Source organism: Rhodococcus sp. WS1 (assembly GCF_003797745.1).
Lineage (GTDB): Bacteria > Actinomycetota > Actinomycetes > Mycobacteriales > Mycobacteriaceae > Rhodococcus_F > Rhodococcus_F erythropolis.
Genome location: NZ_RKLZ01000001.1, coordinates 2,644,282 through 2,701,675, shown reverse-complemented (window position 1 = coordinate 2,701,675; position 57,394 = coordinate 2,644,282). Strand labels below are relative to the sequence as shown.

The 57,394-nt window shown below is 62.2% G+C and carries 52 protein-coding genes, 1 pseudogene and 2 riboswitches (2 of these 55 running past the window's edge); of the genes and pseudogenes, 29 read left to right on the top strand and 24 right to left on the bottom strand.

Annotated features, from left to right (window positions below):
- From EEB12_RS12455 to EEB12_RS12445, 3 genes are all read right to left on the bottom strand, one after another.
- Positions 1-738, bottom strand: partial view of a Pls/PosA family non-ribosomal peptide synthetase gene (locus EEB12_RS12455; RefSeq protein WP_003941141.1) — the beginning only. The gene continues 3,156 nt to the left of window position 1, outside the view; the window shows 738 of its 3,894 coding nt (coding positions 1-738); its start codon is at positions 736-738; the stop codon falls past the left edge of the window.
- A 122-nt stretch (positions 739-860) separates the two neighbouring features.
- Positions 861-2,714: a BCCT family transporter gene (locus EEB12_RS12450; protein ID WP_007727149.1), complete on the bottom strand. Its 1,854-nt coding sequence runs from the start codon at positions 2,712-2,714 to the stop codon at positions 861-863.
- A gap of 428 nt (positions 2,715-3,142) precedes the next feature.
- Positions 3,143-3,547: a hypothetical protein gene (locus EEB12_RS12445; protein WP_029254361.1), complete on the bottom strand. Its 405-nt coding sequence runs from the start codon at positions 3,545-3,547 to the stop codon at positions 3,143-3,145.
- A 39-nt stretch (positions 3,548-3,586) separates the two neighbouring features.
- On the opposite strand from EEB12_RS12445, the gene EEB12_RS12440 reads away from it, so the two are divergent.
- A complete protein-coding gene (locus EEB12_RS12440; protein WP_046377860.1) occupies positions 3,587-3,913 on the top strand; it encodes a hypothetical protein in 327 nt (108 codons plus the stop codon).
- Between the two features lies 1 nt (position 3,914).
- Here the strand turns inward: EEB12_RS12440 and EEB12_RS30495 are convergent, their stop codons facing one another.
- Complete coding sequence (locus tag EEB12_RS30495) at positions 3,915-4,055, bottom strand: hypothetical protein (protein WP_003941170.1); 141 nt, start codon at positions 4,053-4,055, stop codon at positions 3,915-3,917.
- Positions 4,056-4,299: 244 nt separating this feature from the next.
- Between EEB12_RS30495 and EEB12_RS12435 the strand changes: the two genes are divergently transcribed.
- From EEB12_RS12435 to EEB12_RS12400, 8 genes are all read left to right on the top strand, one after another.
- The gene (locus tag EEB12_RS12435; protein WP_141487841.1) at positions 4,300-5,031 is read left to right on the top strand and encodes an SDR family oxidoreductase; all 732 of its coding nucleotides are present in this window, start codon (positions 4,300-4,302) and stop codon (positions 5,029-5,031) included.
- A gap of 150 nt (positions 5,032-5,181) precedes the next feature.
- On the top strand, positions 5,182-6,549 hold the full coding sequence (locus EEB12_RS12430) for a purine-cytosine permease family protein (protein ID WP_020906011.1): 1,368 nt from the start codon (positions 5,182-5,184) through the stop codon (positions 6,547-6,549).
- A 30-nt stretch (positions 6,550-6,579) separates the two neighbouring features.
- Positions 6,580-8,160: a hydantoinase/oxoprolinase N-terminal domain-containing protein gene (locus EEB12_RS12425; protein ID WP_019746681.1), complete on the top strand. Its 1,581-nt coding sequence runs from the start codon at positions 6,580-6,582 to the stop codon at positions 8,158-8,160.
- A complete protein-coding gene (locus tag EEB12_RS12420) occupies positions 8,157-9,266 on the top strand; it encodes a DUF917 domain-containing protein (RefSeq protein WP_047889584.1) in 1,110 nt (369 codons plus the stop codon). The genes EEB12_RS12425 and EEB12_RS12420 overlap by 4 nt, the downstream gene beginning before the upstream one ends.
- A 6-nt stretch (positions 9,267-9,272) precedes the next feature.
- The gene (locus EEB12_RS12415) at positions 9,273-10,331 is read left to right on the top strand and encodes a DUF917 domain-containing protein (protein WP_020906014.1); all 1,059 of its coding nucleotides are present in this window, start codon (positions 9,273-9,275) and stop codon (positions 10,329-10,331) included.
- Positions 10,328-11,863: a PucR family transcriptional regulator gene (locus tag EEB12_RS12410; RefSeq protein WP_141487840.1), complete on the top strand. Its 1,536-nt coding sequence runs from the start codon at positions 10,328-10,330 to the stop codon at positions 11,861-11,863. Before EEB12_RS12415 ends, EEB12_RS12410 begins: the two co-directional genes overlap by 4 nt.
- 60 nt (positions 11,864-11,923) lie before the next feature.
- A riboswitch (SAM riboswitch) is annotated at positions 11,924-12,038 on the top strand.
- Positions 12,039-12,091: 53 nt separating this feature from the next.
- Positions 12,092-13,417, top strand: a complete 1,326-nt coding sequence (locus EEB12_RS12405; protein WP_141487839.1) for an aminotransferase class V-fold PLP-dependent enzyme — start codon at positions 12,092-12,094, stop codon at positions 13,415-13,417.
- A gap of 210 nt (positions 13,418-13,627) precedes the next feature.
- Positions 13,628-14,242 carry a hypothetical protein gene (locus EEB12_RS12400; protein ID WP_020906017.1) on the top strand — a complete coding sequence of 205 codons (615 nt, stop codon included), beginning with the start codon at positions 13,628-13,630 and terminating at the stop codon, positions 14,240-14,242.
- Here the strand turns inward: EEB12_RS12400 and EEB12_RS12395 are convergent.
- On the bottom strand, positions 14,221-15,099 hold the full coding sequence (locus tag EEB12_RS12395) for a PaaX family transcriptional regulator C-terminal domain-containing protein (protein ID WP_220095794.1): 879 nt from the start codon (positions 15,097-15,099) through the stop codon (positions 14,221-14,223). The two genes, EEB12_RS12400 and EEB12_RS12395, sit on opposite strands and share 22 nt — an antisense overlap.
- Before the next feature lie 143 nt (positions 15,100-15,242).
- Between EEB12_RS12395 and EEB12_RS12390 the strand changes: the two genes are divergently transcribed.
- Complete coding sequence (locus EEB12_RS12390; RefSeq protein ID WP_181447631.1) at positions 15,243-16,241, top strand: alpha/beta hydrolase family protein; 999 nt, start codon at positions 15,243-15,245, stop codon at positions 16,239-16,241.
- Positions 16,234-17,444: pseudogene (locus tag EEB12_RS12385) on the top strand (saccharopine dehydrogenase family protein). Before EEB12_RS12390 ends, EEB12_RS12385 begins: the two are co-directional and overlap by 8 nt.
- Here EEB12_RS12385 and EEB12_RS12380 read toward each other — a convergent pair.
- Complete coding sequence (locus EEB12_RS12380) at positions 17,445-17,789, bottom strand: hypothetical protein (protein ID WP_019746690.1); 345 nt, start codon at positions 17,787-17,789, stop codon at positions 17,445-17,447. It abuts the pseudogene before it with no gap.
- A gap of 92 nt (positions 17,790-17,881) precedes the next feature.
- Positions 17,882-18,259, bottom strand: a complete 378-nt coding sequence (locus EEB12_RS12375) for a hypothetical protein (RefSeq protein WP_003941183.1) — start codon at positions 18,257-18,259, stop codon at positions 17,882-17,884.
- A 63-nt stretch (positions 18,260-18,322) separates the two neighbouring features.
- Between EEB12_RS12375 and EEB12_RS12370 the strand changes: the two genes are divergently transcribed.
- Positions 18,323-18,901 (top strand): CGNR zinc finger domain-containing protein, encoded by a 579-nt coding sequence (locus EEB12_RS12370; RefSeq protein WP_046377863.1) that lies wholly within the window; start codon positions 18,323-18,325, stop codon positions 18,899-18,901.
- Between the two features lie 159 nt (positions 18,902-19,060).
- Positions 19,061-20,668: an ABC transporter substrate-binding protein gene (locus EEB12_RS12365; protein ID WP_046377864.1), complete on the top strand. Its 1,608-nt coding sequence runs from the start codon at positions 19,061-19,063 to the stop codon at positions 20,666-20,668.
- 341 nt (positions 20,669-21,009) lie between these two features.
- Here the strand turns inward: EEB12_RS12365 and EEB12_RS12360 are convergent, their stop codons facing one another.
- Positions 21,010-22,527: an MFS transporter gene (locus tag EEB12_RS12360; RefSeq protein WP_258537486.1), complete on the bottom strand. Its 1,518-nt coding sequence runs from the start codon at positions 22,525-22,527 to the stop codon at positions 21,010-21,012.
- A gap of 158 nt (positions 22,528-22,685) precedes the next feature.
- Between EEB12_RS12360 and EEB12_RS12355 the strand changes: the two genes are divergently transcribed.
- Positions 22,686-23,360: a TetR/AcrR family transcriptional regulator gene (locus tag EEB12_RS12355; RefSeq protein ID WP_007727120.1), complete on the top strand. Its 675-nt coding sequence runs from the start codon at positions 22,686-22,688 to the stop codon at positions 23,358-23,360.
- Here EEB12_RS12355 and EEB12_RS12350 read toward each other — a convergent pair.
- Positions 23,350-24,309 carry a DMT family transporter gene (locus tag EEB12_RS12350; protein ID WP_030534848.1) on the bottom strand — a complete coding sequence of 320 codons (960 nt, stop codon included), beginning with the start codon at positions 24,307-24,309 and terminating at the stop codon, positions 23,350-23,352. The genes EEB12_RS12355 and EEB12_RS12350 overlap by 11 nt on opposite strands.
- Before the next feature lie 146 nt (positions 24,310-24,455).
- Between EEB12_RS12350 and EEB12_RS12345 the strand changes: the two genes are divergently transcribed.
- On the top strand, positions 24,456-24,860 hold the full coding sequence (locus EEB12_RS12345) for a YHS domain-containing protein (RefSeq protein ID WP_315985409.1): 405 nt from the start codon (positions 24,456-24,458) through the stop codon (positions 24,858-24,860).
- A gap of 79 nt (positions 24,861-24,939) precedes the next feature.
- On the opposite strand, the gene EEB12_RS12340 is transcribed toward EEB12_RS12345, so the two are convergent.
- The 3 genes from EEB12_RS12340 to EEB12_RS12330 all read right to left on the bottom strand — a co-directional run bounded on the left by EEB12_RS12340 (position 24,940) and on the right by EEB12_RS12330 (position 28,277).
- Entirely contained in the window at positions 24,940-26,262 is a 1,323-nt protein-coding gene (locus EEB12_RS12340; RefSeq protein ID WP_030534847.1) for an MFS transporter, read from the bottom strand.
- Positions 26,246-26,773: a carboxymuconolactone decarboxylase family protein gene (locus EEB12_RS12335; RefSeq protein WP_141487836.1), complete on the bottom strand. Its 528-nt coding sequence runs from the start codon at positions 26,771-26,773 to the stop codon at positions 26,246-26,248. The genes EEB12_RS12340 and EEB12_RS12335 overlap by 17 nt, the downstream gene beginning before the upstream one ends.
- Positions 26,774-26,846: 73 nt before the next feature.
- Positions 26,847-28,277 (bottom strand): MFS transporter, encoded by a 1,431-nt coding sequence (locus EEB12_RS12330; protein ID WP_020968303.1) that lies wholly within the window; start codon positions 28,275-28,277, stop codon positions 26,847-26,849.
- A gap of 251 nt (positions 28,278-28,528) precedes the next feature.
- On the opposite strand from EEB12_RS12330, the gene EEB12_RS12325 reads away from it, so the two are divergent.
- The 3 genes from EEB12_RS12325 to EEB12_RS12315 all read left to right on the top strand — a co-directional run bounded on the left by EEB12_RS12325 (position 28,529) and on the right by EEB12_RS12315 (position 30,316).
- A complete protein-coding gene (locus tag EEB12_RS12325; protein WP_141487835.1) occupies positions 28,529-29,326 on the top strand; it encodes a hypothetical protein in 798 nt (265 codons plus the stop codon).
- A gap of 198 nt (positions 29,327-29,524) precedes the next feature.
- Complete coding sequence (locus EEB12_RS12320) at positions 29,525-29,890, top strand: metal-sensitive transcriptional regulator (protein ID WP_020968305.1); 366 nt, start codon at positions 29,525-29,527, stop codon at positions 29,888-29,890.
- Between the two features lie 159 nt (positions 29,891-30,049).
- On the top strand, positions 30,050-30,316 hold the full coding sequence (locus EEB12_RS12315; protein ID WP_258537507.1) for a 6-carboxytetrahydropterin synthase: 267 nt from the start codon (positions 30,050-30,052) through the stop codon (positions 30,314-30,316).
- Positions 30,317-30,356: 40 nt separating this feature from the next.
- Here the strand turns inward: EEB12_RS12315 and EEB12_RS12310 are convergent, their stop codons facing one another.
- Entirely contained in the window at positions 30,357-31,958 is a 1,602-nt protein-coding gene (locus EEB12_RS12310) for an ABC transporter substrate-binding protein (protein ID WP_021333746.1), read from the bottom strand.
- A gap of 168 nt (positions 31,959-32,126) precedes the next feature.
- On the bottom strand, positions 32,127-32,582 hold the full coding sequence (locus EEB12_RS12305; RefSeq protein ID WP_258537488.1) for a hypothetical protein: 456 nt from the start codon (positions 32,580-32,582) through the stop codon (positions 32,127-32,129).
- A gap of 91 nt (positions 32,583-32,673) precedes the next feature.
- Between EEB12_RS12305 and EEB12_RS12300 the strand changes: the two genes are divergently transcribed.
- Entirely contained in the window at positions 32,674-33,348 is a 675-nt protein-coding gene (locus EEB12_RS12300) for a class I SAM-dependent methyltransferase (protein WP_007727092.1), read from the top strand.
- Here EEB12_RS12300 and speB read toward each other — a convergent pair.
- Positions 33,312-34,268 (bottom strand): agmatinase, encoded by a 957-nt coding sequence (speB, locus tag EEB12_RS12295; protein WP_003941134.1) that lies wholly within the window; start codon positions 34,266-34,268, stop codon positions 33,312-33,314. The two genes, EEB12_RS12300 and speB, sit on opposite strands and share 37 nt — an antisense overlap.
- A 146-nt stretch (positions 34,269-34,414) precedes the next feature.
- On the opposite strand from speB, the gene EEB12_RS12290 reads away from it, so the two are divergent.
- From EEB12_RS12290 to EEB12_RS12275, 4 genes are all read left to right on the top strand, one after another.
- Complete coding sequence (locus EEB12_RS12290; protein WP_037133952.1) at positions 34,415-35,050, top strand: helix-turn-helix domain-containing protein; 636 nt, start codon at positions 34,415-34,417, stop codon at positions 35,048-35,050.
- A 133-nt stretch (positions 35,051-35,183) separates the two neighbouring features.
- Positions 35,184-36,029 carry a carbon-nitrogen hydrolase family protein gene (locus tag EEB12_RS12285; protein ID WP_021342734.1) on the top strand — a complete coding sequence of 282 codons (846 nt, stop codon included), beginning with the start codon at positions 35,184-35,186 and terminating at the stop codon, positions 36,027-36,029.
- Positions 36,026-37,714 (top strand): flavin monoamine oxidase family protein, encoded by a 1,689-nt coding sequence (locus tag EEB12_RS12280; protein WP_097387941.1) that lies wholly within the window; start codon positions 36,026-36,028, stop codon positions 37,712-37,714. The genes EEB12_RS12285 and EEB12_RS12280 overlap by 4 nt, the downstream gene beginning before the upstream one ends.
- A 127-nt stretch (positions 37,715-37,841) precedes the next feature.
- Positions 37,842-41,033 carry an NAD-glutamate dehydrogenase domain-containing protein gene (locus EEB12_RS12275; RefSeq protein WP_141487834.1) on the top strand — a complete coding sequence of 1,064 codons (3,192 nt, stop codon included), beginning with the start codon at positions 37,842-37,844 and terminating at the stop codon, positions 41,031-41,033.
- On the opposite strand, the gene EEB12_RS12270 is transcribed toward EEB12_RS12275, so the two are convergent.
- Positions 41,010-42,527: a PucR family transcriptional regulator gene (locus tag EEB12_RS12270; protein ID WP_019746725.1), complete on the bottom strand. Its 1,518-nt coding sequence runs from the start codon at positions 42,525-42,527 to the stop codon at positions 41,010-41,012. The two genes, EEB12_RS12275 and EEB12_RS12270, sit on opposite strands and share 24 nt — an antisense overlap.
- 128 nt (positions 42,528-42,655) lie before the next feature.
- On the opposite strand from EEB12_RS12270, the gene gabT reads away from it, so the two are divergent.
- The gene (gabT, locus tag EEB12_RS12265; protein WP_007727077.1) at positions 42,656-44,020 is read left to right on the top strand and encodes a 4-aminobutyrate--2-oxoglutarate transaminase; all 1,365 of its coding nucleotides are present in this window, start codon (positions 42,656-42,658) and stop codon (positions 44,018-44,020) included.
- A gap of 1 nt (position 44,021) precedes the next feature.
- Positions 44,022-45,467 carry an NAD-dependent succinate-semialdehyde dehydrogenase gene (locus EEB12_RS12260; RefSeq protein WP_020968315.1) on the top strand — a complete coding sequence of 482 codons (1,446 nt, stop codon included), beginning with the start codon at positions 44,022-44,024 and terminating at the stop codon, positions 45,465-45,467.
- A 52-nt stretch (positions 45,468-45,519) separates the two neighbouring features.
- Here the strand turns inward: EEB12_RS12260 and dszD are convergent, their stop codons facing one another.
- The 3 genes from dszD to EEB12_RS12245 all read right to left on the bottom strand — a co-directional run bounded on the left by dszD (position 45,520) and on the right by EEB12_RS12245 (position 47,899).
- Complete coding sequence (gene dszD, locus EEB12_RS12255) at positions 45,520-46,098, bottom strand: NADH:FMN oxidoreductase DszD (protein ID WP_003941189.1); 579 nt, start codon at positions 46,096-46,098, stop codon at positions 45,520-45,522.
- A 208-nt stretch (positions 46,099-46,306) separates the two neighbouring features.
- Positions 46,307-46,780: a YbaK/EbsC family protein gene (locus EEB12_RS12250; protein WP_019746727.1), complete on the bottom strand. Its 474-nt coding sequence runs from the start codon at positions 46,778-46,780 to the stop codon at positions 46,307-46,309.
- Positions 46,781-46,795: 15 nt separating this feature from the next.
- Positions 46,796-47,899, bottom strand: a complete 1,104-nt coding sequence (locus tag EEB12_RS12245) for a membrane protein (protein WP_003941129.1) — start codon at positions 47,897-47,899, stop codon at positions 46,796-46,798.
- A 126-nt stretch (positions 47,900-48,025) separates the two neighbouring features.
- On the opposite strand from EEB12_RS12245, the gene EEB12_RS12240 reads away from it, so the two are divergent.
- The 3 genes from EEB12_RS12240 to EEB12_RS12230 all read left to right on the top strand — a co-directional run bounded on the left by EEB12_RS12240 (position 48,026) and on the right by EEB12_RS12230 (position 52,584).
- Positions 48,026-48,610, top strand: a complete 585-nt coding sequence (locus EEB12_RS12240; RefSeq protein WP_029254386.1) for a TetR/AcrR family transcriptional regulator — start codon at positions 48,026-48,028, stop codon at positions 48,608-48,610.
- 45 nt (positions 48,611-48,655) lie between these two features.
- A riboswitch (M-box (ykoK) riboswitch) is annotated at positions 48,656-48,829 on the top strand.
- A 347-nt stretch (positions 48,830-49,176) separates the two neighbouring features.
- Complete coding sequence (mgtA, locus tag EEB12_RS12235) at positions 49,177-51,870, top strand: magnesium-translocating P-type ATPase (RefSeq protein WP_141487833.1); 2,694 nt, start codon at positions 49,177-49,179, stop codon at positions 51,868-51,870.
- A gap of 9 nt (positions 51,871-51,879) precedes the next feature.
- Positions 51,880-52,584 (top strand): MgtC/SapB family protein, encoded by a 705-nt coding sequence (locus EEB12_RS12230; RefSeq protein WP_003941187.1) that lies wholly within the window; start codon positions 51,880-51,882, stop codon positions 52,582-52,584.
- A gap of 18 nt (positions 52,585-52,602) precedes the next feature.
- On the opposite strand, the gene EEB12_RS12225 is transcribed toward EEB12_RS12230, so the two are convergent.
- From EEB12_RS12225 to EEB12_RS12205, 5 genes are all read right to left on the bottom strand, one after another.
- Positions 52,603-53,964: a lipase family protein gene (locus EEB12_RS12225; RefSeq protein ID WP_041814613.1), complete on the bottom strand. Its 1,362-nt coding sequence runs from the start codon at positions 53,962-53,964 to the stop codon at positions 52,603-52,605.
- Between the two features lie 64 nt (positions 53,965-54,028).
- A complete protein-coding gene (locus tag EEB12_RS12220; protein WP_141487832.1) occupies positions 54,029-54,478 on the bottom strand; it encodes a GNAT family N-acetyltransferase in 450 nt (149 codons plus the stop codon).
- Between the two features lie 18 nt (positions 54,479-54,496).
- Positions 54,497-54,973, bottom strand: coding sequence for a GNAT family N-acetyltransferase (locus EEB12_RS12215; RefSeq protein WP_030245226.1), 477 nt, complete (start codon positions 54,971-54,973; stop codon positions 54,497-54,499).
- Positions 54,974-55,147: 174 nt separating this feature from the next.
- Positions 55,148-56,269 (bottom strand): DUF475 domain-containing protein, encoded by a 1,122-nt coding sequence (locus tag EEB12_RS12210; RefSeq protein WP_020906048.1) that lies wholly within the window; start codon positions 56,267-56,269, stop codon positions 55,148-55,150.
- 137 nt (positions 56,270-56,406) lie between these two features.
- Positions 56,407-56,982, bottom strand: coding sequence for a TerD family protein (locus tag EEB12_RS12205; protein ID WP_020906049.1), 576 nt, complete (start codon positions 56,980-56,982; stop codon positions 56,407-56,409).
- Between the two features lie 243 nt (positions 56,983-57,225).
- Here EEB12_RS12205 and EEB12_RS12200 point away from each other — a divergent pair, with 243 nt between their 5' ends.
- Positions 57,226-57,394, top strand: partial view of a hypothetical protein gene (locus tag EEB12_RS12200; RefSeq protein WP_141487831.1) — the start only. Its footprint extends 977 nt past the window's final position; 169 of the gene's 1,146 nt are visible here — the first part of the coding sequence; it begins with the start codon at positions 57,226-57,228; its stop codon lies off the right edge, out of view.

Sequence of the window (57,394 nt, the reverse complement as noted above, 5' to 3'; positions counted from 1 at the left end):
CGGGCCGAGGTCCATGCCGCTGCGAACCAGCGAACGAGGAGCCGGGACGAGGCAGGCGCCGTGGCGCCACGCGAGCCACATCTCCTCGCAGGACGCGTCGAATGCCACGGAGAGTCCCGCGAGGACGCGGTCACCAGGCCCGATGGGCTCGTCCTGGAGGAACATGCGCGCCTCGGCGTCGACGAAGGCTGCGGCATTGAGGTGAGTGACCGCGACGCCCTTGGGGGTGCCCGTGGATCCTGAGGTGAAGATGATCCAGGCGTCGTCCTCGGGTTCGGGTTCGCGAACCGGTGGATGTTCGAGCCGCTTCGGCGCCGTCCCCGGCTGGATTCCGTCGCCGGTGATGATCGCCGCTACCTGCGCCTCGCCGAACACCAACTCGGCGCGCTCTTCCGGATCGTCGGCGTCGACGGGCACGTACGCGGCGCCCGCAGCGAGGATCGACAGGATCGCCACGTACAGCGAACGCGAACCTGACGGCATCCTGATTCCGACGCGGTCACCTGCGCCGACGCCGGCATCACCGAGCCAGCGCGCACCGAGCGCGATCTCGTCGAGCAACTCCGAGTACGACAGTGTGGTGTCGCCGTCGTCGATGGCAGGTGCTTCCGGGTTGGCCTCGGCTGAGGCCCGCACGATGTCGATGAGCGTGCGCGGCGCAGGTGCATGCGCCGACCGTAGGAATACGGACGGAATCCCGAAAGATTGTTCCGTCTCCGACTGCGACTGGAGTGGCAAACCCGTTGGTCCTGTTCTACTCACGAAACTTAGAGTCCTGCGAACTGTCGAGTTGAAAGTCTCATGACAAGTTTGCGAGTTGGTGAACAGATATGCCTAATGCAACATGCCGAACGTGCCGGTCAGTCCGTACTGGCAGCTTGCGCGTGGCCTTCTGCCGAGTCGGCGAACTCGGGTGTGTCGAACACCTCTCCGCCCAGCGGATCGACGACCTTCGATTCCTCGGAGAAGTCGACGGCGCCGGTATCCGGGTCGATGTTGACCGCATGGGCGGGAACTTCGTGGACCGCGACGAGCATGTGGGCGTCGGAGGGATCCGTCATGATTCCGCTTTGTGACGGGGTGAGCCCGGCGAAGGTCGACGAGATCTTCAGATCGCGGAGCCGCTTTTCGGTGGGTTGCGGAACGTCGGTCGATGCCGAGGCATTTGTAGAAACCCGCAGGTAGCGTGGTGCCGACGCGACCTCGTATCGGAACGCCTTCAGCATCGACAGACATGCCAGCACCATGATGACCGAGAACGGTACCGCCGTGGCGATGGCAACGGTTTGCAGCGCCGTGAGCGATCCACTGCCACCCACGATCAGGAGAACTGCGGCCGCGGCACCGGAGAGGAACGTCCAGTAGACACGCGTGATCTTGGAGGTCTCCAAGCTGCCACCGGTCGCGAGGATGTCGATGACGATCGAGCCGGAGTCCGCGGACGTGACGAAGAAGAACACGATCACGACGATCGCGAGAACACTCGAAATCGTTCCGAGCGGAAGTCCGTCGAGAAGCGTGAACAGTGACGTGTTGGTGTCCACTGCGCCGGATGCGTCGAGCATCGTGCCCTCGTTGCGCTGACGCAGAATGCCGGAGTTACCGAAGATCGTGAACCATAACGAACCAACCAGCGTCGGGGCCAGCAGCACACCGAAGACGAATTCGCGGATGGTGCGGCCGCGTGAGATGCGCGCGATGAACATGCCGACGAACGGTGCCCAGCTCATCCACCAACCCCAGTAGAAGATGGTCCATGCGCCCTGCCAGCCGTCTTCGGCGAACGGGGACGTGCGCAGCATCAGTTCGGGCAAGGCCTGGACGTATCCGCCGAGGTTCTGCACCCACGACTGCATGAGGAACAGCGTCGGTCCCAGAATCAGGACGAACAGTGCCAGCGCGGCAGCGAGCATCATGTTGATGTTGGAGAGCCACTTGAGGCCCTTCGTGACACCGGAGACGACCGAGAAGGTCGCCATGCCCGTCACGATGACGATGATGGTGATGACCAACCAGTTGTCGGTCTCCACCCAGCCGAGGTAGTCGAGGCCGGCCGAGATCTGCTGGACACCGAAGCCCAGCGACGTCGCGACACCGAACAGCGTTCCGACGATGGCGACGACGTCAATGGCGTGGCCGATCTTTCCTTCGATGCGAGCCCGTCCGAGGAGCGGCTCGAGCAGCCAACGGATCGACAGCGGGCGACCCTTTCGGTAGGTCATGTACGCCAGACCAAGGCCGACGACGACGTAGATCGCCCATGCATGCAAGCCCCAGTGGAACAGCGTCAGTTCCATGGCTTGATTGGCTGCGGCGTCCGTGGATCCGGCGATCTGCCCGGCGACGGGTGGGGTCACGTAGTGCGAAAGTGGTTCGGCTACTCCGTAGAACACGAGCCCGATGCCCATGCCGGCGCTGAAGAGCATCGCGAACCACGAGAGCATCCCGAACTCGGGCTGCTCGTCGTCACGTCCCAATCGGATGTTGCCGATGCGGCTGATTCCGCAGTACAGCGCGAAGATCACGAAACCGGTGGCCGAGAGGATGTACCACCAGCCGACGCCGTCGCTGATCACGTTGTTGAGTGTTTCGAAAGCATCCGCGGCGGTTCCCGCGTAGATCACGGCAAAGGCGATCAGGGCAAAGATCACTATCGACGCGGGGATGAACACGGGTTTCCGTAGTTCACGCCACGCAGTTTTGACCGCAGTCATTCCACTCCTCGAACGTTCAGGCATTCACAGCGCCCATCAGGGCGGCCACGTGTCACGCGTAGGTGGGCGTTTCGCTCACACCATCGCAGGTCAAGACCGGGCTATTGCTTTGAAATTCAACGTAACGTCAAGTTTCGGTCAACTCAACTGGACGAAAGATGCTGCACTGTCGCGAAAGTTCTCACTGGATGCCGTAGTTCCGGTTGTAAATCGTTGGGTAATAGTGGCATTGGGTCATGAGCGGAATGCTGAACGGCGAATTCGATTGGTACGGTGAGTTGAATCGGTCGAGTCGACGCTCACCGATTGACCACATTTGTCAAACTCGGCGAAACAGCCTGTCTGTCAGGTGGTTAACTCCTGGCGTGCTTGCCCGATCGTGGCGGTCAGGTGTCGATACCTAACTGTGATTGTGATGGTCGCAACTATCAGTGATGCGGGCCCTGTTCGCCCCGCTGAGCGTCGATCAGATCCATCGCATCCTTCAGGCCCAAGCCCGGATGCAGTTCGCGTAGTGCCTTGATTGCCGGAATACGGTCGTCAGTCGACGCGAGTGCGCTACGGACGTCGTCGGCGGGTATTTCGGTGGGGGCAGTTGTCCCTTCCCACCACACCGACTGAGGTTTGTTCCTGTTTCGCCAGGCTTGGACTGCGTAGTAAGCAGACCCGACCGTCGCGAAAAGCCAGATTGCGAGGAATGTCCAATTCCAAGCTGTGGGTTCTGTGATGACCTTGTCGATGGTGCTTGGGCCGAAGAAAACGAGTAGCCAAACCAGCACGATCGTCTGCCACCATCGCTCGACGCGCCTGCTCGGATTCCACCACTCTGCCATCGACCGATACTCGCACAGGGCTGCTGTTTCGGTGCGACGATGGAGATCATGGAGATTCGTGATGCGGTGGAGCGACTTCGGGCGGATTCCGGGACCTCGATGATCTTCGGAGAACCGCACCAGACCAGCGACGGATCGACGATCATCACGGTTTCGCGACTACACCGGCAGTGGCGGGGCGACCCGATACCGGTGCCAGTGGGAGTGTTCTCGATCCACGAGGGTGAGCCGTCGTGGTCACCGGCCGTCGATCACACCAGGGCGGCTTTGATGGGGGAGTTCATCGGGCTGGCGGCCGCGGTGATCGCAACCCTGGCAGTTCTACGTCGACCGCCCTGGCCTGATGTGACGATTCGGAAGGGGTGACTCAGAAGGGGTGACCCAGAATTACGCCGATCAGTTGGAACGGCATCGCGAGGAACATCGATCCGACGTAGAGCGGATAGCGAATCGGGTCGCCGGCGAGGTAACCCTCGGCGAGCCAGGCCATGACATCTGCTGATCCCATATTCGTTACTTCCCTTCGCGGTTGTGGTTCACCGACATTTTCGGTCGTGGGAGTTGTTTTGTTACAAGCGAACTCGAAGGAGGAGTGCATGTGACGGCAGTTTCGACGCAGCAAACGTCGTCAAGCGAGATCCCCGGGGGCGGCAATCTCTACCAGCTAAGTCTCGATACTTAGCACCGTGTAGTGGTGAAATCTGTGCATTCTGCACATGTCGGGACAATTCGGTGAGCCTTACAGTCGCTGCATGACAACGACACCTTCTCCTCTCTCAGGCAAGACCGTCGTACTGATCGGTGGCGGAACAGGCATCGGGCTGCGGGTGGCGCACCTTGCCGTCGACGCCGGCGCGCAGGTAGTTCTCGGTGGCCGAACCACATCCAAGCTGGAAGCAGCGGCCACGCAGCTGGGTGAGGCGGCGCACTGGTTCACAGTCGACACCTCCGACGACGACTCGGTGAAAGCGTTCTTCACCAACATCCCCAGCGTCGACGCTCTCTTCACCACGGCTGCCGATTACCAGGTCGGCTCGTTCCGCGAACAGAGCGTCGAGGAAGCGGCGTCGCCGTTCACCTCCAAGTTCTGGGGGCAGTACCGCGTCGTGCACGCTGCGCTCGACAAGCTGACACCCACCGCATCGGTGGTCCTCATGTCCGGTGCTGCCAGTGTGCGGCCACCCGCGGCTGCTGCGGCATACGTGGCGGCCAATGCGGCAATCGAGGGGCTCGGACGGGGGCTGGCGGTCGAGCTGTCGCCGATTCGCGTCAACACCGTTGCTCCCGGAACCATCGACGGGCATCTTTGGGCTCAGCGTCCGGCGGAGGTTCGGGAGGCGGCGTTCACCTGGAGTGCGGAGAACAACGTGCTCGGCCGCGTCGGGAACGAAGACGAGATCGCACAAGCGGTGTTCTATCTCTTCACCAACACGTACACAACGGGTTCCACGCTGTACCCCGACGGCGGGTACGCGTTGCGCTAGACCGTGCCATTTGACGACTGTGTGAAATGACGACTGTGCGAAATGCATTGTCGTAACACGAAGAAACGCCAATTCGCCCATAGGCGTGACCCCGACCACATTCGTACCGTCTTCTCCGAGAACACTTCCCAACTATTCGAGGAGTCCGTCATGAAAAACACATCAACGACCGCAGCCGGCGGTGAAGTGTCCGACGGTGACGACTACGCGCTCACCCGCGTTCCCGACGAAGCACGGTATTCGTGGTTCTCGGTGGCAGTACAGCGATTCGGTCAGGTATCGGCACTCGCACAGTTCCTGCTCGGTGCGACGCTCGGCTACGGCATGACGTTCTGGAATGCCTTCTGGGCATTGACAGTCGGGGCGGTGATTCTCGAGGTTGTCTGTATTTTCATCGGCATCATCGGGGTTCGTGAAGGGCTCAACACGTCGGTGGTCGCACGCTGGTGTGGATTCGGGCACGCGGGTTCCGCGGTGATCGGCCTGGTGATCGGAGTCAGCCTGATCGGTTGGTTCGGCATCCAATCTGCTGTCTCTGCATCAGGTTTGCACGGAATCATGCCGTTTCTGCCGCAGTGGGCGTGGGCCCTGGTCTTCGGCCTTCTGATCACCGCGATAGTCCTTCGCGGATTCGGCTCGATGCAGCTGATCGCCAACATCACCGTTCCCCTGTTCCTGCTTCTGGTGGGTTGGGCCGTCATCTCCGAACTGCGTAATCACTCGCTGTCAGATCTGATGGCATCTGCTCCAGCCGGGCCGGAGCTCAGCTTCCTCGCCGGAACCACCATCGTCGCAGGCGGTTTCATTGCCGGAGCAGTGATCACACCCGACATGACGCGATTCAACCGCACGGCGGGTGACGTCGTGAAGCAGACACTCGTCGGAATCACATTGGGCGAATACGTGATCGGATTGACCGGTGTACTTCTTGCGCATGCCGTTCGCAGTTCCGATATCGCCACGATCATCCTGTCGTCGGTCGGCTGGGTCGGCGTTCTCATCATTGTTCTCGGAACTTTCAAGATCAACGACTGGAATCTGTACAGCTCGGGGCTCGGCATCGTGAACTTCATCGACGTCGTGTTCGGGCGACGCATCAATCGCGCCGTCGTCACCGCTGTGGTCGGCGTGACCGGTTCGATCCTCGCGGCTGCCGGAATCCTGAACTCGTTCACCGACTTCCTGATCCTGTTAGGCGTCGGATTCCCGCCGATCGCCGGAATCATGGTGGCGGAGTACTTCATCGTCAAGACCTGGCGCAAGGACCTGGAAGAGAGTCGAGCCGCGGGTACCCTCCCGAACTCGGCGCCCACTTGGGTGCCGGCCACGTTGGTGATCTGGATCGTCTCGGCGCTGATCGGGCATTACAGCACCTTCGGTTTGCCGTCCATCAACGCCGTGGCCTCGGCATTCGTTCTCTACGTCGTCGCGGGTCGACTCGGCCTGATTCGCGGGGTCGGACGCACCACAACCGAAGCGCCGCAAGAGCCTTCGGGAACATCTGCGCTCACGCACTAGCACTGCAAACACTGTAGAAGGGAGTTCGCGATGCGAATCGGAATCGACGTCGGTGGTACAAACACCGATGCGGTCCTGATGGACGGGACCACCGTCATCGGGCATGTCAAACACTCGACCAGCAAGGACATCACCGGCGGAATCGGCGGAGCTCTGACGGCGCTGCAGCAGCAGTACTCGTTCTCTCCCAGCGCTGTTCAAGCAGTGATGATCGGCACGACGCACTTTCTCAACGCTCTCATCGAGCAGCGAGGACTTGCACCAACAGCGGCTCTGCGATTGGGGCTTCCGGCGACCGCAGCGCTTCCGCCGATGGTGGGGTGGCCGCGAGACCTGGTCTCCGCTGTGCAAGGAAGGCACTACCTCGCTCACGGTGGGCACGAGTTCGACGGTCGTCGTATCTCACCGCTGGATCCCGACGAGATTCGTCGCCATGCCGCCGACATGGCTCGCAGCGGTACTCGTTCGGTCGCAATATCGTCGGTGTTCTCTCCGGTCAATCTCGAATGCGAAGCGGCGGCAGCGGAGATCGTGCGTGAGGAACTCGGTCCGGGCGTCGCAATTTCGCTCTCTCACGAGATCGGTCGAGTGGGTCTACTCCAGCGGGAGAACGCGACCATCATCAACGCTGCGCTGCGCGAGCTTGCCGATCACATCGTCGACGGTCTTGCCAGTTCTTTGGTCGAGCACGGCATCGCCGCACCGCTGTATCTGAGCCAGAACGACGGAACCTTGATGGACATCGAGTACGCAAGGCGTTATCCGGTGGCGACTTTCGCGTCGGGACCGACCAACTCCATGCGAGGCGCCGCTGTTCTGTCCGGTCTGGCCAGCTGTGCGGTGATCGACATCGGGGGCACCACTACCGACGTGGGCGTACTGACCAACGGTTTCCCCAGAGAAGCCACCACGGAGGTGACGGTCGCCGGGGTACGGACCAATTTCCGTATGCCGGACGTCTTCTCGATCGGTATCGGTGGTGGTTCGCTGGTGGATGCGGACGGACTCACAGTCGGACCCGAATCTGTGGGATACGAATTGGGTTCACGGGCACTCGTATTCGGCGGTGACACGTTGACGGCCACCGACATAGCCGTCGCGGCAGGCTTGGCCGACGTCGGAGATCGCAGTGCGGTGGCGCACCTCGACCGCGGTCTGGTGTCGACGGCACTCGACCGGATCTCGCGCCGGGTCGCCGACGCCGTGGAACAGATGCGGACCACGTCGGATCCACTTCCCGTTGTGGCGGTTGGCGGGGGATCGGTTTTGCTGGAGCACGAACTTCCCGGCCTGGGAACGGTGATTCGTCCTGAGCGCTTCGACGTTGCCAATGCGATCGGCGCTGCGATCGCGCAGGTCAGTGGTGAGGTAGATCGAGTCGAAGCGGTACGGGACGGGCGCAGGCAGATTCTTGCCGACGACGCTCGCCAGGAGGCGATCGATCGGGCAGTCGCAGCAGGCGCACGGCCCGAGTCGGTGCAGATCGTGGAGTTCGACGAGGTCCCGATTCCGTATCTGCCGGGCAACGCAACACGTATTCGAGTGAAGGCGGTCGGTGACTTGGCACTGCACAGTGGTCTGGTCTCCACCGGTCAGGAAGGCTCACGATGAGTTGGACACTACGAACGGCAGACCTCGACGACCTCGCCAGGGGCGCAGCTTTGTTGGGGACCGGCGGCGGGGGAGATCCGTTCGTCGGCAAGATGTTGGTCACGCAGGCGCTCGGGGAAGCCGGTGAAATCACGATTCTGGATCCGGCGGAGCTCGACGACGACGCGTGGGTGATCCCCGTCGCGCAGATGGGTGCACCGACCGTCGTGGTCGAGAAGATGCCGCGCGGAACCGAACCCGAGCTGGCGCTGATCACATTGGAGAAGCACACGGGGCGAACTGCAGATGCCACGATGCCGATGGAGTGCGGCGGGATCAATTCGATGATTCCGTTGCTGGTGGCAGCGCGGCGCGGACTGCCGGTTGTCGACGCCGACGGGATGGGACGAGCCTTTCCTCAGCTCGAGATGGAAACCTTCTCGGTGTACGGGATTTCGGCGAGTCCGCTCGCCATGGCGAACGAGCACGACGAGGTGGCGATCTTCGACACCGGCAGCGACAACAGCAGATTGGAGGGCCTCGCTCGCGGGGTGACGTCGAGGTTCGGTGGGATGGCGCATATCGCGCAGTACTCGATGACGGGTGCAGATGTGAAGCGGACGGCGATCCCACGGACTCTGTCGTTGGCCTTGGCCATCGGTCGGTCCATCAGGCTTTCACGTGAGCAGCGGGTGGACCCGGTTCAGGCGCTGGTGGACGGTCTCTCCGACACGCTTTACGGATACGGGCGAGTTCTCTTTCACGGCAAGGTGATCGATGTCGACCGGCGAACCGATGAGGGGTTCGCTCGAGGTTCGGTGCGGATCGCCGGCGTCGGAGACGAAGAGCTGGAAGTTCAATTCCAGAACGAAAATCTGATCGCCGTGCAATCCGGAGTAATGGTGGCGATCGTGCCAGACCTTATCTGCATCGTCGAGGCCGACACTGCCGAGCCCATCACCACCGAGGGATTGCGGTACGGGCAGCGAGTTGCGGTCATCGGGATCGCGACTCCGCCGATCATGAGAACACCGGAGGCACTGGCGGTCTTCGGCCCGGCAAGCTTCGGACTCGATCGCCCGTTCCTGCCGGTGGAGACACTCGAGCAACCTGTACTGGCAGAATAGCGAGCCGTGAGCAGGCTGCACGCGGTCCGGGAGGCCGACCTCGACGCGATCGCAGCGGGGGCGGTGGTCTTGGGCTGCGGTGGGGGCGGCGATCCACGCCTGTTCGTGGAAATGCTGCGTCCACTGATGACGTCAACGTCGGTAGAAGTCATCGCGCCGGACCAGTTGCCGTCCGGGGCGATGATCATGCCGGTGGGAATCGTCGGATCGGCCCTGGCTTTGGAAGAGCAACTGCCCTCCGGGCATGAGTTTGCCGACACTGCAGCAGCTTTGACGCGGTGGACTGGTAAACGTCCGACCGCGGTGATGACTTTCGAAGGCGGTGGACTCAACGCTCTCTCCGGCATTGCGGCGGCGTTGGCGTTGGGGATTCCCGTGGTCGACGCGGACCTGCTCGGTCGAGCGATGCCTCGGCTCGATCACTTCTCTCTCGCCGCAGCCGGGTTGGAATTGTGCCCGGTCACTCTCGCCCAGCCCGGCGGCCTCATTACCGTCGTCGACGGAGTGGATGTGCTGGGCGCCGAGGTAGCAGTGCGGTCGTTGATCGGGAGAACCAGCGGTTGGGGCGCTCTGGCGATCGCGTCGATCGATGCGCGGACTGTGCAGGAGGCGTGCATTCCGGGAACTCTGTCCCGAGCATATGAACTGGGTCAGCACGTCGGGACCCTCGGCAGTTGGCGGGAGATCGCCGAAAGCTCCGGGGGGCGAGTAATGGGGACAGGCCGGGTGCGTGCGGTGCGTCGTAGTCGCCCGAACGCCGGCGATCGTCGGGGCAACGTGATTCTCGAACACGATTCTGCGGTGATACGAGTCGAATTCGAAAGTGAGTTCCTGACCGTCGCGTCGGACGGCGAGATGATTGCGACATGTCCGGACATCGTGACGTTGCTCGACGTCCGGACCGGTGCCTTCGTCTCGTGCGAATCAGTGCACCAGGGGCAAGACGTGGCCGTGTTGGTTCTGCCCGGCCCTCAGTGGTGGGCGGAAGATGTGAGCAGGTTGAAAGTTGTCGGCCCGCGGGCCTTCGGCATCGACCATGACGCAGTGCTGATGGAGGCGCAATGAGCGCGAGTGTGTCGGCGTTGCTGAACAACCCGATCTTTGTCGGGTTGTATCGACTTGCCGGCGAAGGTGATCCCGTCGTGACGACAGTGGGAGCGCTCACCGGGGAATCGGCACAGTCAGCCGAGGCCGTGTCGGGTGCGGCGGGTGCAGGATCAGTTCTGGTGATTCTCGATCGAATCGACGTCGGGGAGTGGAGATTCGACGCTCTCCTTCGACGCACGGCGGCGACCGGCTGCCGGGTGCTCGCGGTACACAGCACTGCGGCGGAGGATGCGAATCTCTCGTTGCTTGCCGATCGCCTCGGACTGGTGGTGCTCGGAGTATCCGACCCGTGGCAGTTCAGCGTGGATCTTCGTGATCTTCTCTCGAATTCGCGGGCGGTGATGGCCGACGCTGTACTGCGGGCGACACACGCGGGCCAGCGGGCCGGCGGAAGCGTCGAGAATCTTCTGTCGGTGCTGCTGAACACATTTCAGCGTTCGTTCATCCTCCTGGACGCGTCCGGACGCCCGCTGACCGGCGCCGATTTGTTGTCCGACACTGATCGAGCAGCCGCCGGTATGTTGTCGGGCCGCGGGGCACCCACCACTGTTGAATTGGACTCCGGCGGGGTCCTGATTGCGTGCCCGGTGATGTCCGGCGCAGCCCGAGAGCCCTGGCTGGCGGTGCTGCTCCCGGTGCGTCAAAGCGTCGAAGAGGCTTCTCTCTCAGTGGTTCTCGACGTGGCCTCGTTGGCTGCCGGGCACCGACTGGCCGTTGCACGCATGGTCGACGAGCGTGAAGCGCGCCGGCGTAGCGCGTTACTCGGTGAACTGATCGACACGTCAGCAGACGCCACACCCGGACTGCTCCGGCGCGCACTCGACGCGGGTTGGGCACTGGACGGATGGCATATCGGCATCAAAGTCCTGGCGGTCGGTGAGGTCGACCTGGTGGCCAGGCGCAGTGAGGTCGCAGACGCCCTCGCCGCCGAGGGAATCGACGCCAATGTCGTGGAACAGGCTGACGGCTGGGCAGCGTGGACCACTCTGCCGGGCGAGCCGCGACCGGAGTCGATCACCAGGATCGCCGAGAGTATCCGTGCAGCTCAGGCGAGGTTGGAACCCACGATGGAGACCTGGGTCGGTGTGGGACGCGCACACGACGGTCCGGCTGGAATCGGTGCGTCCCTGTCTGAGGCCGGGGATGCCGCTCGGCTCGCGGGTTCGAGGTCGCAGACAGGCCGCTTCCTGCACGTGGACCGCCTGGGTCTGGCGCAGTTGCTGCTGGCGTGGACGCGAACCGACACGTTTCAGCCCGCAGCCGCGGCACTGCTCGCGCCGCTACGCGATTCGAATGGAGAGTTGCTCGAGACTCTGTCGACGTACCTCGACGAAGAATCGTCTCTGGCTCACACCGCAACCCGAATGGGCTTGCACCGCAACACCGTATCGAGTCGGATCGATAGAATTCAGCGCCTTCTCTCGGTGGATCTCGCAGATCCGGAAACGAGACTCGCGCTCCACCTTGCTTGCCGGACCATCGCGCCCTGACGGAGATCTTCGCGGCTTCGTCTTGACAAGCACGGGAGGTTCCTGCCATCCTCGTTGCCAGGTCACGAGTACCAGTGTTCAGCCCCGGCTTGCTGGTCGGCAACCCTCCTCCGCGGTGGGGTGCTCCGGGTGACGACCCGGCTGCGTTCGAAAACGAATGCGGCAAGCGCGGACTCTTCCGGGGCCATCACCCGACGAACGAGTCCTTGAACGTGAGGATTGTCTTCGATGACTGCTGTATTGAGTGCCGACACCTGCCGCACCACCGCGATTGCCAAGGTTTCGGGTGCTGACCTGCAGGTTCCATTGGTTCAGGGCGGCGAATGCTCCTACGCCAACTTCGACTACGCCGCGAGTGCGCCGGCATTGGCCCAGGTCACCGACCGTATCGCCGAGTTGCTGCCGACATACGCCAGCGTCCACCGCGGTGCCGGCTACGCGTCTCGGATCTCCACGCTCACCTACGAGAACGCTCGTGAATCCGTTGCTCGTTTCGTGAACTGTGCCGACGATCAGGTTGTCGTCTTCACCCGGAACACCACCGATTCGCTGAACCTGCTTGCGCAGTGCGTCCCCGGCAGCACCGTCGTCCTCGATGTCGAGCATCACGCAAACCTGTTGCCGTGGAACGACGCTCGTATCGTCACCGCTGCAGACACCATCGAAGAGACGATCGAGCGTCTGATCGGTGAACTGTGCACCAAGCCTGCAGCGCTGCTCGCAATCACCGGTGCCTCCAACGTGACCGGCGAGATCCTGCCGATTGCACGCTTGGCTGACATCGCTCATCGTTGCGGCGCACGTATCCTCGTCGACGCAGCTCAGCTGGCTCCTCACCGTCGCATCGACCTGCAGGAATGCGGGGTCGACTACATCGCTTTCTCCGGTCACAAGCTCTATGCGCCCTTCGGCGCGGGTGTTCTGGTCGGACGCCGTGACTGGCTCGACGAAGCTCAGCCGTACCTCGCCGGCGGCGGCGCCGTGCGTGAGGTGACCATCGAGTCCACGGAGTGGGCCTGCGCGCCTGCCCGCCACGAGGCAGGTTCCCCCAACGTTCTCGGTGCGGCAGCCATCGCGACCGCATGCGAAACCCTGCACGCGCTGGACTTCGACGTCATCGCCGAGCACGAGAAGGCACTCACGGCCCAGCTCACCGACGGATTGTCCGCCATCGATGGCGTCTCGCTCGTGCGACTGTGGAATGACGCACCGGACGCCGTCGGAATCGTCACCTTCACCGTCGACGGATTCGAAGCGGGCGAAATCGCCGCATTCCTCTCCGCCGAGCACGGCATCGGAGTTCGCGACGGTCGCTTCTGCGCACACCCGGTTCTCGCACGCCTCGGCCTCTCCGGCGGTGCAGTTCGCGCCAGCCTCGGCCTCGGTAGCAGCTCGGACGACGTGACGCGGTTGGTAGACGCCGTGAACATCCTGGTTTCGAATCAGCGTGATTGGAACTACGCCAAGACTGCCGGTGCGTGGAACCCCGTGCCCGAGACCCGCCCCTTCCTCGGAGCCGCAGACGACAACGCCGGCGCAGCCGAGTGCGTCTGAGCTGAGCTCGGTCCCCGAAAACTCGAACGGACAACTAGCATGGCAGCCATGGCACCAGCGGATTTCCCCGCCACCCCTTCGAGAGTGAGCATCACTCTCGGTCAGTGGTGCCGTCGCCATGTCGATCTGTGCCGCACCTCGTCAGGAATGTGTTCGAGCTGACGATTCGTCTCGCTCATCCCATACTTTTCTGATTTTCGGAGGTCTCACATGTCTTCACGCGCTTCGCATTCTCTGCACGTAGCGGTCGAGTTGACCGGATCCGGTCACCATCCGGCAGCTGAGGGCGCACCCGGCAACCTGCCCATCATCGGCGGCGACTACTGGGTGGACCTCACCGAGGGCGAAAAGGCTCTCGATTTAGCTTCATTCCCTACCAATGTGGTTCGGATTCGCGCTGCGGACCTGCGTGAGGCACAGCTCGAACGTGCACGGATACGCGCTGCTGTCGCCGAAGAAGGGCGCGATCCCGACAGCGTCGCAGTACTGGTCGATCTCGAGATTCTGATCGCGCCGGAAGCTCGCTCCGCCCGTAAAGAGCTTGCACAGTTGGACAGCGCGTTGACGGCGCCGCGGGTTCCCGTTTCGCTTCACTACGTCGGAACGCCTTCCGGTCTCGGCAGTTTGATCGCCGATATCCGAGCTGCCGAGGTCGCCGACGGCGTTACGTTGCTGCCTCTAGCATTGCCTCGCACGCTCGAGCATCTGGTGGACAGCACCATTCCGTGGCTTCAGGATCGCGGACTTGTCACACCGTCCACCGCAGTCGACGAGGTTCTCGGGCGTTTCGGACTGCCGCCCCGTCAGCGCACGCTCGCGTCCTGATCGTCACCGATTGCATCTGAGTACAGGTGGAACAGCGACGGTAAGTCGTCGGCACCGTCCACCTGTGCCAGAAGCGTCCAGCATTGCGCAGTGATCGACCGAGCCCTCGTGCCGATCCAGTTGGTGGGCAGTAGTTCCGGTGGCAACAGCGGATCCGGTTCCATGGCTCGCGTGAATTCCGCCGCGAGTTCGATGGTCATCGTGACAGCATCGGTACCCGGACTGTTCTGCAGTTTGCGCAGGCGTGCGGTCGCTACGTCGAGTAGCCGTTCGTATCCGTCAGCGATCTGGTCCAGTGGCCACAACTGCGCGGCAATTTCCACGGGGTCTTCGAGCATGCCCACTTTCAAATCGCGAGTGGTGAGAGAAGACAGGTGCTGTTCGACGTCGAGTTCGGCGGCCGCATCGCGAATATACGGTTCCCAGGCGTGCGGCGAGACGTACAGACCGCCCTGGACGAGCGCGCCGCCGAGGTAAACGACCCTGGTGCGCAGCGCATCTCGCGCTTTCCGTGACGACTCCGGAATTGCGAATCCGGCCAGGTGCCAATACCCGTCCCACGGTGTCACAGTGTCGCGGTCTTGTTGATAGGCCAGCCGAACGAATTCGACGTCGGGTTCCATCTCGCGCACGGCTTTCGGCGTTGCTCGTAGCGTGGCCTGCCGCCCGCGACCTTCCTGAGTGAACTTCCCCTCGGTGACCAACCGCTTGATACACAGCCGAACCTGTTGATCAGTTTTGTCGAGGGCGTCGGCGGTGGCATAAAGGGTGCGTCCGTCGACAGTTCCGTCCGTGCGCAGTAGTCCCTCGATCAAGATCCTCGTGGGTACATCGACGTCCCTGTCGGTCATCGCCATGTCCTTTCCTCGCTTCTCGACATCTTCGCCCACAACTGTACTATCGAATGCAATACGATCGTTTCAAATTCGTACGTTAGGGCGGGAAGATGGCAGCGGAATCGATGAGCGAGGGCAAAAGTAAGCCTCGTTTACGCAGGTGGATGGTTACTTCCCTGGCGGTGGTCGTTGTTCTGATCGCGACTCTGGTGGGCTGGACGCTGTACCAGAACACCTATGACATCCGTGAGGAAAAAGTGACGATCACCGGGGGATCGGTGCCGCTCCAGGGAGTCCTTGCACTGCCCGAACACGGTGACGGTCCCTTCGGGCTCGTGGTTTTCGTCCACGGAGACGGCCCGGTCGATGCAACACATGAGACGTTCTATCGACCGGTGTGGGAGGCGTTCGCAAAGGCGGGGTACGCGTCACTCTCCTGGGACAAGCCGGGGGTGAATGGGGCACCGGGCAATTGGCTCGACCAGAGCATGGACGATCGCGCGGCAGAAACGGAAGCGGCAATCGAGTGGGCGCGGGGACGTTCGGATATCGATCCGTCTCGTATCGGTCTGTGGGGTGCAAGCCAGGCAGGGTGGGTGATGCCCAAGGTGGTGAACCTCGACCCGGACGTAGCGTTCGTCATTGCCGTGGGTCCCGCGATCAACTGGCTCCAACAAGGCGAATTCAATACCCTAGCCGAACTTTCCGAGAGAAATGCGTCGGCCGACGAGTTCGAGAAAGCGCGGGTCGATCGTGCGAAGAACTTGGATCAGTTGGCCCGTGATGCATCGTACGACGATCTCGTGGCCTCCGGCGAGGCCGACGGTCTCACCGAAGACCGGTGGAACTTCATTCGAAAGAACTACCGATCGGATGCGCGAGCCGATCTCGAATCCGTGAGGGTTCCGGTGCTCTTGATCATCGGCGGACAAGACGTCAACGTCGACGTGGCCGATACCGAAAGGGTGTACCGCGAATTACTTGACTCGCCAGGGCAACTGGTGGTCAAGAAGTATCCCGACGCCACTCACTCGATTGTGGAGAAGGACCTCGAAGACTCGGAAGTGATGTCGGCTCTGGTGGCCGTCCTTGCTCCCCGTTCTATCTTCGCTTCCGGTTATCTAGCGGATCAGACTGCATTTTTGGAGGGAATTCATGGCTGACGGAGTCACGGTTGTCGCACTGGGCGGTGCCGGTGCCATGGGCTCGGCAGCAGTTCGTCTTGCTGCAACATTGCCGGGAATCGGCAAGGAGTAGTCGCGGATCGCGATATCGATGCTGCGAAGCGTCTTTCAGTTGAACTGGCGCAGGCGTCAGCGCAAGTCGAGGCGCGCAGCATCGACGTCACGGACGGTCGCACGCTACGTGAATTGTTGGATGACGCAGACGTCATCATCAATACCGTCGGCCCGTTCTTCCGTTTCGGTGTCGGCGTTCTCCAGGCAGCGATCGAGACCGAGACGCACTATCTCGACTTCTGCGACGACTGGGAACCTGCCGTCGACATGCTGGAATTGGACTGTGCTGCCAGGGAAGCCGGAATCTGTGCGGTAGTCGGCATGGGCGCAAGTCCCGGGATGAGTAACCTCCTGGCCGCGATGGCAGTCTCGCGATTGGACGTGGTCGACGATCTGTACACAGCCTGGCCGGTTGATGTCGAGGGCGAGGACGAGTCGGTAGACACACTGAGTGCAGCGGCCGTTCACTGGATGCAGCAGATCAGCGGCACGGTTCCAGTGGTTCGTGCGGGGCGAATCGTCAACGAAGAACCGTTGCGTTCCATCGCACTCGAACTGCCCGGCGGACGTCGGGGGAACGCTTACGTGGTCGGGCATCCGGAGCCGGTGATGTTTCATCGGACCATCAATCCTGCAGGGCATTCGGCAAATCTGATGGTGATCACACCGGAAACCGTGGCGTTTCTCGACGTTCTCCGCTCAGATATCGACAAGGGGAGAATCGATCTCGACTCGGCTGCTGAAGAATTGGGCAAGCCCTCGCTCCGGCGGATGATCCGTGCTGCGCCTCGAATGCTCACGCGTGCCGGTCATGGATCCTTGCCGTTGTTTTTCGCCTCGGCGACCGGGGTGCGCGAAGGTCGAGAGATGCGCGTCGTGGCACGGATCGCTGACGATTCACCGGTATCGGAGTTACTGTCGGACATGGCCGGTGCAACCGGAATCCCCTTGGCGCTCGGCCTTGCTCAGGTGGTGTCCCGGCTGGCCGACGGAACGATTCGGGATCCGGTCGGTGTGCACTCAGCCGAGAGCGTCATCGACCCGGACGTTCTGTTCACTGCACTGGCGCGGTTGTTCGGTCGAACCGACTGGAGTGACATCGTTACCGTCGAATCCGAGTTTCGCTAGTCAGTTCGCGGCGTGCGATCCGATGCGACTGCGGATTTCGGTCTCGACGCGATCTGCGTCCTTGGGGCTGAATGAAGGCGCTCCGCGGCCGGCGAGGGTGAGTACCACCGCGGTCTCCTTCCACGGGCGTGAAAGATCCAGGCTGTACCACGAGCTGAAATCTGTTGTTCCCCAAATTCGTAAGCGTCCACTCAGCCATGACATGACTCCGAGGTCGACGGATTCGATCTGTGAGTACGGAACGAACTTGCTGACAAACGGGAAGTAATAGTGGCGGATCGTGACGCCCTGATCGTCGATTCGGACGGTCCTGTCCTCGTAGATCGTTGATGTCCCTGTACTCACAGTGAAAACCCGGTCCCTGCTGTTCGACGCTCTCGGCGGATGCCGAAAACCAACCATACAGTCTCTACTGGGGCGGGTGACCCGCCCGAGTGTCAGGCGCTGGTAGTCCTCGCGACGACGAGATCGCTCACCGCGATCTGAGCGTTGCCGATTGCCGCCTGAACCGGTTCGCAACTACTCGATGCTCTGGCGAGCGCAAGAACTGCGGTGAGTAAGGCGGCGTCGGGCTCTCCTTCGAACGGTCCGCTCTGGACGTCGAACTTTCCAGCTCGCAACTGCTTTCGGGCATTGATTCCAAGTTGTGAAATGACCTCGTCCATCGCGGTCAGGCACTGGGCGAGCGCGCCGATCGACCAGTAGAGATCGGCAGCGACGACAGGCGTCTCCGATGCCACGGTGCCGGCGCGGCGCAATCGGTGATGAGTGTCTCGGAGTATCTCGGGCAGTCTGTGGTCTGCGCAATGTTCCATCCCGCTGCCTCCGTAAGGTGTAAAGTTGGGTTATTCAATTACGGTAAGGCAGGGCGGTAAGGGATGCAAGTAGTTTTAGACGATTACGTCGTCGGTGCGTCGTTCGCGACCGACCTGGTCAACACCTCGCCCCGGGTCTGGGTGGAGGCAGGTGACGCGTTGGCTGACCCCCAGGCGCTTCACGATCTACTGGATGAACATGGACTCTCGCCGGATGCGCTCCGCAACGGGCGTCGGCTTACCAGCGGTGAACTTGCCGACGTGCAGGCACTCAGAGAGGAGATTCGTTCGATTCTCGATGCTCCGACTTCTGATGAGCTCGTTGATCGCACTGATCAACTCCTGCAGACTGTCCCGCATCACGTTCGACTCGTGCCTGATGCCCAGTACGACTATCGATGGAATGCGGTACCGGACAGAAGAATCGATCTCACGGGTGAGCTTGCGTTGTTGATCGGCTACTCGTTGCTGGGGACTCTGCGCACATTGGGGTACGAACGATTCCGCCCATGCGCGTCGCCGACGTGCAACGGGGTGTTTGTCGATACAAGCCGGGGAGGGCGACGCCGCTACTGCATGCCGGCGTTGTGCGGCAACCGAATCAACGTCGCGAATCACCGTCAACGGCAGCGTCGTACTTAGTCGTCAACGATGGCGTCGCACTTAGCGCCTGCGATTGCCCGGTCGATAGTGACAATCGAACAGAGTACGGCCGACTGTATGGGGAACTTCAACGAGATACAGACCACGTCAGTCCCGCACGATTGTCGCCATGGCAACTCCTAGTAGATGGCGGCTCGTATGAAAGCCCGTTCTGTCTCCGCGACAGCAGTTATCAGCGTTGGCGTATTCACTCTGGCCGGGTGTGGCGGCGCATCCGGCCCCGAAGGTTCGGTCGGTGAGTATGCAAAGGACGGCAGTTTCACGACTGTCATCAACGCCGATCCCGGAAATCTGCACCCTCTGATCACCAACCTTACGTCGACTCAGATCGTGAACGCGTACTCGTACGATTCGTTGATCGACATCGATGCGCAAACCCGCACGGTGCGTCCGTATCTGGCGGAGAGTTGGCGTGAAGAAGGAAACACGCTGAAGTTCGTGCTCAAGAAGGGCGTCACTTGTGCCGACGGCACTTCCTTCACCGCACAGACCGCGGCCGATGACATCAACTGGGTCATGGACCCTGAAAACGCTTCACCGCTAAGAGGATCCACCGTGCCGTCGTCGACGGTCGCGTCCGCGGACGGTGACGAACTGACGGTCACTACAGCCGAACCTGCACCCTTCTTGCTCTCCCGAATAGGCTCGATGCGGCTTCCGTGCGCTGCGACGCTCGAAGACCCGGCCAGCATCCGTTCGAGTAGCAACGGAACGGGTCTGTTCAAGGTCACCGAAGTTGTTCCCAACGATCACATCACGATGGAACGCCGCGACGGTTACACCTGGAGTCCGAACGGTGAGACCACTTCCGACACTCTCGGGGTGCCGAAGACAGTGACGATCAAGATTGTCACCGATCCGAGTACGACGGCGAATCTTGTTCTCACCGGTGGAGTGAATGCCGCGGCGGTGACCGGTTCGGACGAGGAACGAGTCTTGGCAGCGGGTCTGGATTCGAAGACCTACACCACGTTGTCCGGCGAGTTCATCTTCAATCATTTCGCGGCCCTACCCACGGCAGACCGTGCTGTACGGCAGGCCCTCGTGCAGGCAGTAGACCTGGACGACTACACCGAGATCACCACCGGCGGTAAAGGAACCCGTGCACGCGCCCTCGCGGTTTCGGAACCCCTTGCCTGCGACTACAACAGTGTCGAAGGGACGATCCCCGATTTCGACGTCGATGCAGCAAAGAAAACGCTGTCCGACGCAGGTTGGAAGGCGGGTCCCGACGGCCTCCTGACGAAGGACGGTCGACCGCTTGCCCTCAACGTAATTTTCAACAACTCACGCGATACAAACTCTGCCGCCGCGGAATACGTAGCAACACAGTGGGAAGGACTGGGCGCGAAGGTGAAACTGACTGGCGGCGACTACAGTTTCGTCATTGCCAACACATTCAGCACCACCGACCTGTCGTCGTGGGACGTTTCCATCGGTTTGACGCTGGGGAGTGATACGCCGAGCATCTTTGCGAAGTACTTCACCGGCCCGCCCAAACCTGAAGGAGTGAACTTCGCTTCCCTGGACAACAAGAAGTACATCGAATTGTCCACTGAGGCTTCGCTTCTTCCCGGTGACGAGTCCTGCAAGGTCTGGGAGGAAAGTGAGCGCGCGTTGTTCAACGACATCGACCTGCTGCCGGTATCCACGACTCCCGCTCACATGTTCTTCAACGGCGCAACGTCGATCTACCCGCCGTCGAGCGGAATCCTTCCGGGCTCGGCGATCCGTGTCCTGAAGTAGGACCCTCGGCAAACGCTCACTTTCGGGTATTGATCATCCGAAGTGCAAACCGAAATACCACTGCAGCACCGGCACCTGCAGCCAGGCCGGCGACGACATCGGCAAGAAGAACACCGACGCCTATGCCCAGGACGGCAGCAGCGGCGACGGCAAGGGCGACGTCAGCACGAGGAGCGGCGATCGCGGCATCCTTTCCCCGAGTATCGAACGAGCACCCATCTCAACGGAGCATGTCACGAAACGGTCGTCTGCAGGTGTATCAACCGCAAAATGTGTGAAACGCGTCGGCCCCGGCGGAGTTGGACTCCGCCGGGGCCGTGCTGTGTGTGTTGCGCACTTGCTCAGTGCGTCGGGACGGATTCCTTCGACGTGGTCGGGGACGTATCGGTGTGCTGGCTACCAATCTCCTTGCGGGAGTTCGAGCCGTTGAACCGAGGGAGGAAACCGGCCAGGACGAGTGCGATGACGGCGGATCCGGCAGCGAGGGCCATGACGACGCGGAAAGCGTTCTCCGACGGCAGCGTTGCCCCACCGACGGACATGGTCATCTGGGCGATGACGACACCCGCGATGGCGCTGGCGAATGATGTACCGAGGGAGCGCATCAGAGTGTTGAAGCTGTTGGCCGCTCCGGTCTCGGACGGAGGAACAGCCCCCATGATGAGAGCGGGCATTGCGCCGTAAGCCATACCGGTACCGGCGCCGATGATTACTGCGATCACGATCAGTTCCCAAATCGAGTGCATGGCGAAAATGCCGATGCCGTAACCGATTGCGACCACAATGGCGCCGAGCATGAGCGTCACCTTGGGGCCGTGCGAATTGGTGATGCGTGAGGACAGCGGAGAGATCAGCATCATGATGATGCCGGAGGGAGCCATGACCAGACCTGCGGTGAGCATCGAACCGCCGAGGCCGTAACCAGTGATTTCAGGCAGCTGGACTACCTGGGGAAAGACCATGCTGGCGGCGAACATCGCGAATCCGAACACGATGGATGCGAGGTTGGTGAAGAGCACCTGGCGGCGGATGGATACGCGTAGATCCACCAGCGGCTTGGGGGTGCGTAGTTCCCACCATGCCCAGAATCCGAATATCAGGATCGCGGCGCCGAACAGGGAAAGCGTGAGCGTGCTCGTCCAACCCCAGTCGCCACCCTTGGAAATTGCGAGTAGAAGAGCGATGAGGGCGGCTGAGAGTGAGATTGCTCCGCCGAAATCGAACGTGCCTCCTGTGCGAACCGCCGATTCGGGGACCAGGACGACAACAAGAACGGCCGCAAGCGCGCCGAGCACGGCTGACGCCCAGAACAGGACGTGCCAGTCGGCGTACTCGGCGATCAAAGCCGCGATCGGAAGCCCCAGAGCGCCACCGACTCCCAGCGAAGCGCTCATCATCGCAACAGCGCCGGCGAGCTTCTTGGGTGGAAGCACGTCGCGCATCACACTGATACCCAGCGGAATGACACCGGCAGCAAGGCCTTGCAGGATTCGGCCGGCAACGAGGGGGATAACGCTTGAACTGAGTGCTCCGACCACCGAACCGGTTACCAACAGCGCCATGCTGATCAGGAGTAGACGCCGTTTGCCGAACATGTCGCCCAAGCGGCCCATGGTCGGGACGGCGACGGCGGCGGCGAGCAGCGTGGCGGTCACAGCCCACGCGGTATCGGACGCCGGCGCGTTCAGGTACTCGGGCAGATGCGGGATGATCGGGATGACCAGCGTCTGCATGAGCGAGACGACGATGCCGGAAAACGCCAGAACAGCCACCACTGCGGTGGTGGATGGCGACTTCGTTGTCTGTGGCGGCGTTGTCGGTGGTGGCGTTATCGGTGGTGGAGAAGTGGTTGACGACATTGCGGTAACTCCATCGGAGGAAGAACGAATAGTGGTTTAAGTCAGTTGATTGAACTAAAGTTAAATCAAGTGACTGACTTAACGGAAGGGTGCGCCTCCGATCGTGACGAATATCTCCGGTGCCGAGCAGCTTCGGATGGTCGAGGATGATGGTGTCCATGACTACGAGGACTGAGGACGCGTCGGCCGACGTCGGCGGCGCCGCAAATTCCGCGCGCTCTGCTGCAACCCGAGACCGCATTCTCGCCGTCGCCGAGCAGTTGTTCGCCGAGCACGGAGTCTTCGCGGTTTCGAACCGCCAGGTGAGTGAAGCGGCAGGTCAGGGCAACAATGCAGCCGTCGGATACCACTTCGGGACCAAGACCGATCTGGTCCGCGCGATCGTGAACAAGCATTCCCAGCAGGTCGAGAAGAAGCGTGGCGAACTGCTGTGTGAGATCGAAGGGTCCACAAACGTTCGTGACTGGATTTCGTGTCTGGTTCGGGCGTCGACCGATCACTACGCCGAAATGGGTGGCCCGACTTGGTACGCGCGGTTCAGTGCACAGATTCTCACCGACCCGGTCCTGCGGAAAATCGTCTACGACGAGGTATTGGCCTCGCCCACCCTGCAGGAGACGCTTCGGGGACTCTCTGACTGTCTGGCCGACATGCCGATGAGTGTTCGACGCGCCCGCGCGGATATCGGACGCAATGCGATCGTGCACATGTTCGCCGAACGTGAGCGCACGCTTGCCGAAGAGGGGCCGGACGCGGTCACGTCATGGGAGGACTTCACGACCGACCTCGTCGACGCGCTGGTCGGACTTTGGACGGCTCCGATCAGCCGCTGACCGGCCGTTTGTCCGCGCTAGCCGCCCGCCCCGGGGCAACCCTGCGCAATGGATCTCGCGTCGGCGGAAGATCCAGGAGCAAGCCCACTCCGGCAAGAATGATGACAAGACCGCCAACGAGCGCGAAGGTAACAGGCTCGTTCAACCACAGCACTCCGATGGCTGATGCCGAAATCGGAACGAGAAGAGTGACGGCCGATGCCGCGACTGGACCCGCCTGACGAATTATCCAGAAGTAGACCAGGTAGCCACCGGCGGTAGCCCCCAGCCCCAGGGCCGCCACGGCGATGAGTGGACCGACGGTTATGGGCCCCGGTGGGGGAGCGACGGCGGACACGGGAACCAATAGGGCAACCGCGGCAAGTTGTTGTCCGAGGGCCAGTGTCATCGGTGGAGTGTCCTGGAACGACTTTCGTGCGTAAACACCTCCGACTGCGTACAGCAGCGCCGCGGTCAAAGATGCGCCAATGGCCAGCATTGCGCGACTGTCGATCGCTGAAGGAATTCCACCGACGAGCACCGAGACGCCGACGATGCCGATCGCGACCCCCGAGAGTTTTCGCCAGGTGATCTTTTGTCGAAGCCAGAAAGCGGCGACGAATACGGTGAACATCGGCGTCGTGGCATTCAGGATCGACGCCGTCGACGAGTTGAGGCCGACGATCGCAGTTGCGACAAGCGTCAGGGGCCCAGCGACGTTGAGGGCTGCCAGCAGTAGGAATGCAGGAAACCGGTGACCGACCGCGCGCCAGGTCGATCTGCTGGAAGCCGTTATCAGTGCGAGAACCAACGCTGCAACAATGAAGCGGCCGTGCGTCGTGCCGACGGCGCCGAGTGTTGGTGCTGCCACAGCAACGAGGGGGAACGAGCTTCCCCAGAGCGCGCCGACCAACAGCAAAGCTCCAACTACGGCGAATCGGCTGCTGCCGATTGCTTTCCAGTTCTTCATTGCGCCTCTTCGTCGACGACCTCGCGGACATGGATGGTCGATGCCAGACCTACCCTATACCCCCAGTGGGTATAATGCTTCTTGTGTCATGATGCTGTAGGTGATCCGAGACTGAGGACGCATTATTCGTTCTTCTCCAATGGTTTATGTGTCGAGGCGCTGTACGCGCAGACCTTCAAGTTATCTCCTATATACCTATAGGGGGTATGTTGGTGGTTGTGTCGGGCTCGCTTTCCGGGCCACATCCGTCCAGCAAAAGAACAGGAATCCCAATGAGTAGTTGTGGCTGTGGAAATACCCCGAAGGCTGACGCCAATGGCGCTGTAGGCACTGTCGGTACGGCGATGCCGACCGGTGGGAAAGACCTACTCAACTCTGGCAGTAGTGAACTCGTCGAATGTCGGGTCATGCCCGGCAGTGTGATCGAAAAGGCGCGTGCCGAAGCGGAAGGCCTGTTCCGTGACTACGAAGGTAATCGGTACTGGTTTTGCTGCAAGGGTTGTGGTCCTCGATTCGACGCAAATCCGCGGAAGTACGCTGACGTGAGCTGAGTGAAAAGTGGTGGTGCAGGCGATGCCTGCACCACCACTTTCGTTGAGGCCCAATCGGGGTTCGGGCAGACCGTCGACATCAGACGGTGCGAGCGCATGCGCACTGGGTGGCCGCCAAGGTGCATTCGCCTCGCGTGGTTTCGTACGTCGCTTGTACGGGCAATTCAGCAACTGTCTCCCGAGGCCAAAGTGCAAATCCTGCAACGGCTCCCACTGCGGCAAGCGCTGCAAGGATGCTCCAGGTGACCGCAAATCCCGCGCTCGAACCAACCCATCCGGCGATCGGATAGGTGACAAGCCAGGCGAGGTGTGACAGGGAGAACTGGGCTGCGAATACCTCCGGTATACCTGCGGGCTCGACGGAGCGCCGAAGTACTTTTCCGGTCGGCGTGACGATCATGGCCATCCCGGCGCCGACGAGTGCCCACACTGCGGCAGTGAGCATCCACGTGAATACACCGGCCACGGCGAGGGCTGCTGCCGCGCTGGCACTGACGACCAGGACAACGGAACCTGCTGTCATCACAGTGCGTTCAGCGGTTCTGTCGAGAACGCGTGGAAGAAGCAGCGCGGTCACCAACGTGCCGGTGCCTGACGCGGCAAGCATCCACGCCACGTCGGATTGGGTTCCACCGAGCTCGTCGCGGACGTAGTTGACGGTGTTGACCACGACGATCGAACCGGCTGCTGCCACCACGAGATTGAGTGCCATGATGCCGCGCAGTCGCGGTGTGGTCACGAAGATTCGCACCCCCGACGCGATCCGATCCCACGCCTTGCGGTGAGTACTCCGGCGAGCGTTGGGGATTCGGGTGGCCAGCACGAGCAGTGCCGAGACCGCAAAGCCCACGGAGGTGGCGACGAACAACAGGTTGAATGTCATGAAGGACAGTGCGACTGCGGCAAGAACAGGGCTGAGCAGGCTTTCCATAGTGTAAGCGACCTGCGATGCAGACAGTGCGCGGGTGAAATCGGCCTCGTCGGTCACGATGTCAGGGATGACCGCTTGGAACGTGGGAGTGAACGCTGCCGACGCAGCTTGGAGAACGCCTACCAGCACGTAGATGTGCCAGATCTCGCTGACGAAGGGCAATGCGATCACGACCGCTGCACGAAGGGCGTCGAGGGCAACGAGGAAAGCCCGTCTCGGCAACCGGTCGACGTACGCCGCCGCGAGTGGAGCGATCACGACGTACAGGGACATCTTGATCGTCAGCGCGGTGGCCAGCACAGCTCCGGCGCTCGGCCCAGCGAGTTCGTAGGCGAGTAGACCCAGCGCAACCGTCGCCAATCCGGTGCCGAACAGCGCGATGATCTGGGCGCTGAAGAGCAGGCGATAGTCGCGAATCAAGAACAGACGCATGCTGTTCCGTTCCGGTGCGGTCCTAGCCGTCCGGTTCATCTGGTTTCACTCCCGCGACAAGATTGAAAGCTCCGGTCAGGACATTGAGGGCGACGATTCCGACGACGTCAGCGATCTCGCGATCACCGTAGCCGTGCGCTCGAAGGCCCGCGATGTGTTCGTCTGAAATCGAGGCAGGCTCCCGATAGACGCGAAGTCCGAGGTCGATCATTGCCGCGATTGCGGGATCGGCGGACGTGCCCGCGCGGGCACGCTCGATCTCGTCCGCCTCGACGCCGTTGGCGTGCGCGGCGGCAACGTGGGCTTCGAGGCAAACAGCGCAACCTTGCTGGACCTGCACGGCGATCGAGATTCGCTCGGTGATCTTGCGGCTCAGTTTCGCTCGCTTCATTGCCCGGCTGAGTTGCAGATAGCCACCCAGTACGGCGGGCGAATGAGCCATCGCCGCGACCATGTCACCGACCTGTCCATGACGGTTGACGAGTTCGGCGAGAAGGTCTTTAGATGCACCGACAGCGGTGGCGGGTGTGAGAGATGCAAGGCGCGACATAACGAGTCCTAAGTGGTTCCGCCGGTGGTGGGTTCGGCTGGTGACAGCCGGCCGAACCCACCACCGGAGTTGGTCAAGAATTGACGGTGGATTGAACGGTTCGAGGATCGTCGACCTTGGTCGACCGCATCACGACCGCGGTGATTGCTGCGCCCACCACTGCGATGGCGGCTGCTCCCAGGAACACGGCGGAGAAACCGTTCGTCAACTCCGTCAGGTCACCGAGTTGATCAGCGCCGAACACTGCTGCGATCGCGGTCATCACCGCGAGGCCGACAGCCGAGCCGACCTGGTAGCTGACGTTGACGATGCCGGAAGCCAATCCGCCCTCTTCCGGGCGTGCAGCCGAAATCGCCGTACCGAGTGAGGGAATGAACGCCAGCGTCATACCTGCCGCAGCCACGAGCGACGCCGGCAGTACGTCGACCCAGAAGTTGCCGGTGGGCCGGATCAACGACATCCAACCCAAACCGATTCCCAGTACCAGCAATCCGGTCACGATCATCGCTTTTGCACCGAAGCGTGCCATGGCCCGTGGTGCCACGACGACCATGCCGAGCATGACGAAGATCGTCATCGGCAGCAGCGCCGCACCGGCCGGGAAGGCGCTGTATCCGAGCACTTGCTGCAGGTACAGGTTCAGGAAGAACCACATCGGTATCCAGGCAGCGCCGAGGACGAGCTGAGCGATGTTCGCGGCACCGAGGTTGGGCGCCTTGAAGATTCCCAGACGCACCAGAGGTTCCCGACGCTTGGACTGGATCAACACGAATGCACCCAACAGAGCGGCCGAAACGGCGAGCGCCAGCCACGTCTGCCCGGATCCCCATCCGACATCAGGTGCTCTGACGATGCCGAAGACTCCGACAGCAAGACCTGCGGTGACAGCGAGTGCGCCGAGGAAGTCGATCGACCCGGTACGTGCCGGTGCGTTCGGCATCAGGAGGGGAGTAGCGATCAGCGCGATGACGGCGATGGGAATGTTGAGGTAAAACACCCAAGGCCAGCTGGTGTATTCGGTGATGACGCCGCCGAGGAACACTCCGGCCGTACCGCCTGCCGGGGCGGCAGCGCCGTAGATGGACAGCGCCTTGGTCATCTCTTTCTGCGTGCTGCCGAACAGCATCATCAGCAAGGTGAGCGCCGATGGTGCGATGAGTGCGGCACCGGCACCCTGAACGGCGCGGCCCGCAAGTTCGACGGCAACGTTACCGGCGGCACCGGCGACAACGGAACCGATCAGCAGGATCAGCCAACCAGCGGAGAACACTCTGCGGGCGCCGAACAGGTCGGACAGGCGGCCGCCGAGGAGGAGTAGCCCGCCGAATGCGATGACGTACGCATTGAAGACCCAGGTCAGGCCTTCCTGGGAAAAGCCGAGATCGCTCTGCATCTGGGGGAGAGCGACACCGATGATCGAGGTGTCCATGATGACCATGAACTGAGCGGCGGCGATCAACGCCAACGCCCACCACTTACGGGTGGATTTCGGTTGTGTGGACATTCTGAGTTCCTTACCTCTACGGGGTATAGGTGATGCTCGTGTGGTCAGGGGGTGTCGAAAGCGAGCCTGGGCGACATCGGCGCAGCGCTTCGTTGAGGTGCGCGGGGAAATGCTGTTCTTGGAACTCATTCGGCCGGCGCTCTGCGTAGATGCGCATCGGATCTCCTTCGAGTGAATTCATGGTGTTCGAGTAGTTCGTTGCATACCCTAGGGGGGTATGGTACAAATTGCAACAGGTTCGAATTCAAGGAGTGTCGAACCCGACGCAGACGGCAACGGAAGTGCTGCCGACCCAAACTTTGGAGGGCAAGATGTTCAGCGGCAACGGCTACACACTGGAATTGGCAACGTCGGAGGCGGCCGTCGGCAGCCATGTCCCCTTGCAGTTCCGGATCCTGGATTCGGTTGGAACTCCGTTGACCAGGTACACCGACACCCACGACAAGCAGTTGCATCTGATCGTGGTCGGTCTGGACCTGACCGGATTCCAGCACGTGCATCCCGAATTGGACGAGAACGGAAACTGGCGTGTGTCAGTCGATTTCGATCACGCGGGAGACTACCGAGTCTTCGCTGACTTCACCCCGGACGGGGGTGACGGAATGACGCTGAGTGCGGATGTACGCGTCGCCGGGTCCTATGATCCTCGGCCGTTGCCCGCCGCTGCTGCCGTCACGACGGTCGACGGCTATACCGTCTCTCTCGAAGGCGCGGCCCATGCCGGCCAGACATCGAAGCTCACGCTCTCGGTCAGTCGTGACGGAATCCCGGTCACAGACTTGCAGCTCTACCTTGCCGCGTACGGGCATCTGGTCGCGTTGCGTGCCTCCGACCTCGCCTATCTCCATGTGCATCCGGATGGTCATCCGGGTGACGGTGTCACGCCGGCTGGACCGGCAATCACCTTCTACGCCAACATGCCGAGCGCTGAGGACTACCGGTTGTTCCTGGACTTCAAACATGGCGAAGTGGTGCGTACGGCGGAATTCACTCTGACTGCCGACAATGCGACCACGCCTGGGGCCGAACACTCGCACCACGGGCACTGAGACCGAATGAGTTTCGCAGCAACGGGAAAACGGGCATGGGCGATCACCATGCACCCATCTGTTCGTGCAGTAGCGAAATGCGTGGCGATGTGCGCAGTGATTGCTCTGCAAGACAACGGAAGTCGAAGAGTATCCGCACATCGCCCCGGTAACGAGAATTGTTGCGAAGTCACGCGTTGACGAACAGGAGGACATCGAATGTCGGAAGCGACAGAAGTGGGCAACGCTCCAAGCAGTGCCCCGGGCAATGATACGACCGGCGATGTGTGCTGCACGGGTGATTCCCACGGCTACATCACCGCCAAGGACGACTACCTAGGGCGCCTGCGTCGCATCGAGGGTCAAGCCCGCGGCCTGCAGCGCATGGTCGACGAGGACAAGTACTGCATCGACATTCTCACGCAGGTTTCGGCGATGACCAAGGCTCTCCACGCGGTGGCCATGGGGCTGCTCGAGGACCACATCAGCCACTGTGTCGTCAAAGCTGCCGTTGACGGTGGTCCCGAGGCAGAGGCAAAGGTGAAGGAAGCGACCGACGCGATTGCGAGGCTCGTTCGCTCGTAGAACTGTGCTCGACGAACATTGATACCGTGGTCGTCATGTTCAGCATCGAGATCCGTCGTACATTCGCTGTGAGGCAAGGGTTTCCGGCGGCTTCCGGCACCCGTGCGGGACGCAAAGAATTTGCCGCCGCTGATGCCTGCCGAGGGATTTCGCGTGACGATGCGAGTCGGGTTCTCGTTCGAGGACGACCAACTCGGAGAACGTGGATGGTTTGTCGACACGGACGCTCTCGACGAGTCCGTCGATCGGTGCGCCGAGCGATTGGCGAGCGGTGTCTGGCCGGAGATTTTCGATTTCCGTCCGTCATTCGAGAACGTTGCGAAATGGGCTTTCACGGAACTTGCGTCCACGATTCCTCAGCTGACCTACGTCGAGCTGGACAACGAGACGATAGGTGTGGCAACGAGATACGTCAGATCGCACTGATCTGACATATCTCGTTGCCACAGGGTATCGATCGATCGGACTACTGGTAGAGACGCAGTGCAGACCCGATGAAGGACTTACCGAATGCGAGCCCGGCCTTGTTGAAGTAGAAGCTCATGTTCGTATTCGCGAACGGCACCGCGGACACCGTCTTGGTGATCTGCGACTCGGCGTCTGCCCACTCTGCGCACGCTGCGTCGCCGGTCAACCCGGAAGCCTTGGCCACCGCTGCTTCGTAGGCGGGGTTGTTGATCGAAGAGAAATTCTTACCGGCTGCCGGAGCAGGTCCGGTGAAGAACGGGGTGAACCCGCTGGGAATCGAATTGTTGATCTGGATCCATGCGATGTCCCACTGATTGTTGTCTTTACCGCTGAGCATGACGTCGACAACTTTGGTCTGGTCGGCTCCCGTTACCTCGACGTTTGCGCCGAGATCCGACCATGCAGATTGAGCGAGTTCGGCTGCTGCGCTGCGAGCCTCTTCGCCTCCTGCGTAGAAGAGGCGGAGTGTCAACGGGTTTCCGTCTTTGCTTCGTTTTCCGTCCGACCCGGCGGTCCAGCCGGCCGCGTCCAAGGTTGCCTTCGCTGCGCTGACGTCGTAGTCCGGAATGTTGCCGGTGACGGAGTCGTACACGCAGGCGCGGGGCTCTACACCGACGAGACTTGTTGCGCGGGTGCCCTGGCCGGCAGTGATAACTTCTGCCAGATCGTCGAGATTGACTCCCTGGATGAGTGCTTTGCGAACGGCGGGATCGCTGGTGGGATTGTTCGCGATCTGGTTGAAGTACATCTGACCGGACGGCATCGGGCGATTGATCGAGGCGAAATTGGCGGCTTCGATCCGGTCCTTGTCCGGACCGGCGATCGGAGATGCGTTGAGTTCGCCGGAGAGAAGCTGGTTTGCGGCGGTGCTGACATTGGGTGCCATGACAGCGATGACGGTCTTGGGGACACCTGGTGTGTCGGAGGTGGTGTCGTCGGGGCCCCAGTTGTAGCCGTCACGACGCTCGAACGTGTAGTGGTCGTTGGCGGCGACTTCGGTGACTTCGAACATCCCGGAACCGAGAGACTTCTTGTTCGAGGCGGTCGGGTCCGCGAGTCCGGCGTCGCACATGATCGGGAGGCGACTGACCGTGAGGAGGAGGAAGGGGCTCGGCGCCGGAGTGGTGACCGTGATGGTGCGGGTCGCGGGATCGGCAGTGGCCGAAGCGCCTACGGGGACCGTGGTGCCGCGTTGTTGTGAACCGTTGGCCGGATCGGCCACGAAGTTGATGTTGTTCGCGACGGTCTGCGCGTTCAGCGTCGACCCGTCGGTACAGGTCACTCCCTCGCGGATGGTGAAGGATGCGGAGGTCGGCGTCTCTTCCCATTTCTCTGCCAACCACGGTTTGAATTCACTGGTGTCCGGATCCTGGTAGACCAGGGAGTCGTAGGCCAGCCTCGAGATGTCAGCGGTTGCCGCGGAGCCGGACATGATCGGGTTGAGTGCACCCGGATCGGCTTGCAACGCATAACGGAAGGTTCCGTCTGTCAGAGGTTCACCGCCGTCGGAGCCCGAGGACGTGCCTCCCGAGCTGCAAGCCGACAACGCGAGTGCGAGCCCCGCGGCCGTTGCAAGTGCCGGATAAGAGCGGTGTTTCATTGTGCCTCCGTGAAGGAGCCAGGGCCCGAGCGAAGTTCGAGAGGGCGCGGTCGAGTGTGACCGCTAAATCTTGGCGTAGGACGTGACGGGCATCTCGGTCGATCTTCACGAAAATCATGCCGATTTTTGTTCGATCTCACGAGAACCGGGGTGATGAACCAGTTCAGGTCACGGTGAGTCGAGGTCATTTTGCCGTGGCCACCCGGTTGCAGTGAGTACAACGGCAGGGACCGACGTCAACGGAGAGATCGGGCCGAGGGCGAGGAGATCTTCGTCTTCGTCGATCTCGGACCAGAATTTTTCAGAAGAAACATCGAGGCCGAGAACGATCCACGGCGGTCCGGCTTCTTGAAAAGCAAAGGAGACTCTGCCGGTTCGCGGAACCGTCGCATCGAACAGGTGGTCTCCGACTGGATATCCCTGTTGCTCGCCCACCAACGTCAGGGTTGTCGGTTCGAAGGACGCCTCGCGCAGCATCTTCTCGACTGCGTGGTCGAAGCTCTGCTGGACACTGAACTCTTCGTCCGAGTTCGAACCGGTGAACTCGGGGAAATGCGCACAACACAAAACGTATGGGCCTGCTGAGTTGCAGTAGAGACGAAACACGGGAAATCCACCGGCCACGACGTGACGTTAGCAGGGCGTCGAAATGGAGAAGTTGCTGTTTCAGCAAAGATGGTTGCGTGAGTTGTGGAAGGTCGTTCATCCTGGGTGCATGAGCCACGAACACCACAATCACCACGAAAACTCCGATACCACCGAGAATCCGTACGCCAAGGCGGACGCACAGTTCTGGAACTCGCTGTACGAGGAACGCCCCGCGCGCTGGAGCGGAAATCCCAACCCACAGTTGATTGCCGAAGCCTCCGACCTGGAACCGGGCACGGCACTCGACGTCGGTTGCGGCGAAGGTGCCGACGCTTTGTGGTTGGCGCGTCGCGGGTGGAAGGTCACCGGCACCGACATCTCGTCGGTTGCGCTCGGCCGCGCCCAGGCTCACGTCGAGGGCGAGGGCGTCGACATCGAATGGCTGGAAGCCGACCTGACGAAGTGGGATCCGCAGGGGCGCTCGTTCGATCTGGTGTCCGCGCAGTTCTTCCACATGCTCGAACCCGCGCGCGGGGAATTGTTCCGTGCTCTCGGAGATCTGGTCGCGCCCGGCGGGCATTTGCTGATCGTGGGCCACTCACCTCACGAGTCGCCGACCGAGCACCATCGGGCCATGCTCCATACACCCGAATACGTGGAGTCGCTGTTCACCGATGGTTGGAAGGTGTTGGTCTCGGAGTCGCGGGAACGTGATCTTCCCGCGAACCCCGAGATGCATCACACGACGGATACCGTTGTGCTGCTTCAGCGATTGAGTGCGAGCACCGACAGCAACTCGTAAGCGACGTGGGCCGCTGCGATACCGGTGATCTCGGCGTGGTCGTACGCCGGCGCTACCTCGACGATGTCGGCGCCGACCACGTTGAGTCCCACCAACCCGCGCAGTGTGTTCAACAATTCGCGAGAGGTCATGCCGCCCGCTTCGGGTGTTCCGGTACCCGGAGCGTGTGCGGGATCGAGCACGTCGATGTCGACGGAGACGTACACCGGGCCACCGTCGAGGCGCTTACGCATGCGCTCGACGATGCTGGCGACGCCGTCGACCTCGTAGTCGTCACTGCGGATCACCTGGAAGCCGAGGACGCGGTCGTCTTCGAGGTCTTTCTCGCTGTAGAGCGGTCCACGGATACCGATGTGCTGGGAACGCTCCATGTCGATCAGGCCTTCTTCGCTGGCGCGACGGAAGGGGGTGCCGTGAGTGAAAGGCTGACCGAAGTAGGTGTCCCAGGTGTCGAGGTGAGCGTCGAAGTGCAGGACGGCGATCGGGCCGTGATCGCGGGCCAGTGAGCGCAGGATCGGAAGTGCGATGGTGTGGTCGCCGCCGAGCGTGAGCACGGAGGAACCGTCGGCGCGCAGGTCGGTGACGGCGGACTGAACCGTCGTGAGAGCTTCCTGAATGTCGAAGGGGTTGACGCCGATGTCGCCGAAATCGGCTACCTGCTGGTTGGCGAAGGGCGAGACCTTGAGCGCGGGGTTGTACGGACGCAGCAGCTTCGACGCAGCGCGGATGTGCCCCGGACCGAACCGAGCGCCGGGTCGGTAGCTGACACCCGAATCGAAGGGGATGCCGAGGATTGTCACGTCGGCGCGCGAGACCTCATCGAGGCGCGGCAGACGCGCAAAAGTGGTCGGCTCGGCGTAGCGGGGGACGCGCGTGGCGTCGACGGGTCCGATGAACGATCCGGGGTTGTTGGTAGCCATGTGCAGAGGTCCCTGCTCTCGATTCGGCGCACACCGGGCGCCCTTCAGTGATGTAGCTCTCTGAGCAAGTATGGTTTCTTCAAGAGGCTCGGTTGTCAACCCCTGTTTCCTGAAAGGGACACGGCGGTCGTGAAGGAGTGGGTTCAGTGGCCAAGGCGAAGGAAGCGGTCGAGCCGGTCGGACCGCGCATCGGGGCGAGGCTCAAGGCGGCACGTCAATCGAAGCGGTTGACCCTCGACGACCTGGCCGAGGCCTGTGGTGTGACGAAGGGGTATCTCTCGAAACTCGAGCGCGATCACGTCAACGCGTCGGTGGCGACCCTGATCAAGGTGTGCGCGGTGCTCGAGATCCCCGTCGGATCCCTGTTCGAGAATGCGTCCGCCGGTGAAGTAGTCCGCGCCGACGCCATGCCGCAAATCAGCTTCGGTGGCGAAAAGATGACGGAGTACCTGCTCACGCCTACCAACGAGCGTCGAATTCAGGTGCTGCTCGGCGAGCTGGAACCAGGCGGCGGAAGTGGTCGGGAGTTCTACAGTCTGCCGATCGACGTGAACTTCGTGCACGTGCTGGAGGGCGGCTTGCGGGTCTCGTTCGAGGGCGGTCGGACGGATCCGAACGGTGAGGCCGTCGATGCCGAAGACGTCGTGCTTGCGGCGGGCGATTCCTTCACATTCACGCCGACGCACAACCATAGTTTTCAGGCCGAAGGCTCGGTTCTGGCGAAGGTTCTGTGGGTCTTGAATCCGGCATTGCCGGAAGGGCCACGCGCGTCGCCTTCGTGAGACACGAATCCGTGAATGTTGATTCTTAGGAAACAAGAGTTGACATGATTGGCGGCACCCGTCACGCTGGTAGTTGTCCCCGTCACACACACCGTCGAAAATTGGCGTCACGGAACTCCTGAAGGAGCGCACCATGCATGTCGATTCAGTTCGAGTTGGCCTGTTCCAAGGTCCGCTCACCACCCCGGACACCTTTGCGTCGGTGGAGTTCAACCTCGCTGCAATCGACACCGCTGCCCGCGAGGCTGCGGCATCCGGTGCGAAGATCCTGCTGACGCCGGAGATGTCCGCAACCGGCTACGACATCGGCGAACTGGTGTCGCTGCGCGCGGAACCGGCCGACGGCCCGATCTTCGATTCCGTCGCCGAGATTGCTCGCAGTGCAGGCATCGCCGTCGTCTACGGCTACCCCGAACTCGACGGGGGAGACGTCTACAACAGCGTGCAGGTGGTGGACCGCGATGGCACTTCGCTTGCGCACTACCGCAAGACACACCTGTTCGGCACGCTCGACCGCGAACATTTCCGGCCAGGTGAGACCCTGGTGGTCGGGTTCGATTTCGAGGGCATCCGCTGCGGATTGTTGATCTGCTACGACGTGGAATTTCCCGAAGCGGTTCGGGCCCATGCCGACGCCGGTACCGAATGGCTCATCGTGCCGACGGGGTTGATGACTCCGTACGAACACATTGCGCAGCAAGTGGTTCCGGCCCGCGCATACGAGAGTCAGATGTTTGTCACCTACGTCAATCGCTGCGGCGCCGAAACCGAGCTGACCTACTGCGGTCTCTCGTGCGCCATCGCACCCGACGGTGCCGAGTTGGCGCGGGCCGGGGGCGGCCAGGAATTGCTCTTCGCGGATATCGCCGCCGCCACCGTCTCGCAATCGCGCACCCTCAACACGCATCTCGACGATCGACGCCTCGATCTGTATCCAGACCTTTCTGTCACGACTGTCTCCAAGGAGAACCGTAGATGACCATCCCAGTAGCTCCGGACAGTTCCTCGGAACCCGGCAAGCAGCCGCCCCTCACGATGTTCGGACCGGATTTTCCGTTCCCGTACGACGACTACGTTTCCAGTCCGGCGGGACTCGGCTCGGTGCCCGATCTGGCACTGGGTACAGAAGTTGCCGTGATCGGTGGTGGACTCTCCGGCATGATCGCGGCCTACGAGTTGCTCAAGGTCGGTCTCAAACCGATTGTCTACGAAGCTGATCAGATCGGTGGCCGGATGCGGTCGGTCGAGTTCGACGGGCACCCCGGGGTTGTCGCCGAGATGGGCGCAATGCGTTTCCCACCGTCGTCGACGACGTTGTTCCACTATCTGAACGAACTGGGTCTGCAGACCGAGGAGTTCCCGAATCCCCTTGCCGAGGTCACGCCGAGCACCGTCATCGATCTCAAGGGTGAGAGCCACTACGCGCACACTCTCGAGGATCTGCCGCCGATTTACACCGAGGTGGCGCAGGCCTGGCAGCGCACTCTCGAAGAGCATGCCGATCTGATTCCGTTGCAGCAGGCCATTCGTGACCGCGACACCGCAGAGATCAAGCGGATCTGGAACGACCTCGTGGTGCGCTACGACGACCAGACGTTCTACGGATTCCTCGCCGCGTCGAAGCACTTCAAGTCCTTCCACATGCGGGAAGTGTTCGGGCAGGTCGGATTCGGTACGGGTGGTTGGGATACCGACTACCCCAACTCGATCCTCGAAATCCTTCGTGTGGTCATCACGGCCGCCGACGACGACCACCGCGGCATCGTGGGTGGATCGCAGCAGCTGCCGATGCGGTTGTGGAACCGCGCCCCGGCGCACATGGCGCATTGGCCTGCCGGTACGACGGTCGCTTCGCTCAACGACGGCGAGACGCGTCCCCGCGTCACCGAACTCCGGCGTACCGAGCCAGGCAACATCACGGTGACGGACTCCGGAGGTTTCATTCGCACGTATGCGAGTGCCGTTGTGACAGTGCAGAGTTGGATGCTGCTGAATAACATCAGGTGTGACGACGATCTGTTCCCGATCGACCACTGGACTGCGATCGAGCGAACTCACTACATGGGTTCGACCAAGGTGTTCGTTCTCGTCGACCGCCCGTTCTGGAAGGACAAGGATCCCGTGACCGGCCGTGATTCGGTGTCGATGACACTGACCGACCGTATGAGTCGCGGCACCTACCTGCTCGATCAGGGCGAGGGCAAGCCAGGCCTGATCTGCTTGTCGTACACCTGGTCGGACGATTCGCTGAAGCTGCTGGCGCTCGACGCCACCGAGCGCATGAACATAATGCTGCGTTCGCTCGAAGAGATCTACCCAGGCGTGGACTTCCGCAGCCACATCATCTCGAGCCCGGTGACGCTGTCGTGGGAAACCGAGCGCGACTTCATGGGTGCGTTCAAGGCGAACCTTCCGGGGCACTACCGGTACCAGGAGCGCCTGTTCTCTCACTTCGTGCAGAATGATCTCGAACCGCGTCATCGGGGAATCTTCCTCGCCGGTGACGACGTGTCGTGGACTGCCGGCTGGGCCGAGGGCGCGATCCAGACCGCGATCAACGCGGTATGGGGCGTCGTCAACCATCTCGGCGGCGCTGCGCCTACCGAGAATCCCGGACCCGGCGACGTGTTCGAGGAGCTCGCTCCGATCAGGTTGGGCGACTGAGCTCACCGCAACTGCCGAAATGTCGTGCCCGATGGGGGTTGGTACTCCTATCGGGCACGACCTCTTTCCGGTGATCCACGCAACACTGGAAAGTGTTCGGATCCAATAATTTCCAGGAGGGTGTTCAATGGCGAGCACATCATCGGCGACCAAGACCGCAGCTGCAGAATCGAGACCGGCAGGCGGTGATCGATCCGGTGACCCGGCGCTCGAACTGGTCGCCGAATTGGCAGCAGCGGGCCAGCGACTCGTCTTCCGTCAGGGCAACGACCTGAGCAGTGACGATCTGACCTGTGTGGTGCTGTGGCCGTCCGGAGAACCCTCCCTCTCCGATCTGTGCGAGAACTTCGAGTCCCTCGGACTCCGAGTTTCGACGCACCGCCCGCTTCCGACCGTTCTGGGTTCGGCACACTACTTCACCTTCGAGCCGAGCACCTTCGACGGCAGTGCGCTCGAGAAGATGGCGGACGCCTTCGAAGCCGTCATCGCCGGACAGACCCGGATGGACGCATTCTCCAGTCTGATCGGACGAGCAGACATCACGTGGCGCGACGCAGAGTTGCTGCGCGCTGCGTGCCGTTTCCTCGCTCAGGCTCGTATCGGGTTGTCCGAGAGCTACATCGTCGGAGTGTTGGCAGCGAAGCCGCTCTTCGTACGGCAGGCAGTCGAACTCTTCACCGCGCGTTTCGATCCCGCAGTAGCAGGTTCGCGTGAGACGGCCGTGGCCACCGCGGCGGCGGCCATCGACGAATCAGTCGACGGTGCAGACACTCTCGACGAGGATCGCGTCTTGCGCGGTGTGCGTTCATTCTTGCAGGCGACTCTGCGCACCAACTGGTACCTGCGCGGTGAGGCCGGCGAACCGCTGCCGTACGCGTCGTTCAAGATCGACTCGCAGTTGCTCTCCACCCCGCAGAAGACAGTTCCTTTCCGCGAGATCTACGTCAGCGCACCCAATGTCGAAGGCGTGCATCTGCGTAGCTCCTCCGTCGCCCGTGGTGGCCTGCGTTGGTCGGATCGATACGAGGACTTCCGCACCGAGGCTCTGAGTCTGATGAAGACCCAGAGCGTGAAGAATTCGCCGATCGTTCCCTCGGGAGCCAAGGGTGCGTTCGTGGTTCGGGGCACGTCGTCACCGACCCCGGCGCAGGTGCAGGAGTCGTACAGCACCTTCATCCGCGGCTTGCTGGACGTGGTGGACAACATCGTCGACGGCGCAGCGGTGCACCCGGCAGAAGTAATCGAGTACGACGGTGAAGACTCCTACCTCGTCGTGGCGGCGGACAAGGGGACCGCACGGTTCTCCGACGTCGCGAACGGCATCGCCGTCGAGCGTGGTTTCTGGCTCGGCGACGCTTTTGCTTCCGGCGGTTCGGCCGGCTACGACCACAAGGCGATGGGCATCACCGCTCGCGGCGCCTGGGTAGCGGTTCGACGCCACTTCGCCGAGCGCGACCTCGACGTCGACACCGATCCGTTCACCGTCGCGGGCATCGGTGACATGTCCGGCGATGTGTTCGGTAACGGAATGTTGCTCTCGCACAAGATCCGTCTGGTCGCGGCATTCGATCACCGCCACATCTTCATCGACCCGAACCCCGACACCGAGACGACGTTTGCCGAACGCGCTCGTCTCTTCACCGTGCCGCGCTCGTCCTGGGACGACTTCGACCGCACCGTGATGTCGCCTGGCGGTGGCGTCTGGCCACGTAGCGCGAAGTCGATCCGTCTTCCGCTCGAGGCGCGTCAGGTTCTCGGTATCACCGAGGAGAAGCTGACTCCGCAGGAACTGATCCGAGCGATCCTGTGCGCTCCGGTGGACCTGTTGTGGAATGGCGGCGTCGGTACCTACGTGAAGGCGTCGACCGAAAGCAACGTCGACGCGGCCGATCCGTCCAACGACGCAGTTCGCGTCAGCGCTGACGAGTTGCGTGCAACCGTGGTGGGTGAGGGCGGCAACCTGGGTTTCACCCAGCGTGCCCGCATCGAATATGCCGCTGGCGGAGGACGAATCAACGCCGACTTCATCGACAACGCGGCCGGCGTGGCTACCTCGGACCGTGAGGTCAACATCAAGATCGCACTCGCAGAGTTGGACGCGACCTCGCGCAATGAACTACTCGCGGCGGCTCAGGACGAGGTAGCCGCATCGGTACTCGAGGCCAGTGAGGATCAGACCCTCGCGATCAGCCTGGCCGAGCACCGCGCTCCCGCCCTACTCGATCAGCACGAACGGTTGATCGAGAACCTGGTCTCGGCGGGCGCGATGAAGCGCCTCGAAGAATCATTGCCGGACGCCAAGGCGCTGGCGGTCCGGGCGCGAGCCGGGCAGGGCCTACTCCGTCCGGAACTTGCTGTGCTGGTGGCGCAGTCGAAGAACGTGCTGACGGCGGAATTGGGGGCGTCGACCGTCCCGGACAATCAGATCTTCGCCGATCGTCTCCCGCAGTACTTCCCGCTCTCCGTCGTCGAGGCAGCACCGGACGCGGTCCGCGCACATCGGTTGGGCCGCGACATCATCATCACCTCGGTGGTCGACGAACTGGTCAACCGCGTCGGACCCGGCGTGCTGTTCCGGCTGGAGGAACACCTCGGAGTCCACAGTCCGGAAGCGGCTCTGGCCTACGCAGTGGTCAGCGAAGTGCTCGGCACCGAGGAACTTCGGCGCGAGATCTTGAACTCGGAGCTTCGCGCCACCGAGCAGTTGCAGGCTCTCGATCGCTTGCAGCAGTTGTTGGAATCCGAGATGAGCTGGGTGTTGCGTCGTCCGGGAGCAGCCGGCCGGTTCACCGTGAACCCGCGAGCCGACATCGATCGATGGGCAGCGCCGGTGCGGGCTCTCACCGAAGGGCTGTCGGCCAGCGACCGCATCGAGGCGTCTTTCGGGGCGCTCGCCCTGGCTGACATTGCGTTGCAGGAGAATACGACGGTTCAGGCCGCGGCTGCGATCTACCGGGAACTCTCCGACACCCTCGATCTGGGCGACGTTCTCGGGGGCGTCGACGTTGCCGTCGGTGCCTCGCATTGGGAGGTCATGGGCAGCGCTGCCGTCCACGCCAGGTTGACGGCGCGTTTCGCGGACCTCGTGTCCGGAGCGCTCGGAGAAGGTATTCCGGAGGTCGTCGAGTTGTGGACCGCCGCCAATCCGCAAGCGGTGCGCCGGTTCACGGCTTTGATGTCGAGCGTGAGCCGCAGTGGAGCGCTGGACACCGCCCGTCTCTGCACGGTCGACGCCGAACTCGAACTACTCGTTCGCGGTGCGTCCGGTTTCGCTTCGGTGCACGCCGCGGAGCGTTCAGCGACCCTCCCAGGCGAGTAGCGATAGCAGCAGTTCGGCTCTGACCCGGGCCTGTCCGAGGTCGCATTGCAGCAGTTCCTCGATGCGTGCGATGCGACCTCGGAGGGTGTGCCGATGAACACCGAGTTCGGCTGCGGCCGATTCCCATTGGCCGTTTGCCTCGAGATAGGCGCGCAAAGACGCGACCAGCGCGGTCCCGTGTGCCTGGTCGTGTTCCGTCAGCACCGGGATGGTGTCCGCAGCCATTGCGATCAGTGCCTCACGGGCAGGCTCGGATGCCAGAATCGTCGAACCACTCAGAGCGTCGAACTCGAGAATGCGGGCAGTGGCCGTCGTGAGATTGGCCGCGGCGCGGGCCTGGACCAGTGCGCGCGGTGCGTCCAGAAGACGGTGAGGGGTGCTGATTCCGGCCCGCACCGTCTTCGCCTCGGTGGGGGAGAGCTGCGCCAGTAGTGTTTTGGCAGTGTCGATTGTGTCGGTTCCGCGAAGGAGGACGGTCAGCGAACCGTCCTCGGATTGCGCGAACAACGGCCGGCCTGCTCGCGCGAGAGCGTTGTCGAGTTCGCGAAGAACAGGGCCGAGTCCGGATCCGCGAACGTGGACGACACGGACATTGCCGTGCGTATCGCTCGCTTCGTCCAAGTACGACGGCACACCGTCCTCGGGGATTCGGCCGTCGAGTAAGAGCCCGAAAGCCATGGCGTTGAGTCGAGTTCGCTCGGCCCGTAGTCGAACCGGTTTCTCGAGTTCGAGAGTGAGCAGCGAGACCGCATGCCCGAGCAACACTCTGTCGATATTGCTCAGGGGCCCGGCGCCCGCCATTGCGAGGTAGCCGTGCCAGCTGTCGGTGACGCCGACGGGGGACAGTGTCAGCGTCCGTTCGGGTGTGCTCTGCGAGATCGACGCCGGAGCGTTGGGATCGCGGGTGGTCGCCGCGACCGCGCGAACCTCGGTGATCAACGACTTCTGGTTTGCCGGATGCACCGCGGTGATCCGATCTCCGACAAACGCCACCGAAGTTTTTGTGGCCGTGGCCAGTTCACGCACGATGGCAGACACGCCTCCGCGCAGCGCAACGCGGGTGATGCGTGTCTGTACTTCTGCCGCGCGGAGTACCGATTCGTATTCCTGCTGGCTCAGACGGGTCATCACCGCGCGCGTGACCGCCGCGAACGGGGTCGTGAACGGCACTTCCAGCAGGGGGAGCCCGCGACTGCGGGCGGCGGCAATCAGGTCTGCGGGCACACTCTCGTGGGAAAGGCCGGTCCCGAAACCCAGAGCCGATACTTCTGCGGCGGCCAGACGGTCGATGTACTCGCTGTAGTCGGTGGCGTCCGCGCCCACCAGTGCCAGCCCGGTGGTGAGCACCAATTCGCCGCCGGAAAGCCACGGGGTGGGGTCCGTCAGCTCTGTGGCCTGCGCAAACGTGACGGGGTGGGTGGCGGCTGCTCGGTCGGTGAGCAGAGCCAGCGAGAGGTGTTTCTGGCGCAAGAGCCACGAGATCGGAACCGTCACCTGATCAAGGCTAGCTGTCGTTGCCGATATGGAGTAGCCCTGAAGCTTCGGGTATCCATTTCGGCAGTGCTTGCGATGCTTCGCGCGTCGCATACTCGAATGCAATACACAACCGAGAGGGTGGTCACATGAGTGCAATCGAATACCGGCTTCCGCAGGAGCGTCGCATCGTCACGGAGTTCCCGGGCCCGCGCTCGGCTGCGCTCGCCGAACGCCGTAAGAAGGTCGTCGGCGCCGGCGTCGCATCCACCCTCCCGGTCTACGTCGCCGACGCAGACGGCGGAGTCATCGTCGACGTCGACGGCAACTCGCTGATCGACCTCGGTGCCGGTATCGCGGTGACCAGCGTCGGTGCTTCCAACCCGGCCGTCGTGTCCGCAGTTCAGGATCAGGTCGCGCACTTCACCCACACCTGTTTCATGGTCGCTCCGTACGAGGGCTACGTCGAGGTCGCCGAGCGTCTCGCCGAGCTCACCCCCGGTGACCACGAGAAGCGTTCCGTGCTGTTCAACTCCGGCGCAGAAGCCGTCGAGAACGCCGTCAAGATCGCCCGTCACGCAACCGGTCGCGACGCAGTCGTCGTCTTCGACCACGCGTACCACGGCCGCACCAACCTCACGATGGCACTGACATCGAAGTCCATGCCGTACAAGAGCGGCTTCGGTCCGTTCGCCCCCGAGGTCTACCGCGTCCCGATGTCCTACCCGTACCGCGAGGGCCTCAACGTCGACGGCTCCAAGATCACGGGTGAGCAGGCCGCACAGCGCGCCATCACGATGATCGAGAAGCAGGTCGGTGCTGCCAACACGGCCGCCATCCTCATCGAGCCCATTCAGGGCGAGGGCGGATTCATCGTTCCCGCAGAAGGATTCCTCCCGACGCTCGTCGCGTGGGCCAAGGAGAACGGCGTCGTCTTCATCGCCGACGAGGTTCAGGCAGGCTTCGCTCGTACCGGCGCCTGGTTCGCCAGCGATCACGAGGGCATCGTCCCCGACCTGGTCACTCTCGCCAAGGGCATCGCAGGCGGCATGCCGCTCGCCGCTGTCACGGGCCGCGCCGAGCTCATCGACGCCGTCCACCCCGGCGGCCTCGGTGGCACCTACGGCGGTAACCCCGTCGCCTGCGCCGCTGCATTGGCGTCCATCGACCAGATGCGCGAGCTCGACCTCTGTGGCCGCGCACGCACCATCGAGTCGACCGTCGTCGGCCGAATGAACGCACTGGCAAAGGAACTCGACGTCATCGGTGACGTTCGCGGTCGCGGCGCCATGCTCGCCATCGAGCTGGTCAAGCCCGGTGGGCAGGAGCCGGACGCCGATATCACCAAGAAGATCGCCGCCGAATGCCTCGCTGCCGGCGTCGTGATCCTCACCTGCGGTACCTACGGCAACGTCATCCGTCTGCTCCCGCCGCTGGTCATCTCCGAAGAGCTGCTCGACGACGCGTTGACCGTCCTCGAGACCGCTATTCGCACTGCAGCACAGGGGAACTGACATGTCCAACGTCTCGGATCTTCTCGACTCGGTACCCAAGGGTCTCTGGCTCGGCGGCAAGCTCGTCCCGGCCGAGAAGACCTTTGCGGTCTACAACCCGGCAACGGGTGAGGAACTCGCCCAGGTAGCCGACGCCACCGCTGCCGACGGTATCCGTGCGCTCGACCTCGCCGCTGCGGCGCAGGAAGACTGGGCGGCCACGCCGGCACGTGTACGCGGCGAGATCCTGCGCACCGCCTTCGAATTGCTGCACGCCCGCGCCGAGGACTTCGCGCTGATGATGACCCTGGAAATGGGTAAGTCGTTGGCAGAGAGCCGCGGTGAGGTCAACTACGGCGGCGAATTCCTGCGCTGGTTCAGCGAGGAAGCAGTACGCATCGGCGGACGTTTCACGCAGGCTCCGGCCGGCAACGGTCGCATCCTGGTCACCAAGGAAGCCGTCGGACCGGTCCTTGCGATCACCCCGTGGAACTTCCCGCTCGCCATGGGCACACGCAAGATCGGACCGGCGCTGGCTGCCGGTTGCACCATCATCGTCAAGCCCGCCGAGGACACGCCGCTGACCATGCAGCTCCTCGGTCAGGTGTTCGCCGATGCCGGTCTGCCCGACGGTGTGCTCTCGATCCTCCCGACGTCCGACGCGGCCTCCATCAGTGGACCGCTGATGGAAGATGCGCGTCTGCGCAAGGTCACCTTCACCGGCTCCACTGGCGTCGGAAAGTTGTTGGTGCGCAACGCTGCTGACAAGCTGCTCCGTACGTCGATGGAACTCGGTGGCAATGCACCGTTCATCGTCTTCGACGACGCCGACATCGACGCAGCTGTCGACGGCGCAATGCTCGCGAAGATGCGTAACGGCGGCGAGGCCTGCACCGCGGCCAACCGCATCTACGTCGCCAACTCGGTGCGCGAGGAGTTCACCGACAAGTTCACCGCCAAGGTTGCGGCCTTGAAGGTGGGCGCCGGTGACGCCGAGGGCACCAACATCGGACCGCTGATCAACACCAAGCAGCTCGCAACCGTCACCGGACTCGTCGACGACGCCGTGTCCAAGGGCGCTCGCGTTCGCACCGGTGGATCGGCGCCCGAAGGAGCCGGCTTCTTCTTCACCCCGACCGTTCTGGATCAGGTGCCCGCCGATGCGCGCCTGCTGAAGGAAGAGATCTTCGGACCCGTTGCGGCAGTGGTCGGTTTCGACACCGAAGACGAAGCGATCGCGGCTGCGAACAACACCGAGTACGGCCTCGTGGCGTACTTCTACACCCGCGACATCGACCGTGCGATGCGCGTCTCGGCCAAGCTGGACACCGGCATGGTCGGCGTCAATCGCGGCGCGATCTCCGATGCTGCGGCGCCGTTCGGTGGCGTGAAGGAATCGGGCTTCGGCCGTGAAGGCGGAACCGAGGGTATCGACGAGTATCTCGATACCAAGTACGTAGCGCTGTAACTTGCTGTGCGCCTTTATTAACCGCGGGCGGTTAATAAAGGCGCACAGTTGTCTATTGACCTAACGGAGTGGGGCGGTAGTACTTGCCCTCGTGGTAGAGCAGCGGTGCGGCAGCGGATTCGTCGTCCTCTTCGGCGTGAACCCGCGTGACGAGTCCGATGACCAGCGTGTGGTCGCCGACAGGGATCAACTGGTCGACCTTGACGCGCATCCAGCTGGGGGTGCCGTGCAGAACCGGCTCCCCGGTGTCGAGCACTGCCCACAGTGACTCGTCTGCAAAACGCTGATCGGCGCTACGCGCAAAGCGCTGGGCCAGATGTTGCTGATGTTCGCCGAGAAGGTGGATCACCAAGGACTCGGCTGCCTTGAGCGCATTGATGCTCGACGACGTCTCCGCGATGTTGAACGAGACGAGCGGCGGCTCGAGGGAGACGGACGAGAACGAGGTGGCGGTGAAACCCACCGGGCCGGTACCCGAATCGAGGGTCACGACGGTGACACCTGCGGGGTGGCGGCGAAGCGCTGCACGGTAGTCACCGGCGCAGATGCCGGTGGACAACTCGGGCGTCGCTGCTACTTCGGGGACGTCGGGGGTGGTGTGGCTGGAAACGGCATTCGGCTTGTCAGACAACGGGAACTCTCCGGCTGGAACTCGAGGTGTGCGGTGTGGTCGAGGTGACTGCGCTCGGCATACACAGACATGCGTCGGTGCGGCACAGATCTACGTGTCGTCGACGCCAGTGGTTACCGGCCGGGGTCCTGGTTGCAGTGCACATGGTGCGTCCAACTATAGGTGGACGCACGTCTGAGTGGGTTCGGACCGGGTTGGCTGAAGTGCGTCAGTCCATGTCGACGGCGAGGCCGGCCGTGATTCGAAGGAGTTCGGAGTACGTCGTGCGAAAGACCGTGTTCGGGTGCCCGGCAGCAGCCCACAATTCGGGGTACTGCTCGAGGGCTGTATCGATGTAGGTGGGCAGGTTGGTGGGATGCCCGAGCGGAGCGACCCCACCGATCGGCTGGCCCGTTGCCGACTTCGCCATTTCCAGCGGCGCCCGCGTGAGCTTGCCTTCGAGGCGTTCGCCGGTGGCTTTCAGATTGACCTGATGTGCGCCGGAGACCAGCAGTAGGACCGGATCGTCGTCGAGAAGGAACACGAGCGACTTGGTGATCGCGCCTACCTCCACCCCGACGGCCGCCGCTGCCTCGGCCGCGGTGTGCGTGGCTTCGGGCTGCGTGACGATGACGCCGTGGTGACCCCGTGAGATCAGTGTTTCGGCGACGTGCGAGGCGTTGGGGTGGAGGAGGCTCGTCATGAGTTCAGACTAGGACTAGTCGGCGTTCGCCACAGCTGGAGTCGGCGTCGTGTCGGTGGACTTTCGGTTGCGACGGATCGTGAAGCCGAACAGCATGACCGCACCGATCAGTGCGTACAGGAAAAGCGTCAGAGCAGGCTGGCCGACGCCGACGTTGTTGAAGTAGACGATGCTCCGCACGCCTTCGGTGCCGGCGCCAGGTGTGATCCATCGGCCGATGGCGGCATAGAACGAGGGAATCACGTTGGAGCCGAATGCGCCTCCCGCACTGGGATTGCCGAGAATCACGAAGACGGCGATAGCCAGCGGGACTGCCAGAACGCCGATGGCAGCGCGCAATCCGAGTGTGAACATGGCGGTGCCGAACACCACGGCTGTTCCCAGGATCCACAGCGGGAACCAGTGGCCCGCGAAAGTTCCGAGCACGTGTGAGGTGATGAGGGCGCCGAGGGCTCCCGAGATGATCGAGTAGATGGCGATCACGCCCGTGTGTGCGCTTGCCTGGCGGAGGGTCTTCGGCGCACCGATGAACAGTCCGATGGCTGCCGCAAGGAGATAGCCGCCGACGACCCAGCCGACCGAGAGGTAGAAGCCGGAGAGGCCGCGGTTGTCGTGCGCTCCGACGGGGATCTCGTCGCGGACGACGAACTGTCGGTCCTGCGTCGCCTCGACCTTCGTGAACACCGCTTCGAGTGATGTCGCGATGGAGCTGCCGCCCGCGCTCGCGGTGATCAGGGTGTCCGGTCCGGCCGGATTGATGACAAACGCGCCCTGGATCTCGCGGTCGTTGATCATGCGGCGAGCAGTCGCCGTGCTGTCGACCACCTGAGCGTCGAGCGGGCTGCCGTCGATGGCATTGAGTTTGTCGGCGATCTGCTGATCCATGCCGTCCGGTGTGCCCTGATCGGCGATGACCGCGATTTCGATGTCTCGCGGAGTCGGCTGATGGAAGGCGGCGACGTAGCTGAGGATGAAGCCCATCTGCAGCAGGAGCACGCCGACGAACAGCGCGGCCATCACCTTGGGTGCGCCGTATTTCACCAGCAGATTGTCGTGGTGGTGTTCGTCGTGGGTGGAGCTGTTGTCTGGTGCGGCGTGTGCCGGATGCGTAGTGGTCACGAAAGAGTCCTGATCTTGTCGAAAGTAAAGAGCTTGTCAATACCCGAGGTATTGAATACTCTAGGTATCGTGACTGAATCTCGTCAACCGGACTGGACGCCGGTAACCCGCCCCGGACGTGACGTGGTGCGGCAAAGACTGCTCGACGCTGCGGCGGAAGAGTTTGCGGAGCGCGGATTCAGTGCTGCACGTCTCACTGAAGTTGCTCGCCGAGCGGGCTTCACCAAGGGGGCTGTCTACTCCAACTTCGAGTCGAAACAGGATCTGTTCGCCGAACTGTTCGCGCAACGGTCTCTCGAACTGGCCGGCCGTGTGCTTGCCGAGATCGCCGGGATGAACCCGGCCGACGCGGCAGGCAAAGGTGGCGAGGCCATTGCAACGTGGATGGTCGACGACCCGGGGTGGTCACTGCTCGTCCTCGAATTCGGAGTGCTCGCCGGACGTGATCCGCAGATCGCTCAGGCGTACTTACGTGAGCGTCGCCACTTGCGCAGTCAACTCGTGGAGTTGATCGGTGAACGTGCCCGCGAATGGGGAGTGGACGATTCCTTCGATGTGCGGACCACTGCAATCTCGTTGATGGCCTTGATATCCGGGCTCGTTCTCGAGCACTCGGTGGATCCGGAAGAAGTTGATCAGAGCGTGATGGGTGCCGCCGTGACGGCACTCTTCGCCGGCGCCGTCGCACGGGCAGGATTGCCCGCCGTCTGAGTTGCTCGGTTGACAGGCAACAGATTTGAGAACTACCCTCTGGGTGCAGTACCTCGTTAGGTGAGGCTTCTGCACGAACACAGGCCACTGATCTCACGACGTCGAGAGACGCCCAAGGTTAGGACAGATCTCCCCGGCTTAAGGGGTGATCCAAAGTGGCTTCCCGGTCTTGATCGGGACACGTCGTGCAGTGCCAAAACTCGGACGTGGAGGTGTTTTCGCAGCTTGATGCCGGTTTCTTCCGGCGAAGGCGAGAGTACGTCGATATTCGGTTCTCCTCGCGTGTGCTGTGCGCATGTACTTTGTGTGGCGTCAACGGACGCCCCGAACTTTCAGGAGGTGACCATCGTGGACGACCCGCCGAGTCGATATTCGACCCATCCTTCTGTTCTTGCCGACGGTGCTCACCCCGGCATTTTGCTCGTCAGTCTCTGACCTTCGCACCCTCGGTTTCATCTGCGCGGCTTTGTCGCGTCCGCTGACGACTTCCGTTGTCGTTCAGCGCATTCTGCTGCCCTCATGCACTGGCATGGTCCCGTGCGCGCTGGCAGTCGAGGAGATTCGTCATGTCATTTTCCGTTCTCGCATTGCGGCCACGGCCCACGAGAAACAGTGCACAACAAACACCTTCAACGGTCCTGGCAAGAGAAAGCGCACAGGAATTGGTCGACTACTCGGCCTCGGACACGCGCACCGTTCTCGCAGATCTGACTACGACGGCCAACGGCCTTCGTGACGATCAGATCGACGATCTTCGTCGGCGATACGGGCGCAACGATGTCCGCCACGATCGCCCGGCGCCGGCGATCGTGCAGTTCGCGCAAGCTTTCAAGAATCCGTTCATCTTGATCCTGGTGTTCCTCGCCCTGATCATGGTCGGGACCGACGTGGTGTGGGCAGACCCGGAAGACGGTCCCTCCTATGAGGGCATCATCACCCTCGGGCTGATGATCTTTGTCAGTGTGTCCCTGAGGTTCTGGCAGGAATACCGTTCGACTCGGGCCGCCGAGGCACTCAAGGCCATGGTCACGACAACTGTCGCGGCCACCCGCAAGATCAACAACACCGTGGTCACGGCTGAGATTCCGATCGAGCAGCTACTGCCAGGTGATGTAGTCCAGCTTGCCGCAGGCGACATGATCCCGGCTGATGTCCGCATCATCCGGGCCAAGGATCTACAGGTCAATCAGTCAATGCTCAGCGGTGAGTCGATGCCGGCCGAGAAGTCGGCGGAACCGTCGACGGGGATCGACGTCGATCGGCTGCTCGAGGCCGAGAACATCGGGTTCATGGGTACTTCCGTCGTGTCGGGCAGCGGCACCGCCGTCGCGGTGCACACCGGCAAGCGGACTTACTTCGGCGCCATGACAGCACAATTGGCGTCCAAGCGACCCGAAACCAGCTTCGACGTCGGGGTGCGCAGTGTCAGCTACCTGCTGATCAAGTTCATGCTGATCATGGTTCCCGCGGTGTTCATCATCAACGGACTGACCAAGGACTGGAGCCAAGCACTACTCTTCGGCGTCGCCACCGCAGTGGGGTTGACCCCCGAAATGTTGCCGCTCATCGTGACTGCGAACCTGGCCAAGGGTGCGCTCCACATGTCGCGCAAGAAGGTGATCGTCAAGCAGATCAACGCGATTCAGAACTTCGGCGCCATGGACGTTCTGTGCACGGACAAGACCGGAACTCTCACCGAGGACCGCATCGTTCTCGGTGAGCATCTCGATACTGCCGGACGTAAGTCCGAGGACGTATTGCGGCTAGCGGCAGTCAATTCCGTGAATCAGACCGGATTGCGCAGTCTTCTCGACGACGCGGTGATCGAGGCCGCCGGTCCCGAAGTGGTCGAGGAGATCTCGCGTCGGCACGGGTTGGTGGACGAGATTCCCTTCGACTTCAAGCGCCGTCGACTCTCCGTGGTGGTCGACCACGGCGACGCCGATCTGATCGTCACCAAAGGTGCAGTGGAAGAGCTCCTTTCGGTCTGTGAATCGGTGGAACTGGACGGGGTGACCCACCAATTGACGCCGGGATGGCTGGCCCGAGTCGACCGTCTGGTCGCGGAACTGAACGGTCAGGGCAAGCGAGTGCTTGCGGTGGCAACCAAGACAGTCGTCGAAGAGCAGCGCCGCGAGTACTCGACGGCCGACGAAGAGGGTATGACCCTGGTTGGACTGCTGGCCTTCCTCGACCCGCCGAAGGAATCTGCGGCCGGGGCGATCGAAGCCCTCGCGAGCCACGGAGTCGCGGTCAAGGTAGTGACGGGTGACAACGAATTGGTCGCCGAAACCGTCTGCGGCAAAGTCGGTATCGATGTCGGGACCGTGGTCTCCGGCGCCGAGATCGAAGCGTTGAACGACGACGCCCTCGACGAGTTGGTGCAGCGGACAACCGTCTTCGCGAAGACGGATCCGATGCAGAAGGCACGCATTGTCGAATCGCTGCGCCGGGTCGGCCACACGGTTGGTTTCCTTGGTGACGGTGTCAACGACGCACCCGCACTTCGGTCGGCGGACGTCGGCATCTCCGTCGACACAGCGGCGGACATCGCCCGCGAATCCGCGGACATCATCTTGCTGGAGAAGGACCTCGGCGTACTCGAACAAGGAGTCATCGAAGGGCGTCGTACCTTCGGAAACATCCAGAAGTACATCAAGATGACTGCGTCGTCGAACTTCGGGAACGTCTTCTCGGTGCTCGTCGCCAGTGCCTTGCTGCCGTTCATCCCCATGATTCCCGTAGTTCTGTTGTTGCAGAACCTGATCTACGATCTCTCGATGCTCACGATCCCGTGGGACCGCGTCGACGACGACTTCCTCGCGAAGCCCCGCAAGTGGGAGACCAAGAGCCTTCGCCGGTTCATGGTGTTCATCGGCCCGATCAGTTCGATCTTCGACATCTCGACCTTCGCGCTGATGTGGTTCGTGTTCGCTGCCAACTCTCCCGAGCATGCAGCGCTGTTCCAATCGGGTTGGTTCATCGAGTCATTGATCTCGCAGACGCTGATCGTTCACATGATCCGCACCCGGAAGGTCCCGTTCAACCAGTCGCGTGCTTCGCTTCCGGTACTGCTCAGCACGGGCGCCGCCTGCGTCTTCGCGCTGGTGTTCCCGTTCACGTCCTGGGGCCATTCCCTCGGGTTGGTTTCACTGCCGTGGAGCTACTTCCCGTGGCTGGTCCTCACTCTCGCGGCTTACTGCGTCGTCACGCAGGTGGCCAAGGGTATGTTCATCCGTCGATTCGCGACCTGGCTCTAGGAGTTCACCGTGGAAATCCACGTCATCCTTGTGCGGATAGCGCTCGGACTCGTCCTCGGCGCTGCCGTCGGGATCGAAAGGCAATGGCGCGCAAGGATGGCGGGTCTGCGAACCAACGCGTTGGTGAGCTTGGGTGCGACGCTCTTCGTCATCATGGGCGCGTACGGGTTTCAGGGGCCGGACGCTGATCCGACGCGCGTCGCAGCGCAGATCGTCTCGGGGATCGGCTTCCTCGGTGCCGGGGTGATCATGAAGCAGGGAGCCTCGGTCACCGGCCTGAACACCGCCGCAACCTTGTGGGCCACGGCCGCCGTCGGTGCGCTGGCAGGCGGCGGAATGTACTGGGTTGCGGTGTTCGGTGCCGGTGCAATCATGTTGGCGAATACGTTGTTGAGGCCGTTGGGCCGGATGATGGATCACCAGCCTGCCCGCACCGGGCGCGAGGAACCGCCGGCTGACTACACCTTCGAGGTGACCTGCCACGGTGACGCCGAAGCTCACATCAGAGGGCTTACCGTGCAGTCCATTTCGAGGCCGGAGTTCCAGCTCCGGTCAGTGCAGTCCTTCGACATCCCGGACAGCGACCGCGTACGAGTGGTCGCGGAATTGGCCGCAGCGGAGCGTGACGACGGACTCCTGGAATCCGCCGTCAGCCGGCTTAGCCTGGAACCGTTGGTAACTCACGTTCGCTGGGAGGTGGAGCCGTCGAAGTAGATTCGAGGTCTCGGTCAGCTAGCGTGCATGTTCCTGCGGCGCAAGAGAGTTCCCCGGTGCGATATTCGCGCAGTTCGACGGAGCAGGCTTGCCGGTGAATCGGTCGTCGATCCAGGTGAGCGCACCGGGGAGCCAGAGCATGGCGCCGAGGAAGTGGCTGATGGTGTCGTACTGGTCGTACTGAATCGGCAGGCCGGCGTCGCAATACTTGCGTGCGAGGGTACGGACGTCGCCCGTGATCATGACGCCGTCGCCCGCTCCGACGCCGGGGCCACCGGGTTGGGTGCCCTCGATGGTGCCGTTGGCCGCCTGAGCGATGAACATCGGAATCGTCGGTGTCGCAGCGGTGCCCATGTTGATCTTGTTCACGACATCGACGTACTCGGGAACCGTATTGGGATCGGCGTACTCGGGCTTGACCAGTTCCTGCCAGGTCAGACCGGGGTACTGTGCCAGCACATTGCCGATGGACGCGTCTTCGAGTCGAGCCATGACGTCGCGTCCACGGTCACTGAGATACTTTCCGAAATCGATGTCGTACGAACGCGCAACGCCGACGATTGCCATGCCGACGACGCCGCCCCACCCGATGCTTCCGCTCGCGTAGCGAAGGTTGTTGGCCGGGTTGACCAGCACGCCGCCTTGCGCGGCACCGATCAAGTTGTCGTTGATCTCCGGTGCGTACGCGGGAGCGAGGATCGAAGCCCAGTTGGTGGCGATCGCTCCGCCGGAGTACCCCATCAGCGCGATCTCTGCGTCGTCGGTGATTCCGGTTTCCGGGACATCTTTGGCCGCACGCAGAGCGTCGAGCGTCATCATCCCGTATTCGGGTCCGGCAGCGAAGTTTGCATCCGGGCCTTCGGTGTCCGGGACGACGATCGTGTAGCCGAGGGCGAAGAGCGGCCCGAACAAGGCTGCCTCGATGGACGTGAAGGTTCCGCCGACGTTGAAATTACGCCCACTCGGCGTCCAATCTCCGATCGGGGTGTTGCCCGCGATAGCCCGCGACGGACTGTCGTCGGGGTTCAGTGAATCGTAAAAGGATTGGTACGAAACAACTTTGTCCGGTTGAGCGTTGGCCGGGCGCAGGATCGAGGTGACGTTGGCCGACGGCTGACCGAGGGCGTCGGTTGATCGGTAGAGAACCTGCACTGCCTGTATCGGGGTCGGGATGTTGAGAATGGTGTACGGCACGGTGCGAGTCTCGAGGACCGCGCCTGGAGCGTACGACGAGAGAGGCGCCGCGCCCTCGTAGCTGTAGAAACTGTCATCAGGGGACTGGGCAAGAGCCGGCTGCGCGAGTGCTGCCGGTGCACCGACGCCTGTCAGTGCAACCGCGAGTACTCCGACAACTGTGCGAGATAAGACCCTTGACGACATACTCGTCCTCCACATTGGTGTGCCGCGCCCCACCCTGAGATCGCGGTGTGACGACCACCATATATTACTCGCGGGTAATGTGGGGATCGGTCAGATCGGGCGCAGGCTCGAGGTCTCGGCGTAGGAAGATTTCGGAGGGCTCGCCTGGGAGTAACAGAACTCCCGCGTCGGTGTATCCCATTGCGCGATAGAAGTTCTGGGCTGATTCGTCGGCGAGTGTGGAGGTGAGGACCTGCGAGTGTCCCGCGCGGCTCATGCGTTTTTCCCAATCTGTGACCAAAGCGCGCCCGATGCCTTGGCCACGGTTCGAAGACAGGACGGTCAGCATGTTCACGAACGGAATCTCGTCCCAGAACAAGCCCCAGCGGAGCCATCCGATTGGTTTCCCGCTGTCCTCGGCGACGAGTATCCGGCCGCGTTGGATCACTGACGCGAGTTCCTCGGCTGAGATGTGTGAGTCGTGCTCACGTAAGAACGGCAAGTCTGTCTGCGCTGCGACGCGAATGTTCACCACAGAAGTCAGTATCGCCGTTCAGTCGGAGTTGATGGCGTTCGGCTTGGACAGGTAGACGACTCCGGGGATGTGGCTGGGGTCCGGCGGCAATTGGGAGTAGCCCGCTCGGGTGTACAGGCGAATGTTCCGCACGCTCTTGCTTCCGGTGAACAGCTCGAAACTTGTGGTGTGCTCCGGAGCGTTCTGTTCCACGTGCTGCAAGAGGCGTCGGCCGAGGCCGTTGCCCGCCAAGTCCGGTGCCACCATGAGGCGCCCTATCTGCCATGCGGTTCCGTCGGCTGTGCCGCGGACGGCCCCGACGAGTCGGCCGCCGCGTCGTGCGGTCCAGACCGTCGACTCCTGAACCCAGGCTCGGACCGTAGGTAGGTCCTCGTGGAGCGGGGGTATGTCCATGCTGTTGTTCGAGATTGCTTCCGAGACCCAGCAACAGCGTTGTAGAACAAGGATTTCCGCGGCGTCCTCGTCCGTTGCGCGCTCTATGACTATCTCGTTCATGGTTTCCCTTACAAATAGGTTCTTCGCACCAGCAGGGCAATTGTTCACCCGCAGGCTGAATTTGACGCGCGGCTGAACAATTGGCGCGCGGCTGTGAATGCAGAGAGTTTCAATTCAGGCATAACAAACAAAACGCCCGCAACCAATTGGTCGCGGGCGTTTCGAGAAAGAACGTCAGACAGTTGCCGGAGTGTTCTCGTCCAACTTCGGATCTGCGTTCGCGATTCGCTTGTTGCGAATGAGGCTGCTGATGAAAGCAGCGCCGATCAAGAAGACACCGACCAGGCCGGTGATGATCTCGTTGATGTGAACGCCGATGGACACCATCAAGATGACGGCCAGAGCGCCGATGGCCCAGTGCGCACCGTGCTCGAGGTAGACGTAATCGGAGAGCGTGCCCTTGCGGACCAGGAAGACCGTGATGGAACGGACGAACATCGCGCCGACGAAGCCGAGGCCGAGGGCGATGATGATCGGGTCTGCAGTGATGGCGAATGCGCCGATGACGCCGTCGAAGGAGAAGGACGCGTCGAGGACCTCGAGGTAGAGGAACAGGAAGAAGCCGGCCTTGCCGGTTGCCTTCGCGAATTCGGTGGGACCACCGGACTTGGTGGTCTCCTCTTCTTCGCCTTCTTCCGGCAAGTTGAACAGTTCACCCAATCCGTTGACCGCGATGTAGGTGATCATGCCCAGAACGCCCGAGATCATGACGGTGGAGACCTTGTCGTCAGCAGCGAGGAAAGAACCACTGAGAACCAGGACGATGCCGGCTACGACGACGGAGAGCTGATCGAGCTTGCCGATGCGAGCGAGGGGCTTCTCCAGCCAGGACAGCCAGGTAATCTCACGCTCTTCGAAGATGAAGCCGAGGAAGAGCATCAGCAAGAACATGCCGCCGAAGGCAGCGATCTGCGGGTGAGCGTCGGTGAGGATGGTTTCGTAGCTCGGCTCGCCGTTGGCGAAGTAAGCGGCGTCGTCTGCAGGCGGGTTGAGCGCGAGGTCGAGCGCAGCTACAGGTCCGAGCCCGGAAGCAGCCCAGACGATCACGAGCGGGAACACCAGACGCATACCGAAGACGGCGATGACAATGCCGATGGTGAGGAAGATCTTCTGCCAGAAGTCACTCATTCTTCGCAGAACGGTGGCATTGATGACGGCGTTGTCGAAGGAAAGCGAGATTTCCAGAATCGACAGGATGATGACGAGGAACAGTGCCTCGGGTCCGCCGTAGATGAACGCGACGATCATCGCGATGATGGAGATCGCGATGGATAAACCGAATATTCGCAGTACCACGGAGCGTGGCCCTTTCTAGTTGGTCAATGCAGAGTGGTTACTGCAAGCGGTCTCTCACCGCATCCGAACGTGAAAACGGGGAGGGTTCCACAGACTACTGCGGAACCTTCCCCGAGTCAGCTCGTCGAGAGCGAAGATCAGACGTTGACGCCGTAATCGCGCGCGATGCCGGACAGGCCGGATGCGTAACCCTGGCCGATTGCGCGGAACTTCCACTCTGCACCGTTGCGGTACAGCTCACCGAAGACCATGGCGGTTTCGGTGGAAGCGTCCTCGGAGAGGTCGTAGCGAGCGAGCTCGTTGCCGTTGGCCTTGTCGACGACGCGGATGTATGCGTTGCGGACCTGACCGAAGGACTGCGAGCGAGCCTCTGCGTCGTAGATCGAGACGGGGAAGACAACGCTTTCGATCTCGGCGGGAACCGCAGCGAGGTTCACGTCGATCTGCTCGTCGTCGCCTTCGCCTTCGCCGTCCGTGTTGTCACCCTTGTGCTCGATCGAGCCGTCGGGCGAGCGGAGGTTGTTGAAGAAGATGAAGTGCTGGTCGGAGAGGACCTTCTTGTTCGAGCCTGCGCCGATTGCGCTGGCGTCGAGGTCGAAAGCAGCGCCGGTGGTGGAACGCGCGTCCCAGCCCAGGCCGACGACCACTGCAGTCAGGTTCGGGGCCTCCTTCGTGAGAGAGACATTGCCGCCTTTGGTCAAGCTGACGCCCATTCAGGGGTCCTTTCAAGAGGAGAGACAAGGCCCACTACGACGCGAAGTCGTCTTGGGAGTGTGTTTACCTCCACCACCCTAACCGCAGTTCCGGTGTGTTCGCCGTAACAGCAGAATTACGAACCGAGAAGCGAAGTGCTGGACCCGTAGGATTCAATCGTGGTGGGAAGATGGTCGGAGCGCTTCAATCGGGGGGCAAGAGTGGGGAAGTCGGTCAGTCGTGCGCGGGAGGCGCAGACGGCCATGGTTTCGGCGTTCCTCGACATGGACAAGCGGCAGACCATCGCGTCGGCAGCAGTCGACGCTTCCGCCGAGCTGTATCCCGAGCGAGGGTTGCGCGCTGCGTGGGAACCCGTTCGGGATCGGTGCTTCCAGGCTGCGTCGGACTACCTCGACACCTCCGAGCGCTATG

What these genes read in the sequence shown, in the direction of transcription:
- EEB12_RS12260 (WP_020968315.1), top strand. Translation starts at nt 44,022, where the DNA reads ATGTCCAACGTCTCGGATCTTCTCGACTCGGTACCCAAGGGTCTCTGG.
- EEB12_RS12280 (WP_097387941.1), top strand. Translation starts at nt 36,026, where the DNA reads ATGACCATCCCAGTAGCTCCGGACAGTTCCTCGGAACCCGGCAAGCAG.
- speB (WP_003941134.1), bottom strand. Translation starts at nt 34,268, where the DNA reads ATGGCTACCAACAACCCCGGATCGTTCATCGGACCCGTCGACGCCACG.
- EEB12_RS12395 (WP_220095794.1), bottom strand. Translation starts at nt 15,099, where the DNA reads ATGGCGATGACCGACAGGGACGTCGATGTACCCACGAGGATCTTGATC.
- EEB12_RS12410 (WP_141487840.1), top strand. Translation starts at nt 10,328, where the DNA reads ATGAGCGCGAGTGTGTCGGCGTTGCTGAACAACCCGATCTTTGTCGGG.
- EEB12_RS30495 (WP_003941170.1), bottom strand. Translation starts at nt 4,055, where the DNA reads ATGGGATCAGCAGATGTCATGGCCTGGCTCGCCGAGGGTTACCTCGCC.
- EEB12_RS12345 (WP_315985409.1), top strand. Translation starts at nt 24,456, where the DNA reads ATGTGTCGAGGCGCTGTACGCGCAGACCTTCAAGTTATCTCCTATATA.
- EEB12_RS12435 (WP_141487841.1), top strand. Translation starts at nt 4,300, where the DNA reads ATGACAACGACACCTTCTCCTCTCTCAGGCAAGACCGTCGTACTGATC.
- EEB12_RS12335 (WP_141487836.1), bottom strand. Translation starts at nt 26,773, where the DNA reads ATGTCGCGCCTTGCATCTCTCACACCCGCCACCGCTGTCGGTGCATCT.
- EEB12_RS12450 (WP_007727149.1), bottom strand. Translation starts at nt 2,714, where the DNA reads ATGACTGCGGTCAAAACTGCGTGGCGTGAACTACGGAAACCCGTGTTC.
- EEB12_RS12445 (WP_029254361.1), bottom strand. Translation starts at nt 3,547, where the DNA reads ATGGCAGAGTGGTGGAATCCGAGCAGGCGCGTCGAGCGATGGTGGCAG.
- mgtA (WP_141487833.1), top strand. Translation starts at nt 49,177, where the DNA reads ATGTCATTTTCCGTTCTCGCATTGCGGCCACGGCCCACGAGAAACAGT.
- EEB12_RS12315 (WP_258537507.1), top strand. Translation starts at nt 30,050, where the DNA reads ATGCGAGTCGGGTTCTCGTTCGAGGACGACCAACTCGGAGAACGTGGA.
- EEB12_RS12340 (WP_030534847.1), bottom strand. Translation starts at nt 26,262, where the DNA reads ATGAACCGGACGGCTAGGACCGCACCGGAACGGAACAGCATGCGTCTG.
- EEB12_RS12215 (WP_030245226.1), bottom strand. Translation starts at nt 54,973, where the DNA reads ATGAACGAGATAGTCATAGAGCGCGCAACGGACGAGGACGCCGCGGAA.
- EEB12_RS12330 (WP_020968303.1), bottom strand. Translation starts at nt 28,277, where the DNA reads ATGTCCACACAACCGAAATCCACCCGTAAGTGGTGGGCGTTGGCGTTG.
- EEB12_RS12250 (WP_019746727.1), bottom strand. Translation starts at nt 46,780, where the DNA reads ATGACGAGCCTCCTCCACCCCAACGCCTCGCACGTCGCCGAAACACTG.
- EEB12_RS12430 (WP_020906011.1), top strand. Translation starts at nt 5,182, where the DNA reads ATGAAAAACACATCAACGACCGCAGCCGGCGGTGAAGTGTCCGACGGT.
- EEB12_RS12360 (WP_258537486.1), bottom strand. Translation starts at nt 22,527, where the DNA reads ATGTCGTCAACCACTTCTCCACCACCGATAACGCCACCACCGACAACG.
- gabT (WP_007727077.1), top strand. Translation starts at nt 42,656, where the DNA reads ATGAGTGCAATCGAATACCGGCTTCCGCAGGAGCGTCGCATCGTCACG.
- EEB12_RS12370 (WP_046377863.1), top strand. Translation starts at nt 18,323, where the DNA reads ATGCAAGTAGTTTTAGACGATTACGTCGTCGGTGCGTCGTTCGCGACC.
- EEB12_RS12365 (WP_046377864.1), top strand. Translation starts at nt 19,061, where the DNA reads ATGAAAGCCCGTTCTGTCTCCGCGACAGCAGTTATCAGCGTTGGCGTA.
- EEB12_RS12205 (WP_020906049.1), bottom strand. Translation starts at nt 56,982, where the DNA reads ATGGGCGTCAGCTTGACCAAAGGCGGCAATGTCTCTCTCACGAAGGAG.
- EEB12_RS12390 (WP_181447631.1), top strand. Translation starts at nt 15,243, where the DNA reads ATGGTTACTTCCCTGGCGGTGGTCGTTGTTCTGATCGCGACTCTGGTG.
- EEB12_RS12310 (WP_021333746.1), bottom strand. Translation starts at nt 31,958, where the DNA reads ATGAAACACCGCTCTTATCCGGCACTTGCAACGGCCGCGGGGCTCGCA.
- EEB12_RS12425 (WP_019746681.1), top strand. Translation starts at nt 6,580, where the DNA reads ATGCGAATCGGAATCGACGTCGGTGGTACAAACACCGATGCGGTCCTG.
- EEB12_RS12320 (WP_020968305.1), top strand. Translation starts at nt 29,525, where the DNA reads ATGTCGGAAGCGACAGAAGTGGGCAACGCTCCAAGCAGTGCCCCGGGC.
- EEB12_RS12440 (WP_046377860.1), top strand. Translation starts at nt 3,587, where the DNA reads ATGGAGATCATGGAGATTCGTGATGCGGTGGAGCGACTTCGGGCGGAT.
- EEB12_RS12225 (WP_041814613.1), bottom strand. Translation starts at nt 53,964, where the DNA reads ATGTCGTCAAGGGTCTTATCTCGCACAGTTGTCGGAGTACTCGCGGTT.
- EEB12_RS12350 (WP_030534848.1), bottom strand. Translation starts at nt 24,309, where the DNA reads ATGAAGAACTGGAAAGCAATCGGCAGCAGCCGATTCGCCGTAGTTGGA.
- EEB12_RS12405 (WP_141487839.1), top strand. Translation starts at nt 12,092, where the DNA reads ATGACTGCTGTATTGAGTGCCGACACCTGCCGCACCACCGCGATTGCC.
- EEB12_RS12275 (WP_141487834.1), top strand. Translation starts at nt 37,842, where the DNA reads ATGGCGAGCACATCATCGGCGACCAAGACCGCAGCTGCAGAATCGAGA.
- EEB12_RS12285 (WP_021342734.1), top strand. Translation starts at nt 35,184, where the DNA reads ATGCATGTCGATTCAGTTCGAGTTGGCCTGTTCCAAGGTCCGCTCACC.
- EEB12_RS12355 (WP_007727120.1), top strand. Translation starts at nt 22,686, where the DNA reads ATGACTACGAGGACTGAGGACGCGTCGGCCGACGTCGGCGGCGCCGCA.
- EEB12_RS12300 (WP_007727092.1), top strand. Translation starts at nt 32,674, where the DNA reads ATGAGCCACGAACACCACAATCACCACGAAAACTCCGATACCACCGAG.
- EEB12_RS12400 (WP_020906017.1), top strand. Translation starts at nt 13,628, where the DNA reads ATGTCTTCACGCGCTTCGCATTCTCTGCACGTAGCGGTCGAGTTGACC.
- EEB12_RS12420 (WP_047889584.1), top strand. Translation starts at nt 8,157, where the DNA reads ATGAGTTGGACACTACGAACGGCAGACCTCGACGACCTCGCCAGGGGC.
- EEB12_RS12375 (WP_003941183.1), bottom strand. Translation starts at nt 18,259, where the DNA reads ATGGAACATTGCGCAGACCACAGACTGCCCGAGATACTCCGAGACACT.